We start from the raw sequence: 56349 nt of genomic DNA, 5'->3' as shown, positions 1-56349 counted from the left end.
CATCCTGAAAAAGAACGTCAAACCTACGCATCAGATGCTGCATGAAGTGGGGCTGGATGCGCTGGCGACGGCGAATGACGTTAACCGTAACGTCCTGTGTACCTCCAACCCGGTGGAATCCGCGTTGCATCAGGAAGCCTACGAATGGGCGAAAAAGCTGTCAGAACATCTGCTGCCGCAAACCCGCGCCTATGCTGAGATTTGGTGGGATCAGGAGAAAGTCGCCACAACCGACGAAGAGCCGATCCTGGGGGAAACCTACCTGCCGCGTAAGTTTAAAACCACGGTGGTGATCCCGCCGCACAATGATGTCGATCTGCACGCTAACGATCTGAACTTTATTGCCATTGCGGAAAACGGCAAGCTGGTCGGCTTTAACCTGCTGGTGGGCGGCGGTTTGTCCATTGAGCACGGTAACAAAGCGACCTATGCCCGTACCGCCAGCGAATTCGGCTATTTTCCGGTAGAGAAGATTCTGGACGTCGCCGCGGCGGTGGTTACCACGCAGCGCGACTGGGGCAACCGTACCGATCGTAAAAACGCCAAAACCAAATACACGCTGGAGCGCGTGGGCGTTGACACCTTTAAGGCCGAAGTTGAGAAGCGCGCCGGTGTGACGTTTGAGCCGACGCGCCCTTACGAATTCACTACACGCGGCGATCGTTTCGGCTGGATCAAAGGGATCGACAACAAATGGCATCTGACGCTGTTCATTGAAAACGGCCGTCTGCTGGATTATCCGGGACGTCCGTTAAAAAGCGGCATTGCCGAAATCGCCAAAATCCATCAGGGCGATTTCCGCCTGACCGCCAACCAGAATCTGATCGTGGCGGGCGTGCCAGAAAGCCAGAAAGCGCAGATTGAGGCGATTGCCCGTGAACATGGACTGATGGAAAATGTGACGCCGCAGCGAGAAAACTCAATGGCCTGCGTGGCGTTTCCGACCTGTCCACTGGCTATGGCGGAGGCTGAGCGTTTCCTGCCGTCTTTCGTCACCCGGGTTGAAGCGATCATGCACAATCACGGCGTCGGTGAAGAGCACATCGTGCTACGCGTTACCGGTTGTCCGAACGGCTGTGGCCGTGCGATGCTGGCAGAAGTGGGCCTGGTCGGGAAAGCGCCAGGGCGTTACAACCTGCACATTGGGGGTAACCGTATCGGCACGCGTATCCCACGTATGTATCGTGAAAACATTACCGAACCTGAAATTCTCGCCACAATTGATGAGCTGGTAGGGCGCTGGGCGAAAGAGCGCGAGGCCGCAGAAGGCTTTGGCGACTTCGTGATCCGTGCGGGCATCGTTGCTCCGGTGCTGGACCCTGCGCGCGACTTCTGGCAGGAGGCAAAATGAGTATCGATCTTGCAGCACTGAATGCGATGTCGAAGGTCCAGCGCGCGATGGCGCTGGCCGCGACGAACGCCCAACTGGAAAAAGCCTCTGCGGAAGAACGCGTAAGCTGGGCACTGGAAAACCTGCCGGGTGCTTATGTGCTCTCGTCCAGCTTTGGTATTCAGGCTGCCGTATCGCTACATCTGGTCACGCGTGTGCAACCCGATATTCCGGTTATCCTCACGGATACGGGCTATCTGTTTCCGGAAACGTATCGCTTTATAGATGAGCTGGCCGACCAGCTCAATCTCAACCTGAAGGTGTTCCGCGCCGAAACGTCGCCTGCCTGGCAGGAAGCGCGTTATGGCAAGCTGTGGGAACAAGGGGTTGAAGGCATTGAGCAGTACAACCAAATCAACAAAGTTGAGCCGATGAACCGGGCACTGGAAACGCTGGGCGCCCAGACCTGGTTTGCGGGCCTGCGTCGCGATCAGTCAGGCAGTCGTGCCAGTCTGCCGGTGCTGGGCGTTCAGCGCGGTGTGTTTAAAGTGCTGCCGATTATTGACTGGGATAACCGCCAGGTTCATCAGTATCTGCAAATCCATAATCTGAAATACCATCCGTTGTGGGACGAAGGCTACCTGTCGGTGGGAGATACGCACACCACGCGTAAGTGGGAGCCGGGCATGGCGGAAGAAGAAACACGTTTCTTTGGCCTGAAACGCGAGTGCGGCTTGCACGAAGGCTGATTAAGACAGCATAACAAAACGGGCGATTCGGATGAATCGCCCGTTTTGTTATGGGCCGGGTCGCGGCCTCAGCGGTGGAGATTCTCTGCGGTCAGAACGCGGTTTCTACGCTGTCCACGACGCGGTAGTCGTCATCGACCAGCGGAAGATAGCGCCACTTATCAAAAGCGGTACAGGGATGAGAAATACCGCATCCTACCCAGTCGCCCGGCTGAAGGGATTCATCCGCGGGAAGGCGCAGATAGGCATGCTGATCGTTAACCTCGCTGATCGACAGATGCGTGCCGGATCGCGGTGCGCTGCCGTCAGCGGCACGCATCCACAGCGGGACAGGTAAATCCTGATCGAAAGGGACATCGCGTCGGCCAAAGTCCAGCAGCGCCAGTCCCGGTTCCGGACGGGACAGTACGCGTCCCCAGATTTCCAGGGCGGCTTCAAAATGGTGGCCTGAGCCCGGCTGCGCAAAGGGGGCGATACGGGAATAGAGACCGCTGTCGTGTGCCATATACGCACCCGAGCGAATTAAAGGCTGAACCGGTAGCGGCAGCGTGGCCTGGGTAAAGCACGCTGTCACCACATCAAACCAGGCACCCCCACCGGCGCTCAGCAGAATGGTCTCACTCTGAAACAGCTGACGTTCAGCCAGCAGAGTGGCGGTAGATAACATGACGTTGCAGTAGTGCTGAATTAACGCCACGCCCGCTGCATCACGCGCGGCACCCAGCGCCCCTTCATAGCCCGCGACACCGACAAGCTGCAGGTGGCGACTCTGGGCGATGCGTTCAGCTATCCTCAGCACTTCCTCCTCGGTTCGGCATCCTGTTCTGCCACCGGGAATCGATACTTCAATCAACACGGCAATGGCCGTATCGCCCAGGTTCTCTTCCAGCAGCGTGATGCCCGCCAGTGAGTCCACATAACAGAGAAAGCCGTGGTCAGGATGCTGGCGCTGCCATTCACCGATCCAGCGAATACCGGCAGGATCGACTAACTCGTTTGCCAGAAAGACATTGCGGATACCAAAGTGTCGCAGGGCACGGACCTGAGCGGGCGTGGCGGCGCTGATGCCCCATGCACCGCCCTGACTGACTGCTCGCCGTAAGATGGTCGGTGCCATCGACGTTTTACCGTGCGCCGCCAGCATGACACCTTTTTCGCGACAGAATGCCGCGAGTTGCTGCAGGTTATTCTCCAGTGCGGCCTGTTTCATGACCATCACCGGCGAAAACACCGCTGCGCTGCGCAGGACGTCGGTGCCGATCTCAAGCGGCGCCGCGCCGGTACCGGCAACGGATTTAAAACGGGGCGATGGCTGCGCGGCATCCAGCGTGGCATCCGCGTTTAGCGGAAGACGTAAAGACATAGCGGCTCCTTAATGCTCAAGAACGCGTGACAGAAACTGTTGCGTGCGTGGATTCTGGGGATGCCCGAAAATGGCGTCTGGTGTGCCCTGTTCGGCAATCACGCCCTGATCCATAAACACCACCCGGTCGGCGGTTTTGCGGGCAAAGCCCATCTCATGCGTCACCACAACCATGGTCATCCCTTCACGCGCCAGCCCGCGCATGACTTCCATGACTTCGCCGACTAATTCGGGATCGAGTGCGGAGGTCGCTTCGTCGAAAAACATGATTTTGGGCTGTACCGCCAGCGCGCGTGCGATAGCCACACGTTGCTGTTGTCCGCCCGAAAGCTGAGAAGGATAGTGGCCGGCGCGGTCAGCCAGCCCGACGCGCTCCAGCGCGGCCATGCCGCGCGCGTTTGCCTCTGCAACGGAGAGTTTCTGAGCTTTAATCAAGGCCAGCGTGACGTTGCCCAGTGCCGTTTTGTGGGGAAACAGATTGAACTGCTGAAACACCATGCCGACGTGCCCACAGATATCACGACTCCGTTTTTGATCGTGCAGCGGTATGCCGTTAACCCAAATTTCGCCGCCGTCGGCTTTTTCCAGACCGCTCATAATGCGCAGTACCGTACTTTTACCCGAACCGGACGCTCCGATCAGCACCAGAACCTCGCCCGGCGAGACATCCAGACTGATTTCTTTCAGAACCTGAGTCGCGCCGAATGACTTCGTGATCCGGCTCAGGGTAATGGCTGCATTTTTCATCATAACGGGTTCCTGGTTTGCTGGTGTTGCACCCAGCGAGAAAGCGGGTAACAAAGCGCGAAGTAGAGCAGGGCGACCAGACCATAAATCAGCACCGGCTGCCCGATACGATCAACGATGGCCTGGCCCTGATGCATCAGTTCAGACATGCCGATCATGCTGACAATCGAGGTATCTTTGATGAGCGACAGATACTGGCCGACAAGCGGGGGCAAGACGATCCCACGGGTTTGCGGCAGGATAACGCTGGTGAAGGTCTGTCGTCTGGACAGGCCGAGGATCCAGGAAACCTCCCACTGGCCTTTCGGGACCGCCTCAATGCCACCACGAAAGATCTCGGCAATGTATGCGCCCTGATAAATGCTCAGCCCCAAAATGCCTGCGGCAAACAGGTTGATGTCATAGCCAAAATACGCCACGCCAAAGTAGATAAACATCAACGTGATCAAAACCGGTGTGCCGCGAAACAGCTCGGTATAGATCACCGCAATCTGACGGGCGACAGGCAGGCGGCTGGTCCGCAAGACGGCGGCCAGAAGGCCAAGCAACGTACTGCCGACAATGGCGGCAACCGACAGCAACAACGTAATTATCAGACCGCGCCACAACAATGGCAGGCTGCTGAGAATCAGTTCGCTCATTGGACCGGCTCCTGTTTAGCGGAAGGTGACAGCATTTTTCTGGCCTGTGACCAGAGCGGCCTTTTTACGGCGACGACCAGCGGTGGCATGAACAGCCGACGTCCCGCAACCGTCCCTAACCACGAGAACAGGTTGCTGAGAAACAGGTAGACCAGCGCGACAACGCTAAAGGTCTGGATGTAGAGCAGCGTCCGGGCGTTAATCACGGTGGCTGTGCCCGTCAGTTCCGGTAGCGCAATCGCTGACAGCAGTGAGGTGCCCAGCAACAGCTGAATCAGGTTATTCACGATAGCGGGCCAGACCGCGCGCGCTGCCTGGGGCATGACCACATTGATAAACATCTGGCGGCGGCTGATGCCCAAAATCCAGGCGGCTTCCAGCTGACCTTTAGGAACCGACTGAATCCCGGCCCGGAAAATCTCGGCCAGATAGGCTCCGACGTTAATGCCCAACGCCAGCACACCCGCCGTAAACGCACTCATGGTGATGCCCAGCGAAGGCAGCCCAAAGAACACGATGAATATTTGCAACAGCACGGGCGTGTTACGGATAAATTCAACATAGCCGTGGCTCAGCCAGCGAACAGGCGCAAAGCGGGCGGCTTTTGCCACGGCAGCCAGCAATCCCAGCGCCAGCGCCAGCATAAACGCCAGCAGCGTCACCTGAAGCGTCAGCCAGGTCGCGGCGAGAAAGGTGTCGGCATACTGCCAGAGTGTCAGCCATTGATAGCGCATAGGAAGCCTCCTTAACAGGACGCAGGACATCACCTGCGTCCTCTCTGGTCAGAACTGCGGATTCAGCGGATAGCGAGGTTTACTGCCAAACCATTTCTGGTAGAGCTGGGCATTCTCACCGGATGCATTAATTTCAAACAGGAACTCGTTGAGGTAGTTCGTCCAGATCTGATCGCCCTGTTTAACACCAAACGCGTTATATTCCAGCGGGACCAGCGCTTCGTTTGTCACTTCCAGCGTCGGATCGAGCTTGGCCTGGTAGGCGAGGAAGTTGTTATCCTCAATCATCGCATCGGCTTGTCCCTGTTTCACCGCCAGGATAGCGGCCTGAGAAGAGTCATATTCCTGAATCTTCACGTCGATCCCCATGCTGCGTACTTCGTCGCCGTTGGTCGAGCCTTTCACGGTCGCAATGGTTTTGCCCGCCATGTCGTGGGCCGATTTGATCCCGCTCGCTTTACGCACCAGCATGGCTTCACTGGCCACCACGTAGGGCTGAGTAAAGCCAATCTCTTTCGCGCGCGTCAGGTTACGGGTGAAATTACAGAACACGACATCCACTTTGTTGGTTTGCAGATTGGGAATACGGTTAGCGCTGGTGGTATTCACCATTTCCAGTTTGACGCCCATCTCTTTTGCCAGCGCTTTCGCCAGGTCGACATCGTAACCATCCGGATTACCCGCTTTATCGTAAAAACCGAACGGTGCGAAACTCAGGCAATCGCCCACCCGCAATGTGCCGCGCTGAAGAACGGTTTGTAGCGTGGATGGCGGTGCTGCACCTGCGGTTTCGTTTTTATTTTCGGTCGGTGTACAACCGGTCAGCGCCGCGACGGTGAGCAGAGCGGGAAGGAGCCGGACGAATACATTTTGCTGGAAAGTGGTATTCATATTTCTTCTCTCAAATAAAAGAGGGATATCACCAACATTATTAAATAATGTGGCGGGATATTTTTAATTATGGCTTTTCTGTTGGATGCGTTTATTTTTACCAGGCGAATAAACCGCAGCTATTATTTTCGTCCGGCATTAAAACACGTCATATCGACTTCGACTTTGCAATCCACAACCAGGTCCTGCACGCTGCAGATTCGGGCGGGCGGATGGTCATGAAAGAGTTCACTAAACACTTTATTAAATGAACTAAAGTACCGGGCATCCGTCAGGACCGCCGTCACATGCACCACGTCCTTAATCTGATAACCCGCTTCCCGCATGATGGTCAGGCAGTTTTCAAAGGCCAGCCGAGTTTGCTCAATGATGCCGCCCTCTACGACTTCACCGCCTGTCATCGGTGTTTGTCCGGAGATATAAAGCCAGCCATCGGCTTCGACCGCACGTGCAAAAGGCAGTTTTTGTCCTCCGGTTCCGACGCCGCCTTCCGTACCGTAACGCTTGATAGTCATACTTATGCCCTTAAAATCGTCACTTCGCTTTGTCTGGTATACCGGAATTCAATCTGCAATACCGGATAGGTCGAGATTTGCACAATGTTAATTATTTTGCAATAGCGAGTAACGGGATTATTTTTTAGCATTAACGTATGGCTCACGAATATTTTTTATCAATGATTAGTTTTTTAAATTAAAAGTGATCGATGTCTCTTTTTTTAATTCAGCGTGCGCGTTTTTGGTGCCCCAATAATTAGCATCAGGAGGAAAAAGAAAAGGATGGTTATTGTGCGCGTACTCAGGTAAAACCGTGTTGGCTGTGTATGATGGCGGCCTGAACCGATTTAACGTGGCGATGCCGGTAGGAGAAAAGTGGTATGCAGGAAGATAAACCCGCCAGAGCGCGCGGCGTGGACCGCGTAATTGATATTTTCCGTCAGCTGCATATTGCCCGCCAGCCGATGGCGATGCGCGAACTGATTGAAGCGACCGGTGCGCCGCGTTCCAGCGTTTATGAACTGGTTAATCTGCTGAGTGAGGCAGGGCTGGTTGAACTGGATGCAGAAGGCAGCGTGTATTTTGGCCGCGAAATGCACTATTACGGTGCGGACTACATGGCGCACAATCCCCTGATTCGCCGCGCGCATCAATTAATGATCGAGATGGTTGCTGAGCATGGCGAAACCGTGCAGCTGTGCATGCTGGAAGGCAATAAATATACGGTGGTGCTGTCAGAGAGCAATGCGCATCCTTTCAAAATCACCTCAGACATCGGCGTTAAAATTCCGATTCCCTGGACCGCAACGGGCCGTCTGCTGCTGAGTAACTGGAGTGATGAGGCGATTCTGGCCCTGATCCCCGAGGAGGATTACCGGCTGGCCAATGGTAACGTCTTAGATAAGCAGGCTTTTCTGACCGATATTCATCGGGCGGGCCATCAGGGCTATTCAATGACGGAAGGGCTGTCTGAAAGTTTTACCTGTTGTATGGCCGCCCCGATTCGCGCCCGAAACGATCTGGCCGTGGCCGCGATTTGTTTTATGGTCAGTCGGGATACGCCCGAGGAGCGACGTCAGATGCTGTTAAAAACGCTTATTAACGCGGGGCAAAAGCTGTCTGACTTTACCTGAACCGACAGAAGAGCCTGCTTCTTCTGTCGGTCACACTGACGTGCTAATAACCTTTGAGGACCGCGACTTCATCGGCTGCGCGCGTGATGTTGACGTTAGTGACCTCGTAATGGGCCACCGCAACAAAAGGATCGTCCGCCAGAATGTGATCTAACCGGGCGCGCGGCATTGCTTTGACCATAATCATGCCGCCGGTACGCGGATCCTTTCGGCCCGCAGCGATAAAGTCGCCGCTGTTAAAATGCTGATCCAGCCACGTAATGTGCGGAGCCAGCAGGGCCTCGACGTCCTCAATCGGGCGGAAATAGTTCAGGTAAACGATGTACATCGTAGCTCCTCACACTTTGGGGTTGGTTAGTTCACTCAGTAACGGCAGCAGGACTTTCACACTGTCATGGGTGCGCAGACTGATACGACCGGGCAGCCAGTGATCCAGGAAATCCAGATTGTCGCGGTCGGTCTGATGCCAGGTGGTACCGTCAGGGAAATGCCGGGAACGGCGGCGCTGTTGGTCGCCGTCTTTGCTGCCTGCGTTCCAGTTTCTGGCGGTGACATCCAGTAAGGGAAAACCTGCCGCATCGAAAGGATTGACACCGTGAAAGTCATTTTTCGTGAGCTGACGACTGGCGGCGGAAATGCCAAAACGACGCGCCAGCAGCAGGGCGCGTTCGCTGGTCTGTTTGCGTACGGCACGCGGCGTGTTCATACCGCTGTTGAAATAGAGGTGGTCGCCCGTAATCAAACTGTTGAGATCGATTACCAGCAGCGTATTCTTCTTCTCTTTCTCGCTCATGCGCGCCACATAATCGTCCATGCCATGCAGATGGGATTCGCTGGCGCTGAGCGCCACAAAGCGCACCCCGTAATGAAGCGGCTTATGGCTTAACTGCTTAGCCAGTTCCAGCATCACGCCTAATCCGGAAGCATTATCATCCACGCCTTGCAAACGCAGGCCACCCAGGCCGCGCGCCTGCTCATTGTCGCTGAGTGGAATCCAGGTATCCAGGCTGGCAATCACCAGAATTTCCTGTGGGGCGCTGCCTTCCCGTGCGGCGATCACCGAGGTCGCGGTAAGCTTGCGCCAGCGTGATGTGCCATCACGTTCCTGCCATGTGTAACCCGTATTGAACTGTCGGGTATTGGTTTCAAACCCCAGGGCCGTAAACTGATGTTGCAGGTATTCCGCCGCCATCAACTCGGCCGGGCTGCCGCTCATGCGACCGGGAAAGTACGTTGAGATATGACGGACCTGCTGTTCGGCGAAGTGTCCTGTGAGGTCGGTCAGGGCCTGAGCGCTGAAGATCACGCTGCCACCAAGCAGTGCGGCCAGGCGGAGAAAGGCAAGCATGTCGGGTTCCTTGTGGCTTATTCCTAAAAAGGAGGGGCATTTTTTGTGGCCTAGTATGAAACTGTGATGCTCATTACACAATTTGAATCGTCCTGAAAGGCCTGTAGGATCATCCGCTAAGCACATTTTGTTCTGAGCTTTTCTTTAGCGTTATTCCATTCGGTAACATCTCATTCCAATTCGTAATTTCATCTCAATTCACCAGGGAACGTATAGTCGCGATAACGCATCGTAACAACACCAGGGTTAACGTGGATTATTTGCCTCTTTTTGCCGATCTCGCGGGTCGACCTGTACTGGTCGTGGGCGGGGGAGATATCGCGGCGCGCAAGATTGAATTGCTGCGTCGGGCGGGGGCGCGCATTCAGATTGCCTCACGCGAGCTGTGCCCGGAGTTACAAACCTTACTGGATGAACAGCAGCTTGAATGGCTGGCGACGGCTTTTGAGCCTGCACAGCTAGACAAGGTGTTTCTGGTCATTGCCGCGACCGACGATAACGCGCTGAATGCGCAGGTTTATGACGAGGCCAATGCCCGCCATAAACTGGTCAACGTCGTCGACGATCAGCCGAAATGCAGTTTTATTTTCCCCTCCATCGTAGACCGCTCACCGCTGGTGGTGGCGATCTCCTCCAGCGGGACGGCACCGGTCCTTGCCCGCATGTTACGTGAAAAGCTGGAAACGTTGCTGCCGTCTCATCTGGGCCAGATGGCCGAGCTGGCGGGGCAGTGGCGTGACAAAGTCAAAGCCCGCTTCAGTCGCATGTCCGATCGCCGCCGCTACTGGGAACGGATCTTTAACGGCCGCTTTGCCAGTCAGATGGCAACAGGCGATGTTGAGGCCGCCAAAGCGACGCTGGACAGCGAACTGGGCGATCAGCCGCCCCGGCAGGGCGAGATTATCCTGGTCGGTGCCGGGCCGGGCGACAGCGGTCTGCTGACGCTGCGCGGGCTGCAGGTGATGCAACTGGCCGATGTGGTGCTCTATGACCATCTGGTCAGTGAAGAGGTGCTGGATCTGGTTCGACGCGATGCCGACCGTATCTGCGTGGGCAAGCGTGCCAGCGCGCATCTGTTACCGCAGGACGAAATCAACCAACTGATGGTGCAGCTGGCGCAGAAAGGCAAGCGCGTGGTGCGGTTGAAAGGCGGCGATCCGTTTATCTTCGGCCGCGGCGGCGAAGAGTTGCAGGCCGCCCAGCAGGCGGGCATTCCGTTCCAGGTCGTTCCTGGCGTTACCGCTGCCGCTGGCGCAACCGCCTACGCCGGTATCCCGCTGACGCACCGTGATTACGCGCAGAGCGTTCTGTTTATTACCGGTCACTGTCGGCCGGACAGCGATGACATTGACTGGCCGTCCCTGGCGCGCGCGCGACAAACGCTGGCGATTTATATGGGTGCGATGAAGGCCGCCGAAATCAGTCGACAGCTTATTCTCCATGGACGCGCGGCGTCGACGCCGGTGGCGGTAATTGGCCGCGGCACCCGGTCCGACCAACAGGTTCTGACCGGCACGCTTGAACATCTTGAAACGCTGGCAGCGTCAGCGCCTTCCCCGGCCCTGCTGGTGATTGGGGAAGTGGTTAATTTACACGGGCAACTTGCCTGGTTTCAGCATTCGGCACAGCAGGGGGCTCGTGAGTCCGCCGTTGTCAATCTGGCTTGAGAGGAAAAACGATGGATCAAAAACGACTCACTCATCTGCGCCAACTGGAGGCAGAGAGTATCCATATCATCCGTGAAGTGGCAGCCGAATTTGGCAATCCGGTCATGATGTATTCTATCGGCAAGGATTCTTCTGTGATGCTGCATCTGGCACGCAAAGCCTTCTATCCGGGTACGCTGCCCTTCCCGTTGCTGCATGTCGATACCGGCTGGAAGTTTCGTGAGATGTACGAATTCCGCGATCGCACCGTAAAAGCGATGGGGGCCGAACTGCTGGTGCATCGCAACCCGGAAGGCGTGGCGATGGGCATTAATCCCTTTGTGCACGGCAGTGCCAAACACACCGACATCATGAAAACCGAAGGCCTGAAGCAGGCCCTGAACAAATACGGTTTCGATGCGGCCTTTGGTGGCGCGCGCCGTGATGAAGAGAAGTCACGCGCTAAAGAGCGTATCTACTCATTCCGTGACCGTTTTCATCGCTGGGACCCGAAAAACCAGCGCCCGGAACTGTGGCACAACTATAACGGCCAGATTAACAAAGGCGAGAGCATCCGTGTTTTCCCGCTGTCAAACTGGACCGAGCTGGATATCTGGCAGTACATCTTCCTGGAAAACATTGAGATTGTTCCGCTCTATCTTGCCGCGCCGCGTCCGGTACTGGAACGTGACGGCATGCTGATGATGATCGATGACGACCGTATCAACCTTCAGCCAGGTGAAGTGATTAAACAGCGCATGGTGCGTTTCCGTACCCTGGGATGCTGGCCGCTCACCGGTGCGGTGGAATCTGAAGCGCAAACCTTGCCTGAGATTATTGAAGAGATGCTGGTTTCGACCACCAGCGAGCGTCAGGGCCGGGTAATTGACCGCGATCAGTCCGGTTCGATGGAACTGAAAAAACGTCAGGGTTATTTCTAAGGAGACGCCAGATGAATACCGTAATTGCACAACAAATTGCCGAACAGGGCGGCGTTGAAGCCTGGCTGACCGCACAACAATACAAAAGCCTGCTGCGTTTTCTGACCTGCGGCAGCGTGGACGATGGGAAAAGTACGCTGATCGGTCGCCTGCTGCACGACACCCGACAAATCTACGAAGATCAGCTGTCGTCATTACAAAGTGACAGTAAACGTCATGGTACGCAGGGCGAAAAACTGGATCTGGCCCTGCTGGTGGATGGCCTGCAAGCCGAGCGTGAGCAGGGCATCACCATTGACGTCGCTTACCGCTATTTCTCTACCGAGAAGCGCAAATTCATCATTGCCGACACGCCGGGGCATGAGCAGTACACCCGCAATATGGCGACGGGGGCATCGACCTGCGATCTGGCTATTCTGCTGATCGACGCCCGTAAAGGCGTGCTGGACCAGACCCGCCGCCACAGCTTCATTTCCACTCTGCTGGGAATCAAGCATCTGGTCGTGGCGATCAACAAAATGGATCTGGTGGACTATCAGCAGTCTGTGTTCGAGCAGATCAAACAGGATTATCTCGATTTTGCCGGACAACTGCCCGACGACCTGGATATTCGTTTCGTGCCGATGTCGGCGCTGGAAGGCGAAAACGTCGCCTCACAGAGTCAAAGCATGCCCTGGTACACCGGTCCGACCTTACTGGACGTGCTGGAAACGGTGGAGCTGAACGCAGTCGTCGATCATCAGCCGATGCGGTTTCCGGTGCAGTACGTTAACCGTCCCAATCTTGATTTCCGGGGTTATGCCGGTACGCTCGCGTCCGGGACCGTAAAGGTGGGCCAGCGGGTTAAAGTGCTGCCCTCCGGCGTTGAATCGACTGTTGCCCGTATCGTGACTTTTGATGGCGATTTGCAGGAGGCGGGCGCGGGTGAAGCCATTACGCTGGTTCTCAATGATGAGATTGATATCAGTCGTGGCGATCTGCTCGTGGAGGCAAGCGCGGAACTGCGTGCGGTTCAGTCAGCCACCGTCGATGTGGTGTGGATGGCAGAGCAGCCGTTACAGGCCGGGCAAAGTTACGATGTAAAAATTGCGGGCAAAAAAGCGCGCGGTCGTGTTGAAAAGGTCATTCATCAGGTTGAGATTAACTCGCTGGAAAAACGCGAGGCGGACAGCCTGCCGCTGAATGGCATTGGTCTGGTGACGTTTACCTTTGACGAACCGCTGGTGCTCGACAGCTATCAGGATAACCCGGTCACCGGCGGAATGATTATCATCGATCGTCTGAGTAACGTGACCGTCGGGGCTGGGCTTATTCATGAGCCGCTGGCCGATAACCCCCAGCAGCACGGTGAATTTAGTGCGTTTGAACTGGAACTGAATGCGCTGGTTCGTCGTCATTTCCCGCACTGGAATGCACGCGATCTGCTGGGCGGTCAGTAATGGCCCGGCATGATGAAAATGTCGTATGGCATGACCATCCCGTCACGCGCGATGCGCGTGAACAGCAGCACGGCCATCAGGGCGTGGTGCTGTGGTTCACCGGCCTTTCGGGGTCGGGAAAATCCACCGTGGCTGGCGCGCTGGAACAGGCGTTGCACCGCATCGGCGTCAGCACCTATCTGCTGGACGGCGACAACGTGCGTCATGGCCTGTGCCGCGATCTGGGCTTTAGCGATGCCGATCGTAAAGAGAATATCCGCCGGGTAGGCGAAGTCGCAAAACTGATGGTGGATGCGGGGTTAGTGGTGCTGACCGCGTTTATCTCACCGCATCGGGCCGAGCGTCAAATGGTGCGTGATCTGCTGGATGAAGGCCGGTTTATTGAGGTTTATGTCGATACACCGTTGGCAGTCTGTGAAGCGCGCGACCCGAAAGGGTTATACAAAAAAGCCCGCGCGGGCGAATTGCGAAATTTCACCGGTATAGACAGCGTTTATGAAGCGCCGGAACAGCCAGAAATCCGGCTTAATGGGGAACAATTGGTTACAAAACTGACGCCCCAATTATTAGATCTGCTGCGCCAGCGCGATATTATCAGTTCCTGAACAGACAGCGGCAGAGCGCATTCCGTTTTGCCGCCTTCGCGTTGACAGGATATTTATGCAGAATATAACCCCCATGCTGGCACGCAAAGACTCACGTACGCCTGATGAACCGCGTTCGGTATTACCGGGTGGTATCATTGGTTTCGTATGTTACTGGTGTGCGCTGGCCATTCCTTTCCTGTTGTACGGCTCCAGTACGCTGTTTTTCTTTCTCTACACGTGGCCCTTTTTCCTGGCGCTGTTTCCGGTTTCCGTCCTGACGGGCATGGTACTGAGTACCTGGCTGCGTGGGCAATGGATATGGACCTCCCTGATATGCGTTATTGCTGTCGCCCTCCAGTTCTGGATACTGTTCCTGTTTCTGTCACGCTGGTAACGGCGTTGATGTCTAAACGCACCAGCAGGTTACAAAAGTTTTCCGGTCTTGTACCTTCTCGTTCTTCTCCTTTTTTTGCTCACGCGAACGGCATTAGCAGGCATTTTCGCTGCCAGTGTGGAGTCCTGAGTAAAGTTATGGGATGATTGAGCCGTTTTTAGGGGGCGGGATGGGAAAACTGACGTTACTGCTACTGGTGCTGCTTGGCTGGCTGCAATATTCCTTGTGGTTAGGCAAGAATGGTATCCATGATTTTACGCGCGTCAGCGATGACGTGGCGGTACAAAAGGCGACAAACGCCAAACTTAAAATGCGTAACGATCAACTGTTTGCCGAAATTGACGATCTCAATGGCGGCTCTGAAGCGATCGAGGAACGCGCACGCAGTGAATTAGGCATGATTAAGCCGGGTGAAACCTTCTATCGTCTGGTGCCTGACCAGAACAAACGCAACGCGCAACAAGCTGCGCAAAACCAACAACGATAAAACATGAACAATCAGTCCCACTCTGCGGATGTGATTGCCGTGGTGCCCGCTGCCGGTATCGGCAGCCGCATGCAGGCAACCTGTCCCAAACAGTATCTGACGATTGGTCAGCACACACTTCTGGAACACAGTATTGCGCGTCTGTTCTCCCATCCCGCGGTTTCTCAGGTCATCGTCGCGTTAAGCCCTGACGATAATCACTTTGCCCGTTTGCCGCTGGCCAGCGATCCGCGTGTTGTGCGCGTGACCGGCGGCGAAACGCGTGCCGAGTCGGTGCTGGCGGGATTACAGGCGGCGCAGGGCGCGCACTGGGTGTTAGTGCACGATGCCGCGCGCCCGTGTCTGCATCCGGATGATCTGGACCGCCTGCTGCAGTTACCAGGAAAGAGCAAAACGGGTGGCATTCTGGCGGCACCGGTCTGTGACACCATGAAGCGGGGGGAACCCGGCCAGTCAGCGATTGCGCATACGGTCGAACGTGACCATCTGTGGCATGCCCTGACGCCGCAACTTTTTCCCCACGCGCTCCTTACCGCCTGCCTGACCCGCGCCTTGAACGAGGGCGCGATCATTACCGATGAAGCCTCGGCACTGGAATATTGTGGCTACCATCCTGAGCTGGTCACAGGTCGCAGCGATAACATTAAAGTTACCCGCCCGGAAGACTTAGCCCTGGCGGCTTTTTATCTTAGTCAGATTCAGTCAAAGGAGAGCGCATGATGCGTATCGGTCACGGTTTTGACGTTCACGCTTTCGGTGGAGAAGGTCCGCTGGTGATTGGCGGTGTGCGAATTCCATTTGAGTATGGTTTTATCGCCCATTCGGATGGCGACGTGGCACTGCATGCTCTGACCGATGCCTTACTGGGCGCGGTGGCAATGGGCGATATAGGCAAGCTGTTCCCGGATACCGATCCGGCGTTCAAAGGCGCAGACAGCCGCGGTTTGCTGCGGGAAGCCTGGCGCCGTATTGCGGCGAAAGGCTATCGCATCGGTAACGTGGACGTCACGATTATCGCTCAGGCACCTAAAATGCTGCCGCATGTACCCCAGATGCGCATCAATATTGCTGAAGATCTGGGTTGCCATATGGATCAGGTGAACGTTAAAGCCACCACGACGGAAAAGCTCGGTTTCACCGGACGCGGCGAAGGCATTGCCTGTGAAGCGGTCGCGTTGCTGCTGAAAACGGAGTCGGCATGACGTTGCAGTACCTCCACGGTGTGCCTGGCGCGACGGGCGTGATTAAAGCCCGCCCGGAAGACTTCGAGGTGAAGGAAGACCTGGGGTATCGCCCTGACGGTGAAGGTGAGCATGTGCTGGTGCGCATTCGTAAAACGGGTGCCAATACGCGTTTTGTTGCCGAAGCCCTGGCAAAATTTATGAAAATTCCTGCCCGCGACCTCAGTTATGCCGGCATGAAAGACCGCCACGCCGTGACCGAGCAAACACTCTGCTTCCGTGTGCCGGGCAATGCGATGCCCAACCTGACAGGCTTTGCATCAGAAGGCGTCGAAATCCTTGAGGTTGTGCGTCATAAGCGCAAATTGCGCGTCGGCGCGCTGGCCGGAAACGCCTTTCGGTTGACCATACGACAGGTCAGCCAGCGCGATGACGTCGAGGCCCGCCTTAAGCAGATTCGTGAACGCGGTGTGCCTAATTACTTTGGCGAGCAACGCTTTGGGCGCAACGGCAACAATCTGCAGACGGCGTTGAAACTGGCGCGTCAGGAAATCCAGATACGTGACCGCAATAAACGTGGCCTGATGCTCTCTGCTGCACGCAGTGCGTTATTCAATCAGGTCACCAGTCTGCGTTTGCAGCAGCAGGGTAGCCTGACTCAGGTCATGAACGGGGATGCATTGCAGCTTACCGGGCGTGGCAGTTGGTTTGTCGCCCAGCCCGAGGAAAGGGAGGCGTTGCAGGCGCGCGTGGATCAGCATGCGTTGCGTATCACGGCCCCCTTGCCCGGAAAAGGCGAGGCGGGGCCACAGGGCGACGCGCTGGCGTTCGAAGAGCACTGTCTGGCGGATGCCGTAGAACTGCGCGCGCTGCTGGTGCGTGAACGGGTGGAGGCCAGCCGGCGTGCCATGCTGGTGGTGCCGCGCGATTTGCACTGGCAGTGGCTGGATGACGCCACCCTGACGTTGCAGTTCTGGTTACCGGCGGGCAGCTTTGCCACCAGCGTGGTCAGAGAGCTGGTCATCACTGACGACACAGCGGATTTACCTGACGAATAAGCCACGTCCTCACCTGGCCAGTCGCGCGGGTGAGGGACGCGCTGGCGTACACGATGGGCTGCGTAGCAGGGGGCCAGCATCGCACGAAATCTTTCCTTTCAAGCAAATGTGTTACCTTTTTCCTGCCTGTGCGTTTTATTTTCGTCTACCACTTCCTCTCGCTCACCGCTAGAATGCAAAAGTCGCTGTCCAGTCATAACCTGTTGCCATGCTTCAAAACAGGTCCTTATTACGGCGACCCGGTTGAACAGAAAAGGTCAGAATTAAATGCGGATATTGCTCAGCAACGATGATGGCATCCATGCGCCTGGTATTCAGACGCTGGCAAAGGCTTTGCGTCAATTTGCCGAGGTGCAGGTGGTGGCACCGGATCGCAATCGCAGTGGTGCCTCCAACTCATTGACGCTGGAAACCCCGTTGCGCACCTTTACCCATGAAAACGGGGACATTGCGGTGCAAATGGGCACGCCCACCGATTGCGTGTATTTGGGCGTAAACGCACTGATGCAACCCCGACCCGATATTGTGGTCTCGGGGATCAATGCCGGCCCCAATCTGGGTGATGACGTTATCTATTCCGGCACGGTGGCCGCGGCCATGGAGGGACGTCATCTGGGTTTGCCCGCCATTGCGGTTTCGCTCAATGGTCACGAGCACTATGCCACTGCGGCGGCGGTAACCTGTGCGCTGCTTAAAGCGCTGAGTCGTGAGCCGCTGCGCACCGGACGCATACTGAACATCAATGTGCCCGATCTGCCGCTGGCGGAGGTGAAAGGCATTCGCGTGACGCGCTGTGGCAGTCGGCATCCGGCCGATCAGGTGATTGCCCAAACCGATCCGCGTGGCAATCCGCTGTACTGGATAGGACCACCGGGCGAAAAACTGGATGCCGGCCCTGATACTGATTTTGCCGCCGTGGATGAAGGTTATGTGTCCGTCACCGCGCTGCATGTTGATCTCACCGCGCATAAGGCTCAGGACGTGCTGAGTCGCTGGCTGGATAACGCTGAGGTAGACCTGGTATGGTGAGTCGGCGTATCGAGACACTGTTGGCGCAACTGCGTCAACAGGGGATTCATGACGAACACCTGTTAAAAGCCATCGCCGACGTGCCGCGTGAGCGCTTTATCGATGAGGCCTTTGAGCACAAAGCCTGGGATAACATGGCGCTCCCCATCGGCTCAGGCCAGACGATTTCACAGCCCTATATGGTGGCGCGGATGACCGCCCTGCTGGAGCTCGATGTGCACTCGCGGGTTCTGGAAATCGGGACCGGTTCTGGTTATCAGACCGCGATTCTGGCTCATCTGGTTGAGCATGTTTACTCTGTCGAACGCATCAAAGGTCTGCAGTGGCATGCAAAGCGCCGTCTGAAACAGCTCGATTTACATAACGTCTCTACCCGCCACGGTGATGGCTGGCAGGGCTGGCCCTCGCGCGGGCCTTTCGATGCCATTATTGTGACGGCGGCGCCCCCCGAAATTCCGACTGCGCTGATAGCACAACTGGCAGAAGGTGGCATTATGGTGCTACCTGTCGGTGAAGAGCAGCAGGTGCTTAAACGCCTGCGCCGACGCGGCGGTGAAATCACCGAGGAAACGATTGAGCCGGTGCGTTTCGTCCCGCTGGTTCAGGGCGATCTGGCCTGATGACCGTGTTAGCATTTCTTAATAACTGTTTCATGGCACACGGTAGTTGATATTGTTACTATCCAGTCAGTTCAACGAAAATACAGCGTTTAACGTGCCACACAGTGTAATGTGCTGGTGAAAAGAGAAAGTCAGTTTTTAAAGGTTGCCACCACGGGGGATTAATGAGCACGGGAAGCACAATTTTTCAGTTACGCCGTCTGGCGGCGCTTTCACTGGTGAGTTTTTGGCTGGCAGGCTGTAGTTCAGGCGACAATACACAAGCGCCAATAAGTAATATCGGCGACGGCAGCAGCATGAATGATAACGGTAATATGGCCAGCACTGGTACTGCGCCTGTTGCCAGTGGTGTGCCGACGATGCCATCGCAGGGCGGCATGTTGAGCCGAAATACGCCTGTGCCGCAGAATAAGCCGGGAATCATTAGTACCGGTAATAATACAAGTAATGAAGTTGAAACCCAGAACGGGCGAATTGTGTACAACAGAAGTTATCAGAATATTCCTAAAGGAAGCTATTCTGGACAAACGTACACCGTAAAACGCGGCGATACCCTCTTCTATATTGCCTGGATTACCGGCAATGACTTCCGCGATCTGGCGCAGCGCAACAACGTACAGCCACCGTACAGCCTAAATGTTGGGCAAACCTTGCAGGTCGACAACGGCTCCGGCCAGCCTATTACCGGGGGCAACGCGATTACCGCGGCGGATGCATCACAAAGCGGCATCGTCACCGCACCACAAATAAAACAGGCCCCTGTTGCACAGCAGCCTGTTATTACGTATTCTGATGATTCAGGTAACTCGAATGGCAGTAAATTGTTGCCTTCGAAGGGAGCAAATGTTGCAACGACAACAGCTCCAGCCGTTACCGCACCACCGACGGTGAGCAGTACAACAAACAGTTCAACGCCTGTTGGAAGCTGGCGTTGGCCGACCGAAGGTAAGATCATCGATAACTTCTCTGCCACCGAGGGTGGTAACAAAGGAATCGATATCGCAGGTTCGCGCGGACAGCCGGTTGTGGCCACTGCTTCAGGAAGGGTGGTTTATGCAGGCAACGCGCTTCGTGGTTACGGTAATTTAATCATCATCAAACATAATGATGATTACCTGAGTGCCTACGCCCACAATGATACAATGCTGGTCCGGGAACAACAGGAAGTTAAGGCTGGGCAAAAGATCGCTACCATGGGTAGCACCGGAACCAGTTCAGTTAGATTACACTTTGAAATTCGTTACAAGGGGAAATCCGTAAACCCGTTGCGTTATTTACCGCAGCGATAATCCGGCAGAGTCCTCTGGAGTCTGCCCTGGAATCACGGGTAGGAGCCACTTATGAGCCAGAATACGCTGAAAGTAAACGAGTTACATGAGAATGCGGAATTCGAAGAGAATGGAGCAGAAATTTTTGATGAGAAGGCGCTCGTCGAAAATGACTCTGGCGACAATGATGTAGCAGAAGAGGAGTTGCTGGCGCAGGGTGCGACGCAACGTGTCCTTGACGCTACTCAGCTCTATCTTGGGGAGATTGGCTATTCTCCATTGCTGACGGCCGAGGAAGAGGTACTCTTCGCTCGCCGGGCATTACGAGGTGATATTCCTTCTCGTCGCCGCATGATCGAAAGTAACTTACGACTGGTGGTGAAGATTGCACGACGTTACAGCAATCGCGGTCTGGCCCTGCTGGACCTGATTGAGGAAGGTAACCTCGGCTTGATTCGCGCCGTTGAGAAATTTGATCCAGAACGTGGATTCCGTTTCTCAACGTATGCCACTTGGTGGATTCGTCAGACCATTGAACGGGCAATCATGAACCAGACCCGGACAATTCGTTTGCCGATCCACATTGTGAAAGAATTGAACGTTTATCTGCGTACTGCGCGTGAACTTTCTCACAAGCTCGACCACGAGCCGAGTGCGGAAGAGATTGCAGAACAACTGGATAAACCGGTTGATGACGTAAGCCGTATGTTGCGTCTCAACGAACGTATTACCTCAGTTGATACTCCATTAGGGGGCGATTCTGAGAAAGCGCTGCTGGATATCCTGGCCGATGAAAAAGACAACGGCCCGGAAGATACCACGCAAGACGACGATATGAAGCAAAGTATCGTTAAATGGCTGTTCGAACTGAACGCCAAGCAGCGCGAAGTGCTGGCTCGTCGTTTCGGCCTGTTGGGCTATGAAGCGGCAACGCTTGAGGATGTTGGCCGTGAAATCGGTTTAACCCGCGAGCGTGTGCGCCAGATTCAGGTTGAAGGTTTGCGCCGTCTGCGCGAAATCCTGCAAGGTCAGGGCCTCAGCATTGAAGCACTGTTCCGCGAATAAGCTGAACACGGCACGTAAACAGAAAGCGATGGGTAACCCCCATCGCTTTTTTTTGTCTGTTATTTACGCTTAAGCCTGTCCGGCAAAATACTCCCCTGTCAGAAAACAGGGCTGACGGGCGGCATCTTTTGTCAGGCAAAGTGTCACATCGTCCGGAAAGCCTCTTTGTATCAGCTCGACTGCGGACGCGCAGTGAAACAGTGCCGCGAAGTTCTGGAGCTGATGAGCGTGCCAGGCGGCGACAGCGGTCTGCGCTTCAGGTGAAAGCGTGCGTTGTCCCAGCACGGCAATGATTCCCCCCGCTACCACATAATCCTCAATACAGGGGCGAAGGCTCCCGTCTGGCCAACGTTCGCCACAGGGGACAATCAGAATACGGCTGAAGGCGCGGCAGGCTTCGGCCGTTGCGGTCAGGTTTCTCAGGCAGCCTGTCAGCACGGGGACGCCTCGTTCCCGCGCCCTGAAGCAGGTTGCGGAGCCATTAGGGGAGGGCAGCACCAGTTTTTCATCCGGGCGAACACTGAGTAACGTTCGCGGCGACAGACTGTAGCCCTCGCCACTGAATCGCCGGTCGCTGTTAGCCGCGATGGCACCGACGGACTGCGCATACTGCGTGACAGAGTGATCTTTCCAGGGATAAGGATAGACGCGCGCCCCGTTCTCCACTGCCACGCTGACACAGGTAGAAAAGGACATCACATCAATAATCACGATGATATCCACGTCCCCGGCAAGATGATCAATGGCCGGGATCCCCCATTCCAGACGAACAGCAAACGCGTCCTGACGATACCAGTTCATAGGCTTTTCCCGCAGTGTGGTGTAACAGAGATGTGCAACCGGCGGAAGTTAGCCCTGCCTGCGCAATAATTTTTGCAGCCGTTTTTGCTGCCAGCGGCGGATCGCATCCTTGAATATAAACAGACGCAATGCTCTGACGAGCAGTAAGGCGCCCCAAATGGCGGCGACCCAGAGTGACCAGCGGTCATTGGGCGCCGTAAAGTGGTTCAGGACATACAGCAATGCGCATACCACCACAGCGCTAAACAGAGAACGGTAAAACCGGCTCTCGGCAGCGAGCTGCTGGCGGGCGTCAGAAATGTAGCTGTCCAGCGCTTCACCGTTATTCGCAGGGGCATCGGTCAGATCGGTCACGTTAATCTCAAACACGGCCGCCAGTGCGCTCAATGTTTCCAGGCTGGGCGGATCGCCGTTTTCGATGCGCTGTATGGTTCGGGTGCTGAGGCCGGCCATTTCAGCCAGTTGTTCCTGTGACCAGGCACGTGCCAGACGATATTCTCTGACGTTGTTCAGGTTACGCATAATGAGTCTCCCAAAGAGTAAACAATCGGTTTGCAGCATCGCCGGTAAGTGTCGACAGAAACACGATCGCAGCACGACAGGCACACGACAGCATTATGACACCGCTTTATCAGCCTGTAATCGCGTAAAGCGGTAGCAGAAGGATGCGCCAGCAGGGGTAAAGAAAGCGGGCGCAGAGAAACGCGTAACGGGAAGTCCGTAGCCGCCCTGCGAAAGGGCGGCAGTCATCAGACCAGTGCTTTAAGGCGGTAAATCCAGTCCAGCGCCTGGCGCGGTGTCAGCGTATCGGGATCCAGTGCTTCCAGCGCTTCTACGGCGGGAGACGTTTCTTCCACCAGCAACGGCAACTGCGAGCCGTCAACGTTTGACGTTGCGGATTGACTGGAAACCGTTTCGAGCTCTTTCAGCTTATTACGCGCGCGTTTGATCACCTCTTTTGGCACGCCAGCCAGCGCGGCCACGGCCAGCCCGTAGCTTTTACTGGCGGCACCGTCCTGCACACTGTGCATGAACGCAATCGTATCGCCATGTTCTACCGCATCCAGGTGAACGTTAACCACGCCTTCCAGTTTCTCAGGCAGGGTCGTCAGTTCAAAATAGTGCGTTGCAAACAGGGTCATCGCTTTGATTCGGTTCGCCAGATTTTCCGCACAAGCCCATGCAAGCGACAAGCCGTCATACGTGGAGGTGCCGCGGCCGATTTCATCCATCAGGACCAGGCTGTTTTCAGTCGCGTTGTGCAGAATATTGGCCGTTTCCGTCATTTCGACCATAAATGTCGAGCGGCCGGAGGCCAGATCATCTGCTGCGCCCACACGGGTGAAGATACGATCCAGTGGACCAATGACCACTTCTTCGGCGGGAACGAAACTGCCGATCCAGGCCATCAGCGCGATTAACGCAGCCTGACGCATATAGGTACTTTTACCGCCCATATTCGGGCCTGTGATGATCAACATGCGGCGTTGTGGTGCCAGCGAGAGCGGGTTGGCGATAAAAGGTTCTTTCAGGACCTGCTCCACTACCGGATGGCGGCCGGCGGTGATTTTAATCCCGGGCTTGTCGTGCAGCGTGGGACGGCAGTAGTTTAGCGTCCATGCGCGTTCCGCGAGGTTACTCAGTACATCCAGTTCGGCCAGCGCCGCCGCACTTAACTGCAACGCTTCAAGGTGCGGCAGCAGCAAATCAAACAGGCCTTCATACAGGCTTTTCTCCAGCGCCAGCGCTTTGCCCTTTGACGTCAGGACCTTGTCTTCATACTCCTTCAGCTCGGGAATGATATAGCGTTCAGCATTCTTAAGAGTCTGACGGCGGACATAGTGAATAGGGACCTGATGGCTCTGACCCCGGCTGACCTGAATGTAATAACCGTGCACGCCGTTAAAACCGACTTTCAGGCTGTCCAGACGGAGTTTTTCACGTTCGCGGATCTCCAGGCGATCCAGATAATCCGTCGCGCCATCCGCCAGGGCGCGCCACTCGTCCAGCTCAGCGTGATAACCCGGGGCGATCACCCCGCCATCTCTGATTAATACCGGTGGGGATTCGACAACGGCCTGCTCAAGCAGTGTGCGCAGGTCGCCAAAGTCACCTATCTGGGTACGCAGGGTTTTCAGGTGGGCGGACCCGGCGTTTGCCAGCAGATCGTTGAGTTCCGGCAACTGCTGAAACGCATGGCGCATGCGCGCCAGATCGCGTGGACGCGCCGTGCGTAGCGCCAGGCGGGCCAGAATACGCTCTAAATCACCGACCTGGCGCAGAACGGGCTGAAGCACGTCGCTCAGCGCCTGCAGCTCGGCGATTGATTCCTGTCGTTTCGCGATGACGCTGCTGTCACGCAACGGCATATGCAGCCAGCGTTTTAGCATCCGGCTGCCCATTGGCGTGACGGTTTTATCCAGCACCGCGGCTAAGGTGTTCTCGGTACCGCCTGCAAGGTTTTGGGTAATTTCAAGATTACGTCGGGTGGCGGCATCCATGATGATGCTGTCCTGCTGACGTTCCATGCTGATGGCGCGGATATGTGGCAGGCTGGTCCGTTGGGTATCTTTGACATACTGCAGCAGACAACCCGCCGCGCGCAGGCCGAGATGGGCCTGCTCAACACCAAAACCGTTTAAATCCCGCGTACCAAACTGCAAAGTAAGCTGCTGACGCGCGGTATCAATTTCAAATTCCCACAAGGGACGACGGCGCAGACCACGACGCTGATCGATGAGCGACATCGGCGAAAAATCTTCCGGATAAAGGAGTTCGGCAGGATTGGTTCGCTGCAGTTCGGCCGCCATGGTTTCCAGATCCATGGGCTCACTCAGACGAAACCGGCCTGAACTGATATCCAGCGTGGCGTAACCATAGCCGCGCGCACCGTGCACCACAGCGGCCAGCAGGTTATCCTGCCGCTCCTGCAAGAGTGCCTCATCACTGATCGTGCCTGGGGTAACAATGCGGACGACCTTACGTTCGACCGGCCCTTTGCTGAGCGCCGGGTCGCCAATTTGTTCACAGATGGCGACCGACTCACCGAGTTGCACCAGCCTCGCCAGATAATTTTCAACCGCATGATGCGGGACACCGGCCATAGGGATCGGTTCGCCCGCCGAGGCACCGCGCTTGGTTAAGGAAATGTCTAATAACTGAGAGGCGCGTTTCGCATCGTCGTAAAACAGCTCATAGAAATCGCCCATGCGATAAAACAGCAGGATGTCAGGATGCTCGGCCTTGAGGCGTAAATACTGCTGCATCATTGGCGTATGGGTGCTCAAGTCCATTTGCTCTGCTTTTTTCATCTCATCTTTACTCAAGGTTGACTCTTCCTTTTGCCCGTCACGGTCAAGGCGGTGGTTTAACAGAGAGACAGACAGGGATGTCTGTACTGTGCAGGAATCTTACCAGTTTACGGCTTCTGCATCATCAGGGTTGCCACGGCGAGTCATGAACTTAACAAAGCCGCAGGGTGACAGAAAGCGCGTCAGTAAAGGGAGGCCTCAGCGTTCGGGCCACTTCACAAAACGTGCCGATGCAGCGGTAAAAAAAGCGATTTTTTATACGATCACGTTTGTATGTCTTCCTGCTGAACGATTAACATTAACATCCCTGGTCTGGCTTGTTATATGGATATCCAATGCGTTCTAAGCTTGCTCTTCTTCCGCTTTTTGCCCTGCTTGCCGCCTGTAGCAGTAAGCCACACTCTTCGCAGCCGCAGCCTCCTGCGGAACTGATTGCGCCGAAAGGCGGATTTTTACTGGAACCCGCACATGCGGTTCAACCGATGTTTGGTGATTTCGCCAGTAATCCTGTTGCAGAACAATTTATTGATAAAATGGTGGCGAAGTACGGCTTTGACCGTCAGCAACTCCACGCCATCATCGGCCAGGCAAAACGACTGGATTATGTCCTGCGTCTGATGGATCGCCAGGCTCCCTCGTATACACCACCAAGTGGGCCTAACGGGGCCTGGATCCGCTATCGCGATAAGTTTATTACGCCGGATAACGTACAAAATGGCGTGGCGTTCTGGAATCAATATCAGGATGCTCTGCAGCGCGCGCAGCAGGTCTATGGCGTTCCGCCGGAAATTATCGTCGGCATTATTGGCGTCGAAACGCGCTGGGGCCGTGTTATGGGCAAAACCCGTATTCTGGATGCACTGGCTACGCTCTCCTTTGATTATCCACGCCGTTCTGCCTATTTCAGCAGCGAACTGGAAACCTTTTTGCTGATGGCGCGTGATGAAAAAGACGATCCACTCGATCTCAAAGGATCGTTTGCCGGTGCGATGGGCTATGGCCAGTTCATGCCATCGTCCTACAAAGCTTACGCTGTCGACTTCAATGGTGATGGCCATATTAATTTATGGGATCCGGTCGATGCGATAGGCAGCGTCGCGCACTATTTTCAGCAGAATGGCTGGCGTCCTGGCGAGAATGTGGCCGTGCCGGCCAGCGGCCAGGCACCGATGCTGGAGAATGGCTTTAAGACCCGTTACAGCGTCAGTACGCTGGCCGCATCAGGACTTTCTCCCCAGGGGCCGCTGGACGGCAATGATCAGGTCAGCCTGCTGCGGCTGGATTTAGGCACCAGTTATCAGTACTGGTACGGTTTACCTAACTTCTATGCCATTACGCGTTATAACAACAGCACGCATTATGCGATGGCTGTGTGGCAGTTGGGTGAAGCGGTCAGCAAGGCGCGCAAGGGCTCGCTGTTTTAATACTACCCTTATTAACTGTAAGGCTATATGATGGCGGCCCTGTATTTTGTGCCGCCGTTATTATCTGGAGTCGTTATGTCTTTACCTGCTTGTCCCGTTTGCCAGGCTGATTACACCTGGCAGGATGCTGAGAACCTAAACTGTCCGTCATGTGGTCATATCTGGACGCAAGCTGAAGGCAGCGACAGCGCTCAGGAACAGGTCGTTCGCGATGCTAACGGCAATATACTGGCAGATGGCGACAGCGTAACGGTTGTCAAGGATCTCAAGGTGAAGGGCAGCTCTTCTGTGCTGAAGATTGGCACCCGCGTAAAGAGTATCCGGCTGGTAGAAGGCGACCACAATATCGATTGTAAAATTGACGGATTCGGTCCGATGAAGCTGAAGTCTGAGTTTGTCAAAAAGAACTGATGGTATTGGGCGCCCAGCGCGCCCGATTTCATGTGTCCTCACGTCGCCCTGATGCGTTACCGGTACTCACCGGCTCTGCCAAAATCCGTTGACAGCCCCACCAGACATTATCCCTTTTGTTGCCTGAACGGGCACTTTATGCGTATTTGTACGTCTATGTTCTGTGTGTCCGGAGCGCATGAGAGGTGAAACGTTATGCAAGAATGGGATCCCACGCTGTATCGCAAGTTCGAAGCCGAAAGAACACGACCGGCTCAGGAATTACTGTCCAGAATCAGGGTTGAAGATGTCCGTTTCGTTACCGATCTGGGGTGCGGCCCCGGCAACAGTACCGAACTGCTTGTCGACGCCTGGCCACAGGCGCAGATTACGGGCCTCGACAGTTCTGCTGCCATGCTGGAGCAGGCGCGTGAACGTCTACCACAATGCGCATTTATTCAGGCTGATATCGCCACCTGGCAGGCCGCGATTCCACAGCAGGTTATCTATGCGAATGCCTCGCTACAGTGGCTGGGCGGCCATTCCTCGCTCTTACCACATCTCGTAAATCAGCTGGCACCCGGCGGTACGCTGGCCGTCCAGATGCCTGATAATCTGGATGAGCCTTCACATCAGTTAATGCGAGATGTGGCCACTTCCGGGCCGTGGCGTGACAAAATCAGCGCGCAGGCGGCCGAGCGCAAGCGATTACCTTCAACTGAACACTATTACGATGTGCTGACAACGGCCGGGTGTGCCGTTGATATCTGGCGGACCACCTATTATCACGTTATGGATAATGCCCAGGCCATCATCCACTGGTTGAAAGCCACCGGGCTGCGTCCGTTTCTTGCGCCACTTAGCGTATCTGAACAGGAACAGTTTCTGGCCGCCTATCACCAGTGCCTCATGACCGCGTATCCGGCGCGGCAGGACGGCAAGGTCTTACTGGCGTTTCCCCGGCTTTTCATGGTGGCGACACGTAATCGCTAAAATATCTGGATAGTCACACGCAATTTCTGCATTGCTTTACCCCAGGCGCTTGAAAAAGGGCAGGGCTTGCACCATGTTCAGTACTCGTTGACAGGGAGCGACAAAATGAATGATTCGCAGTTGCAGACGTTGAGTGCGCAGATTGGTGAGGCGCTGAAGCAGCGTAATGCTACGGTGACCTGCGCCGAATCCTGCACCGGCGGCTGGATCGCCAAGGTGTTTACGGACATCAGTGGAAGCTCGGCCTGGTTTGAACGGGGATTCGTGACCTACAGTAATGAAGCCAAGCAGGAATTAGTCGGCGTCAGTGCCGCCTCACTGACGCAATCTGGCGCGGTCAGTGAAGCCGTAGTGCGCGAAATGGCTGTCGGTGCCCGGCAGCAGGCGCGGGCCGATTACGCCATTTCCGTGAGCGGCATTGCTGGCCCGGAGGGGGGCAGTGAAGACAAACCCGTGGGAACGGTGTGGTTTGGCTTTGCCGGCCCCGACGATATTGTCATGGCTTTTCGCCAGCAGTTTGACGGTGACCGTGATGCGGTGCGCCGTCAGTCGGTTGCCTGGGCGCTGCAGACATTGGCCAGTAAATTTCTGAAAAATTAAACTTGATACTGTATGACTATACAGTATAATTATTCGCAACAGAAAGTGCACAGGCACCATGTGTGCGTGTTTACCCGGCATGATTAGGAGTAGAAATGGCAATTGATGAAAACAAACAGAAGGCTTTAGCTGCCGCGCTCGGCCAGATTGAGAAGCAATTTGGTAAAGGCTCCATCATGCGCTTGGGTGAAGACCGCTCAATGGATGTGGAAACCATCTCAACAGGCTCCCTGTCACTGGATATCGCATTAGGTGCGGGTGGATTGCCGATGGGCCGTATCGTCGAGATCTACGGTCCTGAAGCCTCGGGTAAAACCACGCTGACGCTGCAGGTGATTGCCGCCGCACAGCGTAAAGGTAAAACCTGTGCCTTTATCGATGCTGAACACGCACTGGATCCGGTCTACGCCAAGAAACTGGGCGTTGATATCGATAACCTGCTGTGTTCACAGCCCGATACGGGTGAACAGGCGCTGGAAATCTGTGACGCGCTGGCGCGCTCCGGTGCCGTTGACGTGATTATCGTCGACTCCGTTGCTGCCCTGACACCAAAAGCCGAAATTGAAGGCGAAATCGGTGACTCACATATGGGCCTGGCGGCGCGTATGATGAGCCAGGCGATGCGTAAGCTGGCCGGTAACCTGAAACAGTCGAATACGCTGCTGATCTTCATCAACCAGATTCGTATGAAAATTGGTGTGATGTTCGGTAACCCGGAAACCACTACCGGCGGTAACGCACTGAAGTTCTACGCGTCAGTTCGCCTTGATATCCGCCGTATTGGCGCCATCAAAGAGGGTGATAACGTCGTCGGTAGTGAAACCCGCGTTAAAGTGGTTAAGAACAAAATTGCTGCGCCCTTTAAGCAGGCTGAGTTCCAGATCATGTATGGCGAAGGGATCAACACCTTCGGTGAGCTGGTAGACCTCGGTGTGAAGCACAAGCTGATTGAAAAAGCGGGTGCCTGGTACAGCTATAAAGGCGATAAAATTGGTCAGGGTAAGGCAAACGCCAGCAACTTCCTCAAGGAAAATGCGGCTGTCGCAAACGAAATTGACCTGAAACTGCGCGACATGTTGCTCAACGGCGCTGAGCAAAACGACGCAGCGGACTTCTCCGCTGACGACGTTGAGAATGCAGCCAGCGAAGCTAACGAAGACTATTAATGCCTGAAACGGGAGCAGAGAAATCAGCTCCCGTTTGACGTTAACCTCTCACTTGCCTTTCCTCTTTCCTCCTCTGCCTCCATACTCTCTTTCCGTTTGTTAAAGGTGCGCAGTATGTCTGAACAACCTCAGCCACACGTTATCTCTTTTTCACGCCTGCTCGATCGGGCAATGCGCCTGCTGGGTCAGCGCGATCACAGTCGCGAAGAGCTCAAACAAAAACTGCAGTTATCTGCCCAGCGCAGTGCGTGGATAAAACAAAAAGAACCTGAAATTATCACTCCCGAGCTGTTGGAAAGGGTCATCAACTGGTGCAGCGAAAATGGCTGGCTGAACGATGAGCGCTTCACAGAGCGATTTATTCAGAGCCGCAGCCGTAAAGGCTTTGGCCCACAACGGATCCGGCTGGAGCTGGGGCAAAAGGGCATAAGCCGTGATGCGATTGATCTCGCCATGGAAGAGACGGAGATCGACTGGTCAGCCTGCGCAGCGGAACTGGCAGAAAAGAAATTTGGCCATCCGTTGCCGACCGAATGGAAAGAAAAAGCAAAAGTGCAACGCTATCTGCATGCAAAAGGCTTTCTGAGTGAAGATATTCAGCAGGTTTTCAGAAATTTTGACGACTAAAGGCCGATGTGATTTTACTTCCCTCCGAAGAATATTTATCTTACCCCTTTTGGTTCCTTAAGCTTGCTGCCGTGATAACGCGGTACGCCTGATAAAGAAGGACCTTTCGTTAGCGTGATTCCAGGATATATATGAGCAAGAGCACTGCTGAGATCCGTCAAGCGTTTCTCGACTTTTTCAATAGTAAGGGACATCAGGTTGTAGCAAGCAGCTCCCTGGTACCGAACAACGATCCGACGTTACTGTTTACTAACGCCGGAATGAACCAGTTTAAAGATGTGTTTCTCGGTCAGGACAAGCGTGACTATACCCGCGCCACCACGTCGCAGCGTTGCGTTCGTGCGGGCGGGAAGCATAACGACCTTGAAAACGTCGGTTACACCGCACGCCATCACACCTTTTTTGAAATGCTGGGCAACTTCAGCTTCGGCGACTATTTCAAAAAAGAAGCCATTGCCTATGCCTGGGAACTGCTGACCGGTGACCAATGGTTCAGGCTGCCGAAAGAGCGCCTTTGGGTTACTGTCTATGAAACCGATGACGAAGCGTTCGACATCTGGGCCAATGATATTGGTGTTCCGCGCGAACGTATTATCCGTATTGGCGACAACAAAGGCAGTGCTTACGCGTCAGATAACTTCTGGCAGATGGGGGACACGGGTCCTTGTGGTCCCTGCACCGAGATTTTCTACGATCATGGCGATCATATCTGGGGCGGACCGCCAGGCAGTCCTGAAGAGGACGGCGATCGTTACATCGAAATCTGGAACATCGTCTTCATGCAGTTTAACCGTCAGGCGGATGGCACCATGCTGCCATTACCTAAGCCGTCGGTAGATACCGGAATGGGGCTGGAACGCATCACGGCGGTCCTGCAACATGTGAATTCCAACTATGAAATCGATCTGTTCCAGAAGCTGATTAACGCGGTTGCTGAGGTCACTGGTGCGACCGATCTGAGCAATAAGTCGTTGCGCGTTATTGCCGATCATATCCGCTCCTGTGCATTCCTGATTGCGGATGGCGTGATCCCGTCGAACGAAAACCGCGGTTATGTTCTGCGCCGTATCATTCGTCGTGCAGTGCGTCACGGCAACATGTTGGGTGCGAAAGAGGCGTTCTTCTACAAACTGGTTGCGCCACTGATTGAGGTGATGGGGGCGGCTGGCGAAGAGCTGCAGCGCCAACAGGCTCAGGTTGAAAATGTTCTGAAGAGCGAAGAAGAGCAGTTTGCGAAAACGCTGGAGCGTGGCCTGGCCCTGCTTGATGACGAACTGGTTAAACTGAAAGGCGATACGCTGGATGGTGAAACTGTCTTCCGTTTGTACGATACCTTTGGTTTTCCTGCCGATTTAACGGCCGATGTCTGCCGTGAGCGTAATCTCAAAATTGACGAAGCCGGTTTTGAAAAAGCCATGGAACAACAGCGTCAACGGGCCCGTGAAGCCAGCGGCTTTGGCGCTGACTACAGCAATGTCATCCGCACAGATGCGGCCTCATCCTTTAAAGGCTATGACCAACTGGACCTGGCCGCGACGGTGAAAGGGCTGTTCGTCGCAGGTGAAGCGGTTGACGTCGTTTCGGCAGGGCAGGATGCGGTGGTAGTGCTGGATGAAACGCCTTTCTATGGCGAGTCGGGTGGTCAGGTTGGCGATACCGGTGTGCTGAAAGGCAATAACGTTGAATTCCAGGTTCAGGATACGCAGAAATATGGCCAGGCAATTGGGCATATTGGCAAAGTGAGCAGCGGTCAGTTGCGCATTGGCGACCGCGTGGAGGCGGTGGTTGATGAAGCACGTCGTGCACGTATCCGTCTGAATCACTCCGCAACGCACTTAATGCATGCTGCATTGCGTCAGGTGCTGGGTGAGCACGTCGCACAGAAAGGCTCTCTGGTTAACGATAAATACCTGCGTTTTGACTTCTCTCATTTTGAGGCCATGAAACCTCAGGAGATTCGTCAGGTCGAAGATATTGTGAACGCGCAAATCCGTCGCAACTTACCGGTAGAAACCGACGTGATGGATCTTGAGGCGGCGAAGGCGAAAGGCGCAATGGCGCTGTTTGGCGAGAAATATGACCAACGCGTGCGTGTACTGACCATGGGCGATTTCTCTGTTGAACTCTGTGGTGGTACGCACGCCGCACGTACGGGGGATATTGGTCTGTTCCGTATTCAGGCTGAATCGGGTAGCGCAGCCGGTATTCGCCGCATTGAAGCGGTCACGGGTGAAGCAGCACTGGCGCAGGTTTATGCCCAGAGCAGTCAGTTACAGGACATTGCTCAGTTGGTGAAAGCCAACAGCAGCAACCTGAACGACAAAGTGCGTGGGCTGGTTGATCACGTGCGGTCGCTGGAAAAAGAATTACAGCAGTTGCGCGATCAGCAGGCTGCGCAGGAAAGTGCCCAGCTTGGCAACAACGCCATTGATGTGAAAGGCGCGAAGCTGCTGGTGACAGAGCTCAGTAACACCGATCCGAAAATGTTGCGCACTATGGTTGATGATCTTAAAAATCAGCTGGGTTCGGCCATCATTGTTCTGGCCACTGTCGCTGAGGGCAAAGTGTCATTGATTGCTGGCGTAACAAAAGATCTTACCGACCGCGTAAAAGCGGGAGAGCTGATTGCTGAACTTGCCCCGAAAGTGGGCGGGAAAGGCGGTGGTCGACCTGATATGGCGCAGGCAGGTGGCAGTGATGCTACGGCACTGAAAGGTGCGCTGGCAGGTGTTGAAGGATGGGTTTCGAGCCGTCTGTGATGAAATAAAATAATTCATCGTAGCAAGCGTCAGAACTGGTGTTCCGGCGCTTTTTAATACGGTGTTAAATTTGCTAGTGACAAAGTCGGGTTGATGTAGCGTATTTCGGCTAAACTATTTATCAGCAGAATGTATTGGCGCGTTGATGTGCAATGGTGTATTTCTCATAACCTGTGTACAGCGTTAAGTGATGGATAACGCCGGGAAGCTGTATGAGCCCGACTCTTTTAATCTTTCAAGGAGCAAAGAATGCTTATTCTAACTCGTCGAGTTGGTGAAACCCTCATGATTGGCGATGAGGTGACTGTAACGGTGCTGGGCGTCAAAGGTAACCAGGTCCGTATTGGTGTTAACGCACCCAAAGAAGTGTCTGTGCATCGCGAAGAGATTTACCAGCGCATCCAGGCCGAAAAAACGCAACAAACTAACGTCTGACAGATTCTGCGTCTCGCACCTGTGCGAGACGCTCCCCTTTTTCCTCCCGCCGCTTAATTTCCTTTTTTCTGTTTATCGCCCATTTTTGTTAACTTCATCATCTTTCATTGTTGATTATTCACCCTTTTTGCCGTCATTTTGTCCCAATTGCCTGTCATTTGTGCAAACAGAAAAAACCTTCCGAAAAATTGTTTGACTTATAAGTCCGGGAAAGTAATATGTGCGCCACGCAGTGCCGATGAGCGGAAACAAAGTTCAGGAGCACAGTTCGGAAGAACGCGTAAGGTGAGGTGGCCGAGAGGCTGAAGGCGCTCCCCTGCTAAGGGAGTATACGGTCAAAAGCTGTATCGAGGGTTCGAATCCCTCCCTCACCGCCATTTCCGATGCATCCGTAGCTCAGCTGGATAGAGTACTCGGCTACGAACCGAGCGGTCGGAGGTTCGAATCCTCCCGGATGCACCATATCGTTGAATATGGACACGTTGATGCAAGGCTACGCGCCAGCAGAGAACAGTATCGGAACAGAGTTGTAAAGTGAATTAGCAATTCCTTCATGGTGAGTCGTTAGCACCCTGCGTTGTACAAGAATTTCATAATGCATCCGTAGCTCAGCTGGATAGAGTACTCGGCTACGAACCGAGCGGTCGGAGGTTCGAATCCTCCCGGATGCACCATACTTTCCAGTATGGACGTGTGTTCCTGGTCTGTAAGACATTTAATCTGTCAGTCAGAACCAGGGAGGATAACGTTGCGACAGCAACAGCCCGAAGGGTAAGGCGTGAGCCGAATCATCCTCCCGGATACACCATTCTTCGTATTATCCCCAGGTTTATTTCTGCCGTTCCATAAAAGCTTTCTAAATGCATCCGTAGCTCAGCTGGATAGAGTACTCGGCTACGAACCGAGCGGTCGGAGGTTCGAATCCTCCCGGATGCACCATACTTTTCAGTGTGGACGTGTGTTCCTGGTCTGTAAGCCAATCAGTCTGGCAGTCAGAACCAGCGTTGCGTCAGCAACGGACAGAAGGGTAAGGCGCGAGCCGAATCATCCTCCCGGATGCACCATTCTTCGTATTATCCCCCAGACTGGCTTCTGCCGTCCCATAAAGCTTTCTAAATGCATCCGTAGCTCAGCTGGATAGAGTACTCGGCTACGAACCGAGCGGTCGGAGGTTCGAATCCTCCCGGATGCACCATACTTTTCAGTACGAACATGTGTTCCTGGTCTGTAAGCCATTCAGTCTGTCAGTCAGAACCAGGGAGGATAACGTTGCGACAGCAACGGCCCGAAGGGTAAGGCGTCAGCCGAATCATCCTCCCGGATGCACCCTACTTTTCAGTACGAACATATGTTTCTGGTCTGTAAGCCATTCAGTCTGTCAGTCAGAACCAGCGTTGCGTCAGCAACGGCCCGAAGGGTAAGGCGCGAGCCGAATCATCCTCCCGGTGTATCGCGATTAATCTTCAAACGCCTTCTCTCTGCGCTCCACCTGACAGTCCACACAACCTCGCCACGCGTGCTAAACGCAAAAGCAAGGATTGGCGTCGTGTATTTCATTCAGCGCCTTCCTGGTGCAGCAGGTGCGTAACATCCAGCCTTACCGTCGCAATCCAGAACGCCAACTTAACTGTTTTAGTCATAAACATAGTATTGAATTCCTCTCGATCAGGCTGATTTTGTAAGGAATATCGTGTTTATCGCGACGTAAACTTTCTGTCCCGGATGGCAGGCACTTCGGCTTTCTTAACATAATGCTTACGTTCTGCTTTCCTGCTAAAACCATTGGAAATTCGAAGGGTTACAGGCTTTCCATCACGATCACCTTTATCTGAAAACTAAAATAGCTAATGCTTTCAAAGCATTTGCTGTTCATCCCGCCTGGCGACAACCTACGCACATTCAGCTAAAGTAGTGGCTCATTTGTTGGAGGTCCTCTGTGACAATCTACGATCAATACGACGCCCTGATTTTCGATATGGACGGGACTATTCTTGATACAGAACCGACACATCGAAAAGCGTGGCGTCAGGTGCTGACGCGTTATGGCTTAACGTTTGATGAAGCGCGCATGATGGATTTCAATGGTGCGCCATCATGGCGGCTGGCGCAGCTAATTGTCGAAACCAATAACGCCGATCACGATCCTTATCTGCTTGCCGCAGAAAAAACGGCGGCAGTAAAAGCGATGCTGCTGGAAAATGTCCAGCCGCTTCCGTTAATGGACGTCGTTAAGGCTTATCACAGACGTCGACCTCTGGCTGTTGGCACCGGTAGCCAGCACGCCATGGCAGATGCACTTCTTAATCATCTGGGTGTCAGAGATCTCTTCTCGGCGGTGGTTGGGGCGGATGACGTCGAGCATCACAAACCGGAGCCCGAGACGTTCCTGCGCTGTGCGGCATTACTGGGCGTTGAACCGGCGCGTTGTGTGGTATTTGAAGACGCAGATTTTGGCGTACAGGCAGCGAAAGCCGCAGGTATGGCCGTGGTTGATGTCCGTCTGCTGTGAGCGAGACGCTGGCATATCTGTCTTTATTGAGCAGCAGCTTTCTTAGTGCGACGCTACTTCCGGGTAGTTCAGAGGCGCTGTTGGTTGCATTGCTGATCGCGAAAAGCGCATCAGTTTACGGGTTGATTGGAGTCGCATCGTTAGGGAATACCCTGGGTGGCTTGACCAACATAATTTTGGGTCGCTTATTGCCGTTAAAACGTCAGGGGCGATGGCATGAAACAGCAATGGCATGGTTGCAGCGGCTTGGGCCGGCGGCTTTGTTATTGAGTTGGTTGCCGGTAGTGGGTGATTTGCTCTGCGTGCTTGCAGGCTGGTTGCGTTTTGCCTGGCTACCCACTGTGCTGTTTCTGGCGATTGGCAAAACTCTGCGTTACATCGTTATTGCGACCGCCACATTACAGGGCATGGAATGGTGGCATTGATTCGTACAGATTCGGGGCTAGGGTTAACACTATGCTGAACAAAAATAAATTATTCACACAGCCGGAGGTTAATGTGATCCCCGACGTATCAAAAGCGTTATCCTGGCTGGAGGCGCATCCTGATGCATTAAAAGGCATTGGTCGTGGCATCGAACGTGAAACGTTGCGCGTGCAGCCGGATGGACATCTTGCAACGACTGCGCATCCTGCGTCGCTCGGATCGGCGCTTAAGCATGACTGGATCACCACTGACTTTGCTGAGACGCTGCTGGAGTTCATTACCCCAGTCGATCACAGCATTGAGCATATGCTGGCGTTTTTGCGCGATGTCCACCGCCATGTTGCGGATGAGCTCGGTGACGAACGCATGTGGCCTTTTAGCATGCCTTGCCTGATTGAGGACGCCGATAAGATTACGCTGGCGCAGTATGGCACATCGAATATTGGTCGGATGAAAACGCTGTATCGCCAGGGGCTTAAAAACCGCTATGGTGCGCTGATGCAAACCATCTCCGGCATTCACTATAATTTCTCTCTGCCGCTGTCGTTCTGGCAGGCATGGGCAGACGTAAAAGATTACGAAAGTGGTAAAGAGACGATTTCTGCGGGCTATCTGCGCCTGATTCGTAACTATTATCGCTTTGGCTGGGTCATTCCTTATTTGTTTGGCGCATCACCTGCTATCTGCTCCAGCTTCCTGCAGGGCAAAGAAAGCGCACTGCCGTTTAAACACGATGACAAAGGCACGCTGTGGCTGCCTTACGCGACATCGTTACGTCTGAGCGACCTGGGTTACACGAACAAGTCACAAAGTGCATTGGGCATTACCTTTAATTCCCTTGAGGGTTACGTCAGCGCACTGAAAAAAGCGATTAAAACGCCTTCAGAAGACTTTGTGAAGATGGGCACCCGGGATGCTGAGGGCAACTGGTTACAGCTGAATACCAACGTATTGCAGATTGAAAATGAACTCTATGCGCCGATTCGTCCGAAACGCGTTACCCGTTCCGGAGAAGCTCCATCAGATGCGCTGTTACGGGGTGGTATTGAGTACATTGAAGTGCGTTCCATGGACATCAACCCCTTCTCACCTGTTGGTGTGGATGAGAATCAGGTCCGCTTCCTCGATCTGTTCCTGATCTGGTGCACGCTGGCAGACGCGCCTGAAATGAGCGCTGATGAATTACAATGTAGCCGGCAGAACTGGAACCGCGTGGTGCTGGAAGGACGTAAGCCTGACCTGAAGATTGCGGTAGGATGTGGTGAGGCGGAATATTCACTGCGCGAGGTGGGCAAAACCTTGTTCGCCGACCTGCGCCGCGTCGCAGAAGCGCTGGACAGTAATCAGGGCACCACTGAATATCAGCAGGTCTGCGATGAACTGGTAGCATCCTTTGACGATCCTGAGCTAACCTATTCGGCACGTATTCTGAATGCCATGAAAGAACACGGCGTAACGGGCACGGGGATTATGCTGGCGGAACAGTATCGTCAGCTGCTGGTTAATGAGCCGCTGGAAGTGTTAAAGCCAGAAGACTTTGCGCAACAGGCGCAGGCATCTGTTGCAGCGCAACAGCAGCTCGAAGCGAGTGATACGCTGGATTTTGAAACCTATCTGGCCAGCCGGGAAGGGTAGAAAAGAAAAAGGCCACATCACTGTGGCCAAATTAACATCTCTGTTGTCAGGGATGGATGATAACAAATGCGCGTCTTTCATATATTCAGACGCTGGGCGATCGGAAAAGTTTCATCGTTCATAAAAAATTTTTCAGACTAAGAGGTGACGTATGCCATTACTGGATAGTTTTACTGTAGATCATACCATCATGGCCGCGCCCGCCGTGCGTGTTGCAAAAACCATGAAGACGCCGCATGGCGATACGATTACCGTTTTCGATCTGCGTTTTTGTCGCCCCAATATCGATATTCTGACTGAACGTGGCATCCATACGCTTGAGCATCTGTTTGCAGGTTTTATGCGTAACCACCTCAACGGTGATGGCGTAGAAATTGTCGATATTTCACCTATGGGTTGCCGTACCGGCTTCTACATGAGCCTGATTGGTGCGCCAGATGAGCAACGTGTGGCACAGGCCTGGAAAGGCGCGATGGAAGATGTGCTGAAAGTGAAAGATCAGAACCAGATTCCTGAGCTGAATGAATACCAGTGTGGAAGTTACAAGCTGCATTCGCTGGATGAAGCGCAGCAAATTGCCCGTAATGTGCTGGCACAGGAGATCGGCGTTAACCACAATGACGATCTGAAACTGCCTGCTGAAAAGCTAAAAGAGCTGCACATCTAGTCTGGGCTGTTCTCACAAAAACGCCGCGCATACGCGGCGTTTTTTATTGGGTTACGGCTCGCCGTTTATGCAAAAAGCCGGAGCCAGGCCAATAAAAAGCCGCCCTAAAAGGCGGCTTTATTCTGCTCAGGAGCCTACAGACTGTTTAAGCGGCGTCTGTGGCGTAATGCGCACCTGCTTAATCATATTATCCTGCACATCCAGGATATCGACGTCGTAATGATTCACCCGGACTCGCGTATTAACGGTGGGGATCTCTTCCAGCGCCTCCAGCAGCATGCCGTTAATCGTGCGCGCTTCCTGCTCGGGTAACTGCCAGTTGAAAGCTTTGTTGATCTCACGAATATTGGCGCTGCCTTCAATGAGCACCGAGCCATCGTTTTGCGGCATGACCTCTTCGGCCAGCGACGGCGACATCGAGGTAGTGAAGTCCCCGACAATTTCTTCCAGAATATCCTCGATAGAGATTAACCCTTTAATATCGCCATATTCATCAACGACCAGACCGGTCTTTTTCTTGTTGCGCTGAAACTTCACCAACTGTGTATTAAGCGGAGTGCCTTCCGGGATGTAGTAAATTTCATCAGCGGCACGCAGCAACATCTCTTTAGTGAACTCTTTTTTCTCCGTCATCATGCGCCAGGCTTCACGCACGCGCAGCATGCCCACGCAGTCATCCAGTGAGTCGCGGAACAGTACAATACGACCGTGCGGTGAGTGGCTGAGCTGACGAATCACGGATTTCCAGTCGTCATTGATATTGATGCCGACGATTTCATTGCGTGGCACCATAATATCGTCCACGCTGACCTTTTCCAGGTCCAGTACGGACAGCAACATGTCCTGGTTGCGTCGGGACATGTGCGTACGTGATTCATAAACGATAGTGCGCAGTTCCTCTTTACTTAACGCGGAACTGATAGCCCCCTCTGCCCGAATGCCGACAAGACGCATCAGTAGACGCGTAATGGTATTCAGTAACCAGACCAGCGGCAGCATAACGTACTGCAGCGGGCCCAGCAGAAAGCTACTGGGATAGGCGACTTTTTCTGGATAAAGTGCAGCAACGGTTTTAGGGAGCACCTCGGCAAAAACCAGCACGACAAAGGTCAGAACACCCGTCGCAATCGCCACACCGGCGTCACCATACAGGCGCATTCCCACAATGGTGCCAATGGCGGACGCAAGGATATTGACCAGGTTATTCCCGATGAGCACCAGGCTGATAAGGCGATCGGGACGCTTTAACAACTTTTCAACGCGGCGGGCGGCGCGGTGACCATTTTTTGCCTGATGACGCAATTTATACCGATTGAGCGTCATCATGCCGGTCTCAGAACCCGAAAAGTAGGCTGAAACCAACACCATGATGATGAGCGTGACAATCAGGGTCGTGGTCGAAACATGTTCCACCGCAAAACTTCCTTTTGATTAAGAACTGTGAATAAGCAGATGCTGAAGCACGCGACTGCCGAAATAAGCCATCGTCAGCAGCACAGCGCCGCTGCAGTTGAACCACACCACACGGCGACCGCGCCAGCCTTCATGATAGTGGCCCCAGAGCAAAACGATGTAGACAAACCAGGCAATTATGGACAGCACGGCTTTATCCACGTTCTCGGCGCTGAACAGATCGTGCATATAGAACAGGCCCGTACACAGCACCAGCGTCAGTAACACCACGCCGACCTGGGTGATGTGGAACATCTTCCGTTCAATGGTCAGCAGCGGTGGCATATCCTGCGTGAAGGCCAGCTTTTTGTTTTTCAACTGGTAGTCAATCCATGCCAGCTGTAACGCATACAACGCCGCAATAATCAGCGTGGCATAGGCAAACAGCGACAGGCCAATGTGGATCATAATGCCTGGCGTTGTTTCAAGATGGGTAATGAATGCGTTCGGTACAAATGTGGCAAAAGCCAGGTTAATTAAGGCAAAGCTGTAGACAATCGGCAGCAGTAACCAGCCACGATTCCGTGAGGCAACAATGGTCATAATGGCACAGATCAGCAGGCTGACCAGCGAACCAATATTCAGCAGGCTGAGGTTTTGCCCGCCATCGACAGCGAAAATTCGTTGCTGCAGGGCGACGGCGTGGGTGACAAGCGCCACACAGGCCGACAACACAGCTAACCGACGCCAGCCGCTTTGACGTTTCAACAGGCTGGGGATGATGAGTGCAAGACTCAGGGAGTAGGCGAACAGCGCCACAATCGCGAAAACGGACATAGTTCCTTTCAGGCATCAGTCAGATAAAGGAAAAGGGCAGTATAGCGCCAGGCGAAGCAGGCTCCAAACGATCTGAGGTGGAATTGAAGAGATCGGCTCGGCTTCGTGTTATAATCCGCCGCATTCTGCCGATATGGCGCCTCGCGATTTTTTTTAAGTGAGAGACAATGTTTGACAATTTAACCGATCGTTTGTCGCAAACTCTGCGCAATATCAGCGGCCGCGGAAGGCTGACTGAAGACAACATCAAAGACACGCTGCGCGAAGTGCGCATGGCATTGCTGGAAGCTGACGTTGCGCTGCCGGTGGTGCGGGATTTCATTAACCGCGTAAAAGAAAGCGCGGTGGGCCATGACGTCAATAAAAGCCTGACGCCGGGGCAGGAATTTATCAAAATCGTCCGCAATGAACTGGTTGCGGCGATGGGCGCAGAAAACAACGCGCTGGATCTGGCCGCGCAGCCGCCGGCTGTCGTGCTGATGGCGGGCCTGCAGGGTGCGGGTAAAACCACCAGTGTGGGTAAGCTGGGTAAATTCCTGCGTGAAAAGCACAAGAAAAAAGTGCTGGTGGTGTCCGCGGACGTTTATCGCCCGGCGGCGATCAAACAGCTGGAAACCCTGGCACAACAGGTGGGGGTGGATTTCTGCCCGTCCGATCTGAGCCAGAAGCCTGTTGATATCGTCAACAACGCGCTGCGTGAAGCCAAACTCAAGTTTTACGATGTATTGCTGGTGGATACCGCAGGTCGTCTGCACGTAGACGAAGCGATGATGGACGAGATTAAACAGGTTCATGCCGCGATTAATCCGGTTGAAACCCTGTTTGTCGTGGATGCCATGACCGGTCAGGATGCGGCGAATACCGCGAAGGCCTTTAATGAAGCGCTGCCGCTGACAGGGGTTATCCTGACGAAAGTGGATGGTGACGCGCGCGGCGGTGCCGCGCTGTCGATTCGCCATATCACGGGCAAGCCAATCAAGTTTATGGGGATGGGCGAGAAGACCGATGCGCTGGAAGCGTTTTATCCGGACCGTATCGCCTCACGCATCCTTGGTATGGGCGACGTCCTCTCGCTTATTGAAGATATCGAGAGCAAAGTTGACCGCGCGCAAGCGGAAAAACTGGCGAAGAAGCTGAAAACCGGCGACGGTTTTGATCTCAATGATTTCCTTGAGCAACTGAAGCAGATGCGCAACATGGGCGGAATGGCGAGCCTGATGGGCAAGCTGCCGGGCATGGGGCAACTGCCTGACAACGTGAAATCGCAGATGGATGACAAAGTGCTGGTCCGCATGGAAGCCATCATCAATTCAATGACGCGCAAAGAGCGCGAAAAACCAGAAATCATCAAAGGCTCACGTAAGCGCCGTATTGCCACCGGCTCCGGTATGCAGGTGCAGGACGTTAACCGCTTATTAAAGCAGTTCGACGACATGCAGCGGATGATGAAGAAAATGAAGAAGGGCGGAATGGCGAAAATGATGCGCGGCATGAAAGGTATGATGCCGCCAGGTTTCCCCGGACGCTAAGGGGTTCCACAAAAAAACCTGGGATGGCTCAGTTTAGGTTGCTTTTTGCGCCAAAATGAGTAAAATTTTCGGGCTTTTTATACAGCACCCGGACCCCGTTCCTCGATGGGGGCCGGGTGTTTTATTAACTGAAGAGGATGTTATGGTAACAATTCGTTTGGCACGTCACGGCGCTAAAAAGCGTCCGTTCTATCAGGTCGTCGTTACTGACAGCCGCAATGCACGCAACGGTCGCTTCATCGAGCGCGTAGGTTTCTTCAACCCGATCGCTTCTGGTCAGGCTGAAGCACTGCGTCTGGATCTGGATCGTATCGAGCACTGGGTTGGCCAGGGCGCAACGCTTTCTGATCGCGTTAACGCGCTGATCAAAGAAGCAAAGAAAGCAGCTTAATCTGTCACGGTGGTGAGCATGAGCAGACAACTTGCCGCACAGGCACCTGTTAACCCGATTGTATTGGGCAAAATGGGCGCTGCATACGGCATTCGCGGCTGGCTCAAAGTGTTTTCCTCCACTGAAGACGCTGAAAGCATCTTTGACTACCAACCCTGGTTTATCCAGCGCGCCGGTAAATGGCAGCAGGTGGAACTGGATAGTTGGAAGCACCACAATCAGGACCTGATCATCAAAGTCAAAGGCATTGACGATCGGGATGCGGCGGCACAGTTGACCAATTGCGAAATTCAGGTCGACTCTACGCAACTGCCTGCGCTGGAAAACGGTGAGTACTACTGGAAAGACCTGATGGGTTGCAAGGTGGTCAACGTTGAAGGCTACGAGTTGGGTAAAGTCATCGATATGATGGAAACCGGTTCGAACGACGTTCTCGTCGTGAAGGCAAACCTGAAAGATGCGTTTGGTGTACAGGAGCGGTTAATTCCGTTTCTTGATGAACAGGTTATCAAGAAAGTCGATCTCGCTACTGGCCTTATTGAAGTAGATTGGGATCCTGGTTTTTGATCTCCGAATCAAACGGTAACGTAACGGCGAAAACAATGTGGATTGGTGTAATTAGCCTGTTTCCAGAAATGTTTCGCGCTATTACCGATTACGGGGTAACTGGCCGGGCAGTAAAAAATGGCCTGCTCAGCGTTCAAAGCTGGAGTCCACGTGACTTCACGCACGACCGGCACCGTACTGTGGACGATCGTCCTTATGGTGGCGGACCGGGAATGCTGATGATGGTACAACCTTTACGGGATGCCATCTCCGCAGCGAAAGCAGCGGCGGGAGAGGGTGCCAGGGTGATATATCTTTCACCTCAGGGGCGCAAACTGGACCAACAGGGCGTTTGCGAACTGGCGTCACGCGACAAGTTAATTCTTGTTTGTGGCCGCTATGAAGGGATTGATGAGCGCGTAATCCAGACCGAAATTGATGAAGAATGGTCAATCGGTGATTACGTTCTCAGCGGTGGGGAACTGCCCGCAATGACGATGATTGACGCAGTCGCCCGGTTCATTCCGGGAGTACTCGGCAAGCAGGCGTCAGCCGATGAGGATTCGTTCTCGGAGGGATTGCTGGATTGTCCACACTATACCCGACCTGAAGTGTTAGAAGGGATGGAGGTTCCGCCAGTATTACTGTCGGGCAACCATGCCGATATTCGCCAGTGGCGCCTGAAACAGTCGCTAGGCCGTACCTGGCTGAGAAGACCTGAACTTCTGGAAAACCTGGCTCTGACTGAAGAGCAAGCAAGGTTGCTTAAGGCGTTCCAACAGGAACACCAGCAACAAAACGATGATGCGGAAGAGTAATCTTCCCTGACTATCAGTTTACCCAGGATAAGAGATTTAATTATGAGCAACATTATTAAGCAAATTGAACAAGAGCAGATGAAACAGGACGTACCTTCCTTCCGTCCGGGTGATACCGTGGAAGTGAAAGTATGGGTCGTTGAAGGTTCTAAAAAACGTCTGCAGGCATTCGAGGGCGTGGTTATCGCTATTCGTAACCGCGGTCTGCACTCTGCATTCACTGTTCGCAAAATTTCTAACGGCGAAGGCGTTGAGCGTGTCTTCCAGACTCACTCTCCGGTAATTGACAGCATCGCTGTTAAACGTCGTGGCGCTGTGCGTAAAGCCAAACTGTACTACCTGCGTGAGCGTACTGGTAAGTCTGCTCGTATCAAAGAGCGTCTTAGCTAAGGTATCGCTAACGCGACATCTAAAAGTTAATAGCAAACAAGGGGTTGGCAGCATGCCAGCCCCTTTTTTTATTGCCAGAGAAACGCTTTTACAGAAAAGACTTACCCGATGCAGCCCGCAGTCCGGGTCTGTCGGCCTGACAGGGCGGATTGTCGTTTAGGATGACGAATCCCGGCGTGAAGGACGATCACGATCACTCCCGTCAGCAAGGGATGGCGTCTCTGCCGGTGTTTTCAGGTAACATGTGTCCCGCCGTTCGCGCGTTGAAGACAGGGCCGTACTGCAAAATAAAAGCACGCTGTCATGAGCGGCTGCATAAATACTGCCTCCCCGATTTTCGTCGTCTCGCCCATGAGAGGGGTTGCCCGGGAAGGTGCGCATTATCATAAGGACAGGTTGTGAAGGACGCTCTTTTTTTTCTTTCTGGATTTTTACTTTCCATCGCCTCATTTCGTTCAGCCCGCTATGCGCTGGAAGGCAACAGCAATCTATGGCTTTGCCGCATTCTGACCGTGCTGTGGTCCCTCATGGTGTTCGTGTTGTTTCCCCTGTTTCTCGCCATTGGATTATATGGTCCGGCCCTGATTCTGGTGGCGCTGAACCTCATCATTGTCTGGGCTGGCCGTGAACACAGAAAGGAAATGGCGCGTAAGAAGCAGAAAGCCACGGCAGTTAAGCCGCATATCCCGTTAGTCGATGTGGATATGCCCTGGCTGAACATGAAAGAGATCGGCTTCAGTTATTTTGACTATGAGGGCAAGGTCGTTTACCAACGCGTCGATGTGGAATCCTGCGATGGGCGATTTATTAAAGGTTATAGTCATTTTTACAGAGAGTTACGCGCATTCGAACTGGACCGGATTGAGTACGGCATGGTTATTGTCTGGCGGACAAATGAAAGCATGACCGTTGACGACTGGCTTATCGCTTATGTTGAGGCTTATAGCCTCTGAGAACGCCCGGCTGACCTGACATCAGGGGCGCTGAAAATGATAGATCGCCGCGTTTACTGGCCCGCTGTCCAGGACAATTAAGCCATAACGGTAATCGATAAAGCGCCCACCGCTTTTTTCTGCCACTCGCCGGCTGGCATAGTTGTTCTCCACCGCCAGCAGTTCGATTGTCTGCACATCCGGCCGCGCAAAGCCAAATTCCAGTAATAATTTCACCGCCTGCGTAGCCACGCCCTGGCGCTGTGCATCGCTGCGCACCCAGTAACCGAGGGAACACAACGCGCCCGGCTCGCTGGCAAAACGAAAACCAGCACCGCCTAACAGACGATCCTGCGCATCCACAATCGCAAACTCTTCTGATTCTCGTACCGCCCGTTGTAAGTGGGTAAAGCGAATCCAGCTTTCGGCCTCATGAGGCTGATAGTTTTCGTGTGCCCAGCTCATCCAGGGCAAAAGGGTATCAAGTGAGGCATTTACCGCCGCGGTAAATGCCTCGACATCGTTTAACTGAAAAGGACGTAGCCGGATTGTTGGTGGGATCTGAACCATATTTCTGCCTCTCTGTGGGAATGCGCTTATCTTAACAGGCGATACCGCCACGTAAAATTCTTTTGTGTATATTAAAGTTTACATATTCAGCGGCTTCTGAGTTCATTTGTCTTTTATTAATATCTTGTTTTTATTGGTATTTAATTTATTTTGCCAAGGCTTTTATGGGTAGTGGTAAATAAAGTGTACATCCAGCGTTGTTGCGTGTATCAGTTATGGTACAGTAGTGTCACATCCTCTGTGAGGATCCTGTAAACGCATAAATGAGTGTAAAGGACAGCAAGATGCAAAAAGACGCGCTAAACAATGTTCACATTGCGAATGAACAAGTGTTGATCACCCCTGAAGAGCTGAAAACCAAGTTTCCGTTAAGCCCTGCGCAGCAGGCGCAAATTGCGGCATCGCGCCAGACCATTGCCGATATCATTGCCGGTCGCGATCCACGCCTGTTAGTGGTGTGCGGTCCTTGCTCTATTCATGACACAGAAGCCGCTCTTGATTATGCGCGTCGTTTAAAAACCCTTTCCGAAACGGTGAGTGATCAACTCTATCTTGTTATGCGCGTCTACTTTGAGAAACCCCGCACAACCGTTGGCTGGAAGGGGTTGATCAACGATCCTTACATGGATAACTCATTTGATATGGAAGCAGGGCTGCACATTGCACGTGAATTGCTGGTTAATCTGGTCGACATGGGCCTGCCTTTAGCTACGGAAGCGCTGGATCCTAACAGCCCACAGTATCTGGGCGATCTCTTCAGCTGGTCGGCGATCGGTGCGCGTACAACGGAATCGCAAACGCACCGTGAGATGGCGTCAGGACTCTCCATGCCGGTTGGCTTCAAAAACGGGACTGATGGCAGCCTGGGCACCGCGATTAATGCCATGCGTGCGGCGGCGATGCCTCACCGGTTTGTCGGGATCAATCAGTCGGGCCAGGTCTGCCTGCTGCAAACGCAGGGTAACCCGGATGGCCACGTCATTTTACGCGGAGGAAAAGCGCCCAACTACAGCCCTGAAGATGTGGCGAAGTGCGAAGCCGCCATGCTAAAAGCGGGACTCCGTCCGGCCTTAATGATAGATTGCAGCCATGGTAACTCCGATAAAGATTACCGCCGTCAGCCCGGTGTAGCGGAATCTGCCGTTGCGCAAATCAAACAAGGTAACCACTCAATTATTGGCTTGATGCTGGAAAGTCACATCCATGAAGGCAACCAGTCTTCTGAGCAGCCGCGCAGCGAGATGAAGTACGGTGTTTCCGTCACGGATGCCTGCATCAACTGGCAGGTTACCGAAGATTTACTGCGTGGCATGCATCATGAGCTACAAGGGGCGCTGGCGGCGCGTTTTTCACACGAGGTCTGATAGGTAATGGTCGCGGAACTAAACGCATTACGTGAACAAATTGATACGGTAGATAAAGCTTTACTGGATCTGCTGGCAAAACGTCTGGAACTGGTCGCTGAAGTGGGTGAAGTCAAAAGCCGCCATGGTTTGCCGGTCTATGTCCCTGAACGTGAAGCATCGATGCTGGCGTCGCGTCGTAAAGAAGCTGAGGCCCTTGGTGTTCCTGCGGACTTGATCGAAGACGTATTACGCCGGGTGATGCGTGAATCTTACGCCAGCGAAAACGATAAAGGTTTTAAAACATTGTGTCCTGCGCTTCGCCCAATCGTGATTATCGGCGGTGAAGGGCAGATGGGGCGCCTGTTCAATAAAATGCTGACGTTGTCTGGCTATGCGGTAAAGACGCTGGACAAAGATGACTGGGACAAGGCGGATACATTGCTGGCGGATGCCGGTATGGTGATGATCAGTGTCCCTATTCATCTGACAGAGGCGGTGATTAACCGGCTTCCTCCCTTGCCGGATGACTGCATTCTGGTGGATCTTGCCTCGGTTAAACATCGCCCTTTGCAGGCGATGCTGGCCGCACATCGCGGGCCAGTATTGGGTCTGCATCCAATGTTTGGGCCTGACAGCGGCAGCCTGGCCAAGCAGGTTGTGGTCTGGTGTGATGGGCGACAACCGGAAGCCTACCAGTGGTTTCTGGAGCAGATCCAGGTCTGGGGCGCGCGCCTTCATCGTATCGGTGCGGAAGAGCACGATCAGAACATGGCCTTTATTCAGGCCCTGCGCCATTTTGCGACGTTTGCTTATGGGCTGCATCTGGCGGAAGAGAACGTCAATCTTGACCAACTGCTGGCGTTGTCATCGCCTATCTACCGGCTGGAGCTGGCAATGGTTGGGCGCCTGTTTGCTCAGGATCCCCAGCTCTATGCGGATATCATCATGTCGTCTGAAAATAACCTGAATCTTATCAAGCGGTATTATCAGCGATTTGGCGAAGCGATTGCTTTGCTGGAACAAGGCGATAAGCACGCCTTTATCGCCAGCTTCAATCGGGTTGAGGCCTGGTTTGGCGATCACGCAAAACGCTTTTTGGTTGAAAGCAGAAGCTTACTGCGATCGGCTAACGACAGCCGTCCTTAAAAGCAAAAGGCATCCAACCGGATGCCTTTTTCATTTCTATTGCTTGGGTTCCACAGGAATCACATTCTCACTGGGATAGCAGCCAAGAACTTTCAGTGAACGCGTCATGGCGCGAAGTTCTTCCAGTGCCTGCTGCATTTTCTCAGACTGCAAATTACCCTGCACATCCAGATAAAACATCTCTTCCCAGGGATTGCCGTTAATTGGACGGGATTCCAGCTTGCTCATGATGAGATTGTGCTGGCGCAGGACCAAAAGGGCGTCAACCAGTGCACCTGCCTGTTGACCGGTTGCCATGATCAGCGTGGTTTTGGCCGAAATCTGATCGGAGACATCAATAGGTTTGCGTGCCAGAACAATAAAGCGAGTATGGTTCTGCTGCTGGTTAGCCAGATGGCGCTCAAGCACGCGTAACTGATAAAGCTCACCTCCGGCCTCACTGCCGATAGCCGCAACCTTCGGCGAGTTGAGCGCGGCCACTTTTTCCATCGCGGCGGCGGTACTTTCTGTGTAAACAATATTCCAGTGTGGAAAACGGTTGATAAAGTGGCTGGACTGCTGGAAAGGCTGTGGGTGGCTGTAAACCGTTTCGATTTGTTCCAGGTCGCTCGGGCCGCTCACCAGCATGCAGTGCTCAATGGGCAACGTCATTTCACCGACAATCGACAAATTGGTCTGTTGAAGCAGGTCATAAACATCATTGATGGAGCCGGAACTGGTGTTTTCGATGGGCAGGACAGCGTAGTCTGCCGCGTTGTTCTCAACCTGTTTAATAATGTCGTGGAATTTCAGGCAACCGCATTCCACCATGCTGTCGAAATGGCGGGCAGCATACTGTCGCGCAGCCAGATGAGAATAAGAGCCCTTTGGCCCTAAAAACGCGATGCGCGCAGCCTGTGCATGCGGATGGTTCAGGTTCTTTTGCAGCAATGCCTGCTGTGTCAGCACAGAGTCTTCAATGACTAACTGAAACAGACGGGTAATGTAATGCGCATCTAACTGATGCTTTTTGCCCAGCACAATAAGGTGTTCGATCAGCGCGCGCTCACGTTCGATATCACGGACAGGACGATGGGTGGCGAGTTTCGCTTCTGCCACCTCCACAGCCAGCAAACGCCGTTCGGCAAGTAACGTCAGTAGTTTTTCGTCCACGGCGCTGATTTTTTCACGCAGCGCCAGAAGCGGATTGTCCGGGGTCATAAGGCTCACCTGTAAGCTATCCAATAAAAAAGCCTCCCGATTGGGAGGCTTTGTTGTTCGTCTTCGCTTTCTTTTTACACGACGAATGGCCTCCCGTTCAGGGGAAGGTAAAAAAGAAAGCGAAGAAAAACGACAGTATTTTCATGAGGCGTTCCAAAATTGAGCTGACCTGAGAGTAACCGTACTCACGAAAAGCTGTCAACAAAAAACGCGCCCGGAGGCGCGTCAGAAAAGCGGGGATGAGGCTACTCTTCGGCTGCTGGCGTGAAATCTTTCACGCTGCTGGCCGCACGCCGCGCTTCAGGTTTGTGTTGGACTTTATTGAGTTGGCGCTCAAGTTTGCCGATCAAATCATTGATAGCGGTGTACATGTCGTCATGTTTGGCACTGGCGACCAGGGTACCGTTTGGTGTGTTAATGGTCGCGTCTGCCACAAACTCTTTGGACTCTTTCGACAGGACGATATGCGGATTAATCAGGTCAGTTTGCCATTTCTCAAGCTTGGCAAGGCGGTCTTCGACGTGTTCACGGATGGCTGGAGTAATTTCCATTTGCTTACTGGTAATGTTCACGATCATTATGCTTACCTCTCTGTGATTGCCGTCGGAATAGATCCAGCATAGCGCGATAATTCTGTATTTGTGTGATTTTGATCACAAAAAAATGTCACTTTTTGTCAACCAGGGCAAATTGTGAGAAAGGGCGAGAATGTGGTCGAAAAGGCTTGAAGCCAGGGCATTAACAAGGCATTGTTGACAGGTTAGCTCAGCGGCAACGTGTCAATATTGCCTGTTCTGTGCGCAAAAAAAAGCAGCCTCAGGGCTGCTTTTTTTGTTTCGGGAAAGGAAGGCTGATTAACTGTTATTGGCGGCGATAATTTTTGCCACTTTATCGGCCTCTGCATTCAACTGCAGTTGACGGTAGGCATTTTCCATCAGCGGAAGCGCGTCGTGGGTCGCCTGCGTATCAGGATAATCGCGCATCATGCCTTCAACACGGTTAACGACCGCGACATAAGCCCCGCGCTTGGTATAGAATTGCGCCACCGAGAGTTCATATTTAGCCAGACGATCTTTCAGGAAGACCTGACGCTTGTAAGCATCAGCGGCATACTGGCTGTTCGGGTAACTGCGCAGCAGCTGTGCAAAGTCGCGGAAAGCATCGCGCGCATGCGTAGGATCACGGTCCGAACGGTCAATGCCAAAAAAGCCCTGCAATGCTGAATCGTCCAGCGCCATATCCGTCAGACCTTTCATATAGATGACGTAATCGATATTAGGGTGCGTAGGATTCAAACGCATAAAGCGACTGATCGCCGCCTGCGCCATGGGCAGATCGGCATTTTTATAGTACGCGTAGATCAAATCCAACTGAACCTGCTGCGAATAGGGACCGAACGGGTAACGATTATCCAGCGCTTCCAGTTGCTTAATCGCCGCTTTAAAGTTACCGTCCTGCAGCTTTTGTTGCGCTGTAGCATAGATTTCAGAAGGCGGGTTGTCCGGTACCGCGTCATTTGAGCCGGAACAACCAACAAGTGCCAGGCTCAGTGTGGCTGCAGCCACCAGATATTTCATACGCGTCATGACGAAGTGATTATCCTCAAAATGTTATGGCGGAAGCTGTCCGTATAGCTCCCGGTAATGACCAGGTACGATAGCACATTATATTAAACGGCATCGCCGTAAAACCCAACGTTAACGAAGAAGCTGTATATGGCACAACAAGTTCAACTCACCGCAACGGTATCCGAGTCACAACTCGGACAACGTTTAGATCAGACTTTGGCGGAATTGTTCCCTGATTATTCACGTTCCCGCATAAAAGAGTGGATTCTCAACCAGCGCGTCAGTGTTAACGGCACTGTCATTGATAAGCCGAAAGAGAAAGTGCTTGGCGGCGAGCGCGTCACGATTGATGCAGAGATCGAAGAGGAGCAGCGCTGGGAACCCCAGGACATCCCGCTGGATATCGTATACGAAGACGAAGATATTATCGTCATCAATAAACCACGTGACCTGGTTGTCCATCCTGGGGCGGGAAATCCCGACGGTACGGTACTGAATGCACTACTGCATCACTATCCCGCCATTGTGGACGTTCCGCGTGCGGGTATTGTCCATCGTCTGGATAAAGACACCACCGGTTTGATGGTGGTGGCGAAGACCGTACCGGCGCAGACGCATTTAGTTGATGCCCTGCAGCGTCGTGAAATTACGCGTGAATATGAGGCGGTGGCCATTGGCACCATGACGGCGGGGGGAACGGTGGATGAACCGATTAGCCGTCACTCGACGAAACGTACGCATATGTCCGTGCATCCAATGGGTAAACCCGCTGTGACCCATTATCGCATTATGGAGCATTTCCGCGCCCATACGCGGCTTCGTCTGCGACTGGAAACCGGCCGTACGCACCAGATTCGCGTGCATATGTCGCATATTAATCATCCGCTGGTGGGCGATCCGCTCTACGGTGGCCGGCCGCGTCCGCCAAAAGGCGCGTCTGAAGAATTTATCGCGACCTTACGCGGTTTTGATCGTCAGGCACTGCACGCCACGATGCTCCGTCTTTATCATCCTATCTCGGGTATTGAGATGGAGTTTCATGCGGCCATTCCGCAGGATATGATCGATCTGATTGACGCGCTGAAAGCCGACACAGAGATGTTCAAGGATCAACTGGACTGGTTATGAGTCTGATTATCCCAAAATGGCCTGCGCCAGCGCAGGTGCGAGCTGTCTCGACATTACGCCACGGTGGCGTCAGTGAGGGAAACTGGTGCTCGCTGAATCTCGGGGGCCATGTCGGTGATAAAGCAGAACATGTTCGTGCTAACCGTGAGCGACTGGTCTCGCTTGCGGCGTTGCCCGCGATGCCGCAATGGCTGAATCAGGTGCATTCAACTGACGTTGAACATCTCTCTGCCCGCATGGATCCTCAGCCGCGGCAAGCCGATGCCTGCATAACGCGTGAGCCGGGCGTAGTTTGTGCTGTGATGACCGCTGACTGCCTGCCCGTGCTGTTTTGTTCTGACGATGGGCGTGAAGTGGCCGCTGCACATGCCGGATGGCGTGGGCTTTGTGGCGGCGTGCTGGAAAATACGCTGGCGCAGTTTCAGGCGCCGCCCGACAGAATCCATGCCTGGCTGGGGCCGGCGATCGGTCCTGATGCTTTTGAAGTCGGCGCGGAGGTTCGTCGTGCATTCATGGACATTGATCCGCGTGCGGCGGATGCATTCCGCCCCGTCGGAGATAAATTTTTTGCCGATATCTGGCATCTGGCCCGACAACGCCTGCAGGCCGCAGGGGTCCAGTCTGTCAGTGCAGATTCACGCTGCACCTTCAGTGAACCCGACAATTTCTTCTCCTACCGCCGGGACAGGATCACCGGGCGTATGGCAACTTTAATTTGGCTGTTATAGTCTTACGCCATAAGACGATCCAGGCAGTGCATTTTTTACTCATATCTCAGGTCATTATCCTTGAAAACTTGAGGGATGACCTCATTTTAATCTCCAGTAGCATTTGACCTGTAATGGGAGGAATTATGCGTCTGGATCGTCTTACTAATAAATTTCAACTTGCTCTCTCCGACGCGCAGTCTCTGGCATTGGGACACGACAACCAGTTTATCGAACCTTTACATCTGATGAGCGCACTGCTCAAACAGGAAGGGGGATCGGTCGCTCCGCTGTTGTCCTCTACCGGCATAGACGTGGCCTCTCTGCGTACGCAGATTGACCAGGCTATCGATCGTCTGCCCCAGGTGGAAGGCAGCGACGGCGACGTGCAACCTTCTGCCGACCTGATCAGAGTGCTTAATCTGTGCGACAAGCTGGCACAGAAGCGCAATGACAACTTTATCTCATCTGAATTATTTGTTTTGGCAGCCCTGGATTCACGTGGCTCGCTGGCAGACATTCTGAAGTCTGCGGGTGCCACTAACGACAAGCTCACCAAAGCGATAGAACAACTTCGTGGAGGTGACAACGTGAACGATCAGGGTGCTGAAGATCAGCGTCAGGCGTTAAAGAAATACACAATCGATCTCACTGAGCGTGCCGAGAAAGGCAAGCTGGATCCGGTGATTGGTCGTGATGAGGAAATTCGCCGTACCATCCAGGTATTGCAGCGCCGTACTAAAAATAACCCTGTGTTAATCGGTGAGCCCGGCGTAGGTAAGACCGCCATTGTTGAAGGGCTGGCCCAACGCATTATCAATGGCGAAGTGCCGGAAGGGCTGAAAGGTCGCCGTGTACTGGCGCTGGATATGGGCGCGCTGGTGGCAGGGGCAAAATACCGGGGTGAATTCGAGGAGCGCCTGAAAGGCGTACTCAGCGACCTGGCCAAACAGGAAGGCAACGTCATCCTGTTTATCGATGAGTTACATACCATGGTGGGCGCAGGCAAAGCGGACGGCGCAATGGATGCCGGTAATATGCTGAAGCCGGCACTGGCACGTGGTGAGCTGCACTGCGTCGGTGCCACCACGCTGGATGAATATCGCCAGTACATTGAGAAGGATGCGGCACTGGAGCGTCGTTTCCAGAAAGTGTTTGTCGCAGAGCCAAGCGTTGAAGATACCATCGCCATTTTGCGCGGGTTAAAAGAGCGCTATGAGTTGCACCATCATGTACAGATTACTGACCCGGCTATCGTTGCGGCGGCCACGCTTTCTCACCGCTATATCGCCGATCGTCAGTTACCCGATAAGGCGATTGACCTGATCGATGAAGCGGCATCCAGCATTCGTATGCAGATTGACTCCAAACCAGAGGCACTGGATCGACTGGAGCGGCGCATTATTCAGTTGAAACTGGAACAGCAGGCGCTGAAGAAAGAGTCTGATGATGCCAGCGTGAAACGTCTGGAGATGCTCGAAGCGGAGCTGAATCAGAAAGAGCGTGAATATGCTGAGCTGGAAGAAGAGTGGAAAGCGGAAAAAGCCTCATTAACCGGTACGCAGAATATTAAAGCGGAGCTGGAACAGGCACGCCTCCAGCTTGAGCAGGCGCGTCGCTCTGGTGATTTGGCGCAGATGTCTGAGCTGCAGTACGGCAAAATCCCGGCGCTGGAAAAACAACTGGCTTCTGCCACCCAGTCTGAAGGCAAAACCATGAAGCTGCTGCGCAATCGCGTGACAGATGTGGAAATTGCCGATGTGCTGGCGCGCTGGACCGGTATTCCGGTTGCCCGCATGATGGAAGGGGAGCGAGACAAACTGCTGCGAATGGAACAGGAGCTCCACTCACGCGTTATCGGACAGGATGAAGCCGTCGAAGCGGTGTCCAATGCCATTCGTCGTAGCCGTGCGGGTCTGGCCGATCCAAACCGTCCTGTCGGGTCATTCCTGTTCCTCGGCCCAACGGGTGTGGGTAAAACCGAGTTGTGTAAATCGCTGGCTAACTTCCTGTTTGACAGTGACGATGCGATGGTCCGTATCGACATGTCTGAATTTATGGAGAAACACTCGGTATCGCGGCTGGTGGGGGCACCTCCGGGCTACGTTGGCTATGAAGAAGGCGGCTATCTGACCGAGGCGGTTCGCCGTCGTCCGTATTCGGTGATTCTGCTGGATGAGATAGAGAAGGCGCATCCCGATGTCTTCAATATCCTGCTGCAGGTGCTGGATGATGGCCGGTTAACGGATGGGCAAGGTCGCACCGTTGATTTCCGCAACACGGTGGTAATCATGACCTCGAACCTGGGCTCCGATCTGATTCAGGAACGTTTCGGCAATCTGAACTACGCCGAAATGAAGGGGGTTGTCATGGGTGTGGTAGGACAGCACTTCCGTCCTGAATTTGTTAACCGTATTGATGAGGTGGTGGTGTTCCATCCTCTGGGTGAAAAACACATTGCCTCTATCGCACAGATTCAGCTGCAACGGTTGTACAAACGTCTGGAGGATCGCGGTTATCAGCTGCATATCTCTGATGCCGCGATCAAGCTGCTGGGTGAGAACGGTTATGATCCGGTGTACGGTGCGCGTCCACTGAAACGCGCTATCCAGCAACAGATAGAGAATCCGCTGGCACAGCAGATCCTTTCCGGACAACTGGTTCCGGGAAAAGTGATAGAAATGGATGTCAAAGACGACGTCATTACGGCACATCAGTAAGGTTGTCTCTGTTAAAAACGGGCGTAATGCCCGTTTTTTGTTTCTGAAACGGGCCGGATTGGTGGTTTCTGCGACGGTTTGCCTGGAAAGTGAGCGGTTGAGAGGTTTCTTTGAATTACCCCCTTGCCAGCCCAAAATATTTGCCTATAATGCGCCTCCACTGACACGGCACAACGGCTTACGGAATGCGGTGTTCAGCAGAGAACTCCCCGGAGTTTTCGCCGGAGAAAAACTTCTC

The 56349-nt window shown here is 53.8% G+C and carries 57 protein-coding genes, 5 tRNA genes and 1 other annotated feature (1 of these 63 only partly in view); of the genes, 44 read left to right on the top strand and 18 right to left on the bottom strand.

All coding sequences use genetic code 11. The annotated features are described in order from the left end of the window. Both cysI and RAC65_RS15290 read left to right on the top strand, forming a co-directional pair. Window positions 1–1351 carry the 3' portion of an assimilatory sulfite reductase (NADPH) hemoprotein subunit gene (gene cysI / locus RAC65_RS15295; RefSeq protein WP_033739554.1) on the top strand. 371 nt of this gene lie to the left of the window's left edge, so the window shows 1351 of its 1722 coding nt (coding positions 372–1722); the start codon falls outside the window, past its left edge; its stop codon occupies window positions 1349–1351. Then, on the top strand, window positions 1348–2079 hold the full coding sequence (locus RAC65_RS15290; protein WP_058702182.1) for a phosphoadenylyl-sulfate reductase: 732 nt from the start codon (window positions 1348–1350) through the stop codon (window positions 2077–2079). The genes cysI and RAC65_RS15290 overlap by 4 nt, the downstream gene beginning before the upstream one ends. 91 nt (window positions 2080–2170) lie before the next feature. Here the strand turns inward: RAC65_RS15290 and RAC65_RS15285 are convergent, their stop codons facing one another. The 6 genes from RAC65_RS15285 to RAC65_RS15260 all read right to left on the bottom strand — a co-directional run bounded on the left by RAC65_RS15285 (window position 2171) and on the right by RAC65_RS15260 (window position 6970). Further along, window positions 2171–3442 carry an alanine racemase gene (locus RAC65_RS15285; protein ID WP_058702181.1) on the bottom strand — a complete coding sequence of 424 codons (1272 nt, stop codon included), beginning with the start codon at window positions 3440–3442 and terminating at the stop codon, window positions 2171–2173. Window positions 3443–3451: 9 nt separating this feature from the next. Then, window positions 3452–4189, bottom strand: coding sequence for an amino acid ABC transporter ATP-binding protein (locus RAC65_RS15280; protein WP_033739676.1), 738 nt, complete (start codon window positions 4187–4189; stop codon window positions 3452–3454). Further along, window positions 4189–4830, bottom strand: a complete 642-nt coding sequence (locus RAC65_RS15275; RefSeq protein WP_006120747.1) for an amino acid ABC transporter permease — start codon at window positions 4828–4830, stop codon at window positions 4189–4191. Before RAC65_RS15275 ends, RAC65_RS15280 begins: the two co-directional genes overlap by 1 nt. Further along, window positions 4827–5564, bottom strand: coding sequence for an amino acid ABC transporter permease (locus RAC65_RS15270; RefSeq protein WP_039338355.1), 738 nt, complete (start codon window positions 5562–5564; stop codon window positions 4827–4829). Before RAC65_RS15270 ends, RAC65_RS15275 begins: the two co-directional genes overlap by 4 nt. A gap of 48 nt (window positions 5565–5612) precedes the next feature. Further along, window positions 5613–6455 (bottom strand): transporter substrate-binding domain-containing protein, encoded by an 843-nt coding sequence (locus RAC65_RS15265; RefSeq protein WP_039338353.1) that lies wholly within the window; start codon window positions 6453–6455, stop codon window positions 5613–5615. Between the two features lie 122 nt (window positions 6456–6577). Beyond that, window positions 6578–6970 carry a RidA family protein gene (locus tag RAC65_RS15260; RefSeq protein ID WP_033739549.1) on the bottom strand — a complete coding sequence of 131 codons (393 nt, stop codon included), beginning with the start codon at window positions 6968–6970 and terminating at the stop codon, window positions 6578–6580. A gap of 362 nt (window positions 6971–7332) precedes the next feature. Between RAC65_RS15260 and RAC65_RS15255 the strand changes: the two genes are divergently transcribed. After that, the gene (locus RAC65_RS15255; protein ID WP_033739547.1) at window positions 7333–8085 is read left to right on the top strand and encodes an IclR family transcriptional regulator; all 753 of its coding nucleotides are present in this window, start codon (window positions 7333–7335) and stop codon (window positions 8083–8085) included. Between the two features lie 43 nt (window positions 8086–8128). Here the strand turns inward: RAC65_RS15255 and RAC65_RS15250 are convergent, their stop codons facing one another. Continuing rightward, the gene (locus RAC65_RS15250; RefSeq protein ID WP_033739545.1) at window positions 8129–8413 is read right to left on the bottom strand and encodes a YciI family protein; all 285 of its coding nucleotides are present in this window, start codon (window positions 8411–8413) and stop codon (window positions 8129–8131) included. Between the two features lie 9 nt (window positions 8414–8422). Continuing rightward, window positions 8423–9433 (bottom strand): aminopeptidase, encoded by a 1011-nt coding sequence (locus tag RAC65_RS15245; RefSeq protein WP_006120741.1) that lies wholly within the window; start codon window positions 9431–9433, stop codon window positions 8423–8425. A 251-nt stretch (window positions 9434–9684) separates the two neighbouring features. Here RAC65_RS15245 and cysG point away from each other — a divergent pair, with 251 nt between their 5' ends. The 13 genes from cysG to rpoS all read left to right on the top strand — a co-directional run bounded on the left by cysG (window position 9685) and on the right by rpoS (window position 21148). Then, window positions 9685–11100 carry a siroheme synthase CysG gene (cysG, locus tag RAC65_RS15240; RefSeq protein WP_033739542.1) on the top strand — a complete coding sequence of 472 codons (1416 nt, stop codon included), beginning with the start codon at window positions 9685–9687 and terminating at the stop codon, window positions 11098–11100. An 11-nt stretch (window positions 11101–11111) separates the two neighbouring features. Beyond that, window positions 11112–12020 (top strand): sulfate adenylyltransferase subunit CysD, encoded by a 909-nt coding sequence (cysD, locus tag RAC65_RS15235; protein ID WP_006120739.1) that lies wholly within the window; start codon window positions 11112–11114, stop codon window positions 12018–12020. An 11-nt stretch (window positions 12021–12031) separates the two neighbouring features. Next, complete coding sequence (cysN, locus tag RAC65_RS15230; protein ID WP_033739540.1) at window positions 12032–13459, top strand: sulfate adenylyltransferase subunit CysN; 1428 nt, start codon at window positions 12032–12034, stop codon at window positions 13457–13459. Next, a complete protein-coding gene (gene cysC, locus RAC65_RS15225) occupies window positions 13459–14064 on the top strand; it encodes an adenylyl-sulfate kinase (protein WP_033739539.1) in 606 nt (201 codons plus the stop codon). Before cysN ends, cysC begins: the two co-directional genes overlap by 1 nt. A gap of 55 nt (window positions 14065–14119) precedes the next feature. Beyond that, window positions 14120–14440 carry a DUF3561 family protein gene (locus RAC65_RS15220; RefSeq protein ID WP_006120736.1) on the top strand — a complete coding sequence of 107 codons (321 nt, stop codon included), beginning with the start codon at window positions 14120–14122 and terminating at the stop codon, window positions 14438–14440. A gap of 169 nt (window positions 14441–14609) precedes the next feature. Continuing rightward, complete coding sequence (gene ftsB, locus RAC65_RS15215; RefSeq protein WP_006120735.1) at window positions 14610–14927, top strand: cell division protein FtsB; 318 nt, start codon at window positions 14610–14612, stop codon at window positions 14925–14927. 3 nt (window positions 14928–14930) lie between these two features. After that, entirely contained in the window at window positions 14931–15647 is a 717-nt protein-coding gene (ispD, locus tag RAC65_RS15210) for a 2-C-methyl-D-erythritol 4-phosphate cytidylyltransferase (protein ID WP_006120734.1), read from the top strand. Then, window positions 15647–16129, top strand: a complete 483-nt coding sequence (ispF, locus tag RAC65_RS15205) for a 2-C-methyl-D-erythritol 2,4-cyclodiphosphate synthase (RefSeq protein WP_006120733.1) — start codon at window positions 15647–15649, stop codon at window positions 16127–16129. The genes ispD and ispF overlap by 1 nt, the downstream gene beginning before the upstream one ends. Then, complete coding sequence (gene truD, locus RAC65_RS15200) at window positions 16126–17166, top strand: tRNA pseudouridine(13) synthase TruD (protein WP_058708940.1); 1041 nt, start codon at window positions 16126–16128, stop codon at window positions 17164–17166. The genes ispF and truD overlap by 4 nt, the downstream gene beginning before the upstream one ends. A 267-nt stretch (window positions 17167–17433) precedes the next feature. After that, entirely contained in the window at window positions 17434–18195 is a 762-nt protein-coding gene (surE, locus tag RAC65_RS15195) for a 5'/3'-nucleotidase SurE (protein ID WP_325991999.1), read from the top strand. Then, window positions 18189–18815 (top strand): protein-L-isoaspartate(D-aspartate) O-methyltransferase, encoded by a 627-nt coding sequence (locus RAC65_RS15190; protein WP_006120730.1) that lies wholly within the window; start codon window positions 18189–18191, stop codon window positions 18813–18815. The genes surE and RAC65_RS15190 overlap by 7 nt, the downstream gene beginning before the upstream one ends. 164 nt (window positions 18816–18979) lie before the next feature. After that, window positions 18980–20104, top strand: a complete 1125-nt coding sequence (gene nlpD / locus RAC65_RS15185; RefSeq protein WP_033739535.1) for a murein hydrolase activator NlpD — start codon at window positions 18980–18982, stop codon at window positions 20102–20104. Window positions 20105–20155: 51 nt separating this feature from the next. Beyond that, a complete protein-coding gene (gene rpoS / locus RAC65_RS15180) occupies window positions 20156–21148 on the top strand; it encodes an RNA polymerase sigma factor RpoS (RefSeq protein ID WP_006120728.1) in 993 nt (330 codons plus the stop codon). A 69-nt stretch (window positions 21149–21217) separates the two neighbouring features. Here rpoS and RAC65_RS15175 read toward each other — a convergent pair whose 3' ends face one another. The 3 genes from RAC65_RS15175 to mutS form a co-directional block, all read right to left on the bottom strand. Further along, a complete protein-coding gene (locus RAC65_RS15175) occupies window positions 21218–21949 on the bottom strand; it encodes a 2-phosphosulfolactate phosphatase (protein WP_058702178.1) in 732 nt (243 codons plus the stop codon). A 48-nt stretch (window positions 21950–21997) separates the two neighbouring features. Further along, a complete protein-coding gene (locus tag RAC65_RS15170) occupies window positions 21998–22471 on the bottom strand; it encodes a helix-turn-helix domain-containing protein (protein WP_033739674.1) in 474 nt (157 codons plus the stop codon). A gap of 227 nt (window positions 22472–22698) precedes the next feature. Continuing rightward, window positions 22699–25260, bottom strand: a complete 2562-nt coding sequence (gene mutS / locus RAC65_RS15165) for a DNA mismatch repair protein MutS (RefSeq protein ID WP_375096876.1) — start codon at window positions 25258–25260, stop codon at window positions 22699–22701. A 335-nt stretch (window positions 25261–25595) separates the two neighbouring features. Between mutS and mltB the strand changes: the two genes are divergently transcribed. From mltB to luxS, 17 genes are all read left to right on the top strand, one after another. Next, on the top strand, window positions 25596–26684 hold the full coding sequence (gene mltB, locus RAC65_RS15160) for a lytic murein transglycosylase B (protein ID WP_375096847.1): 1089 nt from the start codon (window positions 25596–25598) through the stop codon (window positions 26682–26684). Between the two features lie 75 nt (window positions 26685–26759). Beyond that, on the top strand, window positions 26760–27095 hold the full coding sequence (locus tag RAC65_RS15155; RefSeq protein ID WP_006120723.1) for a zinc ribbon domain-containing protein YjdM: 336 nt from the start codon (window positions 26760–26762) through the stop codon (window positions 27093–27095). 195 nt (window positions 27096–27290) lie between these two features. Then, complete coding sequence (gene tam, locus RAC65_RS15150) at window positions 27291–28067, top strand: trans-aconitate 2-methyltransferase (protein WP_277283073.1); 777 nt, start codon at window positions 27291–27293, stop codon at window positions 28065–28067. Window positions 28068–28172: 105 nt separating this feature from the next. After that, window positions 28173–28667, top strand: a complete 495-nt coding sequence (gene pncC / locus RAC65_RS15145; protein WP_039338334.1) for a nicotinamide-nucleotide amidase — start codon at window positions 28173–28175, stop codon at window positions 28665–28667. Between the two features lie 95 nt (window positions 28668–28762). Beyond that, window positions 28763–29833 carry a recombinase RecA gene (gene recA, locus RAC65_RS15140; protein WP_006120721.1) on the top strand — a complete coding sequence of 357 codons (1071 nt, stop codon included), beginning with the start codon at window positions 28763–28765 and terminating at the stop codon, window positions 29831–29833. Window positions 29834–29947: 114 nt separating this feature from the next. Beyond that, window positions 29948–30460, top strand: coding sequence for a regulatory protein RecX (locus RAC65_RS15135; protein ID WP_080752857.1), 513 nt, complete (start codon window positions 29948–29950; stop codon window positions 30458–30460). Between the two features lie 131 nt (window positions 30461–30591). Then, entirely contained in the window at window positions 30592–33219 is a 2628-nt protein-coding gene (alaS, locus tag RAC65_RS15130) for an alanine--tRNA ligase (protein WP_375093906.1), read from the top strand. A gap of 249 nt (window positions 33220–33468) precedes the next feature. Next, window positions 33469–33654 carry a carbon storage regulator CsrA gene (gene csrA, locus RAC65_RS15125; RefSeq protein WP_006120718.1) on the top strand — a complete coding sequence of 62 codons (186 nt, stop codon included), beginning with the start codon at window positions 33469–33471 and terminating at the stop codon, window positions 33652–33654. 284 nt (window positions 33655–33938) lie between these two features. Next, window positions 33939–34031, top strand: a tRNA-Ser gene (locus RAC65_RS15120). 8 nt (window positions 34032–34039) lie between these two features. Next, window positions 34040–34116 (top strand) — tRNA-Arg (locus tag RAC65_RS15115). A gap of 135 nt (window positions 34117–34251) precedes the next feature. Continuing rightward, window positions 34252–34328 (top strand) — tRNA-Arg (locus RAC65_RS15110). A 188-nt stretch (window positions 34329–34516) separates the two neighbouring features. Next, window positions 34517–34593 (top strand) — tRNA-Arg (locus RAC65_RS15105). 179 nt (window positions 34594–34772) lie between these two features. Beyond that, window positions 34773–34849: transfer RNA gene (locus tag RAC65_RS15100), tRNA-Arg, on the top strand. A 747-nt stretch (window positions 34850–35596) separates the two neighbouring features. Further along, on the top strand, window positions 35597–36163 hold the full coding sequence (gene yqaB / locus RAC65_RS15095; RefSeq protein ID WP_375093945.1) for a fructose-1-phosphate/6-phosphogluconate phosphatase: 567 nt from the start codon (window positions 35597–35599) through the stop codon (window positions 36161–36163). Further along, a complete protein-coding gene (locus RAC65_RS15090) occupies window positions 36160–36588 on the top strand; it encodes a YqaA family protein (RefSeq protein ID WP_006120716.1) in 429 nt (142 codons plus the stop codon). The genes yqaB and RAC65_RS15090 overlap by 4 nt, the downstream gene beginning before the upstream one ends. A 31-nt stretch (window positions 36589–36619) precedes the next feature. Beyond that, complete coding sequence (gshA, locus tag RAC65_RS15085) at window positions 36620–38224, top strand: glutamate--cysteine ligase (RefSeq protein WP_058702176.1); 1605 nt, start codon at window positions 36620–36622, stop codon at window positions 38222–38224. A 151-nt stretch (window positions 38225–38375) separates the two neighbouring features. Then, complete coding sequence (gene luxS, locus RAC65_RS15080; protein WP_006120714.1) at window positions 38376–38891, top strand: S-ribosylhomocysteine lyase; 516 nt, start codon at window positions 38376–38378, stop codon at window positions 38889–38891. Window positions 38892–39017: 126 nt separating this feature from the next. On the opposite strand, the gene RAC65_RS15075 is transcribed toward luxS, so the two are convergent. Together RAC65_RS15075 and RAC65_RS15070 are read right to left on the bottom strand one after the other, a co-directional pair. Next, entirely contained in the window at window positions 39018–40304 is a 1287-nt protein-coding gene (locus RAC65_RS15075; protein ID WP_033739517.1) for an HlyC/CorC family transporter, read from the bottom strand. Between the two features lie 18 nt (window positions 40305–40322). Continuing rightward, entirely contained in the window at window positions 40323–41120 is a 798-nt protein-coding gene (locus RAC65_RS15070; protein ID WP_006120712.1) for an inner membrane protein YpjD, read from the bottom strand. Window positions 41121–41287: 167 nt separating this feature from the next. On the opposite strand from RAC65_RS15070, the gene ffh reads away from it, so the two are divergent. The 6 genes from ffh to RAC65_RS15040 all read left to right on the top strand — a co-directional run bounded on the left by ffh (window position 41288) and on the right by RAC65_RS15040 (window position 45747). Next, window positions 41288–42649 (top strand): signal recognition particle protein, encoded by a 1362-nt coding sequence (gene ffh / locus RAC65_RS15065; RefSeq protein ID WP_006120711.1) that lies wholly within the window; start codon window positions 41288–41290, stop codon window positions 42647–42649. Window positions 42650–42791: 142 nt separating this feature from the next. Continuing rightward, a complete protein-coding gene (gene rpsP, locus RAC65_RS15060) occupies window positions 42792–43040 on the top strand; it encodes a 30S ribosomal protein S16 (protein WP_033739514.1) in 249 nt (82 codons plus the stop codon). An 18-nt stretch (window positions 43041–43058) separates the two neighbouring features. Then, the gene (rimM, locus tag RAC65_RS15055; protein ID WP_006120709.1) at window positions 43059–43607 is read left to right on the top strand and encodes a ribosome maturation factor RimM; all 549 of its coding nucleotides are present in this window, start codon (window positions 43059–43061) and stop codon (window positions 43605–43607) included. A 35-nt stretch (window positions 43608–43642) separates the two neighbouring features. Beyond that, complete coding sequence (trmD, locus tag RAC65_RS15050; RefSeq protein ID WP_050504850.1) at window positions 43643–44404, top strand: tRNA (guanosine(37)-N1)-methyltransferase TrmD; 762 nt, start codon at window positions 43643–43645, stop codon at window positions 44402–44404. Window positions 44405–44446: 42 nt separating this feature from the next. Continuing rightward, window positions 44447–44794, top strand: coding sequence for a 50S ribosomal protein L19 (rplS, locus tag RAC65_RS15045; protein ID WP_006120707.1), 348 nt, complete (start codon window positions 44447–44449; stop codon window positions 44792–44794). Between the two features lie 398 nt (window positions 44795–45192). After that, the gene (locus tag RAC65_RS15040) at window positions 45193–45747 is read left to right on the top strand and encodes a hypothetical protein (protein WP_033739511.1); all 555 of its coding nucleotides are present in this window, start codon (window positions 45193–45195) and stop codon (window positions 45745–45747) included. A 21-nt stretch (window positions 45748–45768) separates the two neighbouring features. Here RAC65_RS15040 and RAC65_RS15035 read toward each other — a convergent pair whose 3' ends face one another. After that, window positions 45769–46296, bottom strand: a complete 528-nt coding sequence (locus tag RAC65_RS15035; protein ID WP_033739509.1) for a GNAT family N-acetyltransferase — start codon at window positions 46294–46296, stop codon at window positions 45769–45771. Between the two features lie 284 nt (window positions 46297–46580). Here RAC65_RS15035 and RAC65_RS15030 point away from each other — a divergent pair, with 284 nt between their 5' ends. Both RAC65_RS15030 and tyrA read left to right on the top strand, forming a co-directional pair. Then, window positions 46581–47660, top strand: coding sequence for a 3-deoxy-7-phosphoheptulonate synthase (locus RAC65_RS15030; RefSeq protein WP_375096846.1), 1080 nt, complete (start codon window positions 46581–46583; stop codon window positions 47658–47660). Window positions 47661–47666: 6 nt separating this feature from the next. Continuing rightward, window positions 47667–48788 (top strand): bifunctional chorismate mutase/prephenate dehydrogenase, encoded by a 1122-nt coding sequence (tyrA, locus tag RAC65_RS15025; RefSeq protein WP_006120703.1) that lies wholly within the window; start codon window positions 47667–47669, stop codon window positions 48786–48788. Between the two features lie 36 nt (window positions 48789–48824). Here the strand turns inward: tyrA and pheA are convergent, their stop codons facing one another. The 4 genes from pheA to bamD all read right to left on the bottom strand — a co-directional run bounded on the left by pheA (window position 48825) and on the right by bamD (window position 51574). Further along, on the bottom strand, window positions 48825–49988 hold the full coding sequence (pheA, locus tag RAC65_RS15020) for a bifunctional chorismate mutase/prephenate dehydratase (protein WP_033739505.1): 1164 nt from the start codon (window positions 49986–49988) through the stop codon (window positions 48825–48827). Between the two features lie 22 nt (window positions 49989–50010). Continuing rightward, window positions 50011–50134 (bottom strand) — a sequence feature (Phe leader region). After that, window positions 50086–50133 (bottom strand): hypothetical protein, encoded by a 48-nt coding sequence (locus tag RAC65_RS15015; protein ID WP_193750318.1) that lies wholly within the window; start codon window positions 50131–50133, stop codon window positions 50086–50088. Its footprint overlaps the feature before it by 48 nt. 99 nt (window positions 50135–50233) lie before the next feature. Then, window positions 50234–50566 carry a ribosome-associated translation inhibitor RaiA gene (gene raiA, locus RAC65_RS15010; RefSeq protein WP_006120701.1) on the bottom strand — a complete coding sequence of 111 codons (333 nt, stop codon included), beginning with the start codon at window positions 50564–50566 and terminating at the stop codon, window positions 50234–50236. Between the two features lie 276 nt (window positions 50567–50842). Continuing rightward, complete coding sequence (gene bamD, locus RAC65_RS15005; RefSeq protein WP_375093903.1) at window positions 50843–51574, bottom strand: outer membrane protein assembly factor BamD; 732 nt, start codon at window positions 51572–51574, stop codon at window positions 50843–50845. 129 nt (window positions 51575–51703) lie between these two features. Between bamD and rluD the strand changes: the two genes are divergently transcribed. From rluD to clpB, 3 genes are all read left to right on the top strand, one after another. Further along, window positions 51704–52684, top strand: a complete 981-nt coding sequence (gene rluD, locus RAC65_RS15000) for a 23S rRNA pseudouridine(1911/1915/1917) synthase RluD (protein WP_006120699.1) — start codon at window positions 51704–51706, stop codon at window positions 52682–52684. Continuing rightward, window positions 52681–53412, top strand: a complete 732-nt coding sequence (gene yfiH / locus RAC65_RS14995; protein WP_262959402.1) for a purine nucleoside phosphorylase YfiH — start codon at window positions 52681–52683, stop codon at window positions 53410–53412. The genes rluD and yfiH overlap by 4 nt, the downstream gene beginning before the upstream one ends. Before the next feature lie 125 nt (window positions 53413–53537). Continuing rightward, window positions 53538–56111 carry an ATP-dependent chaperone ClpB gene (gene clpB / locus RAC65_RS14990; protein ID WP_033739502.1) on the top strand — a complete coding sequence of 858 codons (2574 nt, stop codon included), beginning with the start codon at window positions 53538–53540 and terminating at the stop codon, window positions 56109–56111. Window positions 56112–56349 lie beyond the last annotated feature (238 nt).

Source organism: Pantoea sp. BS_8 (assembly GCF_041954965.1).
GTDB classification, from domain to species: domain Bacteria; phylum Pseudomonadota; class Gammaproteobacteria; order Enterobacterales; family Enterobacteriaceae; genus Pantoea; species Pantoea stewartii.
This window is presented reverse-complemented; position numbering and strand designations above follow the sequence as displayed.

What these genes read in the sequence shown, in the direction of transcription:
- RAC65_RS15290 (WP_058702182.1), top strand. Translation starts at nt 1,348, where the DNA reads ATGAGTATCGATCTTGCAGCACTGAATGCGATGTCGAAGGTCCAGCGC.
- RAC65_RS15285 (WP_058702181.1), bottom strand. Translation starts at nt 3,442, where the DNA reads ATGTCTTTACGTCTTCCGCTAAACGCGGATGCCACGCTGGATGCCGCG.
- RAC65_RS15280 (WP_033739676.1), bottom strand. Translation starts at nt 4,189, where the DNA reads ATGAAAAATGCAGCCATTACCCTGAGCCGGATCACGAAGTCATTCGGC.
- RAC65_RS15275 (WP_006120747.1), bottom strand. Translation starts at nt 4,830, where the DNA reads ATGAGCGAACTGATTCTCAGCAGCCTGCCATTGTTGTGGCGCGGTCTG.
- RAC65_RS15270 (WP_039338355.1), bottom strand. Translation starts at nt 5,564, where the DNA reads ATGCGCTATCAATGGCTGACACTCTGGCAGTATGCCGACACCTTTCTC.
- RAC65_RS15265 (WP_039338353.1), bottom strand. Translation starts at nt 6,455, where the DNA reads ATGAATACCACTTTCCAGCAAAATGTATTCGTCCGGCTCCTTCCCGCT.
- RAC65_RS15260 (WP_033739549.1), bottom strand. Translation starts at nt 6,970, where the DNA reads ATGACTATCAAGCGTTACGGTACGGAAGGCGGCGTCGGAACCGGAGGA.
- RAC65_RS15255 (WP_033739547.1), top strand. Translation starts at nt 7,333, where the DNA reads ATGCAGGAAGATAAACCCGCCAGAGCGCGCGGCGTGGACCGCGTAATT.
- RAC65_RS15250 (WP_033739545.1), bottom strand. Translation starts at nt 8,413, where the DNA reads ATGTACATCGTTTACCTGAACTATTTCCGCCCGATTGAGGACGTCGAG.
- RAC65_RS15245 (WP_006120741.1), bottom strand. Translation starts at nt 9,433, where the DNA reads ATGCTTGCCTTTCTCCGCCTGGCCGCACTGCTTGGTGGCAGCGTGATC.
- cysD (WP_006120739.1), top strand. Translation starts at nt 11,112, where the DNA reads ATGGATCAAAAACGACTCACTCATCTGCGCCAACTGGAGGCAGAGAGT.
- cysN (WP_033739540.1), top strand. Translation starts at nt 12,032, where the DNA reads ATGAATACCGTAATTGCACAACAAATTGCCGAACAGGGCGGCGTTGAA.
- cysC (WP_033739539.1), top strand. Translation starts at nt 13,459, where the DNA reads ATGGCCCGGCATGATGAAAATGTCGTATGGCATGACCATCCCGTCACG.
- RAC65_RS15220 (WP_006120736.1), top strand. Translation starts at nt 14,120, where the DNA reads ATGCAGAATATAACCCCCATGCTGGCACGCAAAGACTCACGTACGCCT.
- ftsB (WP_006120735.1), top strand. Translation starts at nt 14,610, where the DNA reads ATGGGAAAACTGACGTTACTGCTACTGGTGCTGCTTGGCTGGCTGCAA.
- ispD (WP_006120734.1), top strand. Translation starts at nt 14,931, where the DNA reads ATGAACAATCAGTCCCACTCTGCGGATGTGATTGCCGTGGTGCCCGCT.
- ispF (WP_006120733.1), top strand. Translation starts at nt 15,647, where the DNA reads ATGCGTATCGGTCACGGTTTTGACGTTCACGCTTTCGGTGGAGAAGGT.
- truD (WP_058708940.1), top strand. Translation starts at nt 16,126, where the DNA reads ATGACGTTGCAGTACCTCCACGGTGTGCCTGGCGCGACGGGCGTGATT.
- surE (WP_325991999.1), top strand. Translation starts at nt 17,434, where the DNA reads ATGCGGATATTGCTCAGCAACGATGATGGCATCCATGCGCCTGGTATT.
- RAC65_RS15190 (WP_006120730.1), top strand. Translation starts at nt 18,189, where the DNA reads ATGGTGAGTCGGCGTATCGAGACACTGTTGGCGCAACTGCGTCAACAG.
- nlpD (WP_033739535.1), top strand. Translation starts at nt 18,980, where the DNA reads ATGAGCACGGGAAGCACAATTTTTCAGTTACGCCGTCTGGCGGCGCTT.
- rpoS (WP_006120728.1), top strand. Translation starts at nt 20,156, where the DNA reads ATGAGCCAGAATACGCTGAAAGTAAACGAGTTACATGAGAATGCGGAA.
- RAC65_RS15175 (WP_058702178.1), bottom strand. Translation starts at nt 21,949, where the DNA reads ATGAACTGGTATCGTCAGGACGCGTTTGCTGTTCGTCTGGAATGGGGG.
- RAC65_RS15170 (WP_033739674.1), bottom strand. Translation starts at nt 22,471, where the DNA reads ATGCGTAACCTGAACAACGTCAGAGAATATCGTCTGGCACGTGCCTGG.
- mutS (WP_375096876.1), bottom strand. Translation starts at nt 25,260, where the DNA reads ATGAAAAAAGCAGAGCAAATGGACTTGAGCACCCATACGCCAATGATG.
- mltB (WP_375096847.1), top strand. Translation starts at nt 25,596, where the DNA reads ATGCGTTCTAAGCTTGCTCTTCTTCCGCTTTTTGCCCTGCTTGCCGCC.
- RAC65_RS15155 (WP_006120723.1), top strand. Translation starts at nt 26,760, where the DNA reads ATGTCTTTACCTGCTTGTCCCGTTTGCCAGGCTGATTACACCTGGCAG.
- tam (WP_277283073.1), top strand. Translation starts at nt 27,291, where the DNA reads ATGCAAGAATGGGATCCCACGCTGTATCGCAAGTTCGAAGCCGAAAGA.
- pncC (WP_039338334.1), top strand. Translation starts at nt 28,173, where the DNA reads ATGAATGATTCGCAGTTGCAGACGTTGAGTGCGCAGATTGGTGAGGCG.
- recA (WP_006120721.1), top strand. Translation starts at nt 28,763, where the DNA reads ATGGCAATTGATGAAAACAAACAGAAGGCTTTAGCTGCCGCGCTCGGC.
- RAC65_RS15135 (WP_080752857.1), top strand. Translation starts at nt 29,948, where the DNA reads ATGTCTGAACAACCTCAGCCACACGTTATCTCTTTTTCACGCCTGCTC.
- alaS (WP_375093906.1), top strand. Translation starts at nt 30,592, where the DNA reads ATGAGCAAGAGCACTGCTGAGATCCGTCAAGCGTTTCTCGACTTTTTC.
- csrA (WP_006120718.1), top strand. Translation starts at nt 33,469, where the DNA reads ATGCTTATTCTAACTCGTCGAGTTGGTGAAACCCTCATGATTGGCGAT.
- gshA (WP_058702176.1), top strand. Translation starts at nt 36,620, where the DNA reads ATGCTGAACAAAAATAAATTATTCACACAGCCGGAGGTTAATGTGATC.
- luxS (WP_006120714.1), top strand. Translation starts at nt 38,376, where the DNA reads ATGCCATTACTGGATAGTTTTACTGTAGATCATACCATCATGGCCGCG.
- RAC65_RS15070 (WP_006120712.1), bottom strand. Translation starts at nt 41,120, where the DNA reads ATGTCCGTTTTCGCGATTGTGGCGCTGTTCGCCTACTCCCTGAGTCTT.
- ffh (WP_006120711.1), top strand. Translation starts at nt 41,288, where the DNA reads ATGTTTGACAATTTAACCGATCGTTTGTCGCAAACTCTGCGCAATATC.
- rpsP (WP_033739514.1), top strand. Translation starts at nt 42,792, where the DNA reads ATGGTAACAATTCGTTTGGCACGTCACGGCGCTAAAAAGCGTCCGTTC.
- rimM (WP_006120709.1), top strand. Translation starts at nt 43,059, where the DNA reads ATGAGCAGACAACTTGCCGCACAGGCACCTGTTAACCCGATTGTATTG.
- trmD (WP_050504850.1), top strand. Translation starts at nt 43,643, where the DNA reads ATGTGGATTGGTGTAATTAGCCTGTTTCCAGAAATGTTTCGCGCTATT.
- rplS (WP_006120707.1), top strand. Translation starts at nt 44,447, where the DNA reads ATGAGCAACATTATTAAGCAAATTGAACAAGAGCAGATGAAACAGGAC.
- RAC65_RS15035 (WP_033739509.1), bottom strand. Translation starts at nt 46,296, where the DNA reads ATGGTTCAGATCCCACCAACAATCCGGCTACGTCCTTTTCAGTTAAAC.
- RAC65_RS15030 (WP_375096846.1), top strand. Translation starts at nt 46,581, where the DNA reads ATGCAAAAAGACGCGCTAAACAATGTTCACATTGCGAATGAACAAGTG.
- tyrA (WP_006120703.1), top strand. Translation starts at nt 47,667, where the DNA reads ATGGTCGCGGAACTAAACGCATTACGTGAACAAATTGATACGGTAGAT.
- pheA (WP_033739505.1), bottom strand. Translation starts at nt 49,988, where the DNA reads ATGACCCCGGACAATCCGCTTCTGGCGCTGCGTGAAAAAATCAGCGCC.
- raiA (WP_006120701.1), bottom strand. Translation starts at nt 50,566, where the DNA reads ATGATCGTGAACATTACCAGTAAGCAAATGGAAATTACTCCAGCCATC.
- bamD (WP_375093903.1), bottom strand. Translation starts at nt 51,574, where the DNA reads ATGACGCGTATGAAATATCTGGTGGCTGCAGCCACACTGAGCCTGGCA.
- rluD (WP_006120699.1), top strand. Translation starts at nt 51,704, where the DNA reads ATGGCACAACAAGTTCAACTCACCGCAACGGTATCCGAGTCACAACTC.
- yfiH (WP_262959402.1), top strand. Translation starts at nt 52,681, where the DNA reads ATGAGTCTGATTATCCCAAAATGGCCTGCGCCAGCGCAGGTGCGAGCT.
- clpB (WP_033739502.1), top strand. Translation starts at nt 53,538, where the DNA reads ATGCGTCTGGATCGTCTTACTAATAAATTTCAACTTGCTCTCTCCGAC.